The sequence below is a fragment of the Actinoplanes sp. TFC3 genome (genome assembly GCF_001553785.1).
GTDB lineage: Bacteria > Actinomycetota > Actinomycetes > Mycobacteriales > Micromonosporaceae > Actinoplanes.
In genome coordinates this window covers 5,709,900-5,767,272 of the sequence record NZ_LOJP01000001.1, presented here as the reverse complement: position 1 = coordinate 5,767,272, position 57,373 = coordinate 5,709,900, and the positions used below count along the sequence as shown (strand labels likewise).

The 57,373-nt window shown below is 69.6% G+C and carries 50 protein-coding genes and 1 pseudogene; 40 read left to right on the top strand and 11 right to left on the bottom strand.

Going from position 1 to position 57,373, the window contains the following annotated elements:
• The first annotated feature begins 31 nt into the window (after positions 1 to 31).
• From TFC3_RS25935 to truB, 5 genes are all read left to right on the top strand, one after another.
• Positions 32 to 331 carry a DUF503 domain-containing protein gene (locus TFC3_RS25935; RefSeq protein WP_067505088.1) on the top strand — a complete coding sequence of 100 codons (300 nt, stop codon included), beginning with the start codon at positions 32 to 34 and terminating at the stop codon, positions 329 to 331.
• Between the two features lie 94 nt (positions 332 to 425).
• Positions 426 to 896, top strand: coding sequence for a 30S ribosome-binding factor RbfA (rbfA, locus tag TFC3_RS25930; protein ID WP_067505084.1), 471 nt, complete (start codon positions 426 to 428; stop codon positions 894 to 896).
• Positions 893 to 1,945 (top strand): bifunctional oligoribonuclease/PAP phosphatase NrnA, encoded by a 1,053-nt coding sequence (locus TFC3_RS25925; RefSeq protein ID WP_082772307.1) that lies wholly within the window; start codon positions 893 to 895, stop codon positions 1,943 to 1,945. Before rbfA ends, TFC3_RS25925 begins: the two co-directional genes overlap by 4 nt.
• Positions 1,946 to 3,422: 1,477 nt before the next feature.
• A complete protein-coding gene (locus TFC3_RS25920; RefSeq protein WP_067505081.1) occupies positions 3,423 to 4,736 on the top strand; it encodes an MATE family efflux transporter in 1,314 nt (437 codons plus the stop codon).
• A gap of 23 nt (positions 4,737 to 4,759) precedes the next feature.
• Complete coding sequence (gene truB, locus TFC3_RS25915; protein ID WP_067507597.1) at positions 4,760 to 5,641, top strand: tRNA pseudouridine(55) synthase TruB; 882 nt, start codon at positions 4,760 to 4,762, stop codon at positions 5,639 to 5,641.
• On the opposite strand, the gene TFC3_RS25910 is transcribed toward truB, so the two are convergent.
• Entirely contained in the window at positions 5,628 to 6,035 is a 408-nt protein-coding gene (locus TFC3_RS25910) for a response regulator (RefSeq protein WP_067505079.1), read from the bottom strand. The genes truB and TFC3_RS25910 overlap by 14 nt on opposite strands.
• Positions 6,032 to 8,674 carry a response regulator gene (locus TFC3_RS25905; protein WP_067505076.1) on the bottom strand — a complete coding sequence of 881 codons (2,643 nt, stop codon included), beginning with the start codon at positions 8,672 to 8,674 and terminating at the stop codon, positions 6,032 to 6,034. The genes TFC3_RS25910 and TFC3_RS25905 overlap by 4 nt, the downstream gene beginning before the upstream one ends.
• 94 nt (positions 8,675 to 8,768) lie before the next feature.
• Between TFC3_RS25905 and TFC3_RS25900 the strand changes: the two genes are divergently transcribed.
• The 6 genes from TFC3_RS25900 (at position 8,769) to dapB (ending at position 15,660) form a co-directional block, all read left to right on the top strand.
• On the top strand, positions 8,769 to 9,692 hold the full coding sequence (locus TFC3_RS25900; protein ID WP_067505073.1) for a bifunctional riboflavin kinase/FAD synthetase: 924 nt from the start codon (positions 8,769 to 8,771) through the stop codon (positions 9,690 to 9,692).
• A gap of 115 nt (positions 9,693 to 9,807) precedes the next feature.
• Entirely contained in the window at positions 9,808 to 10,077 is a 270-nt protein-coding gene (gene rpsO / locus TFC3_RS25895) for a 30S ribosomal protein S15 (protein WP_023561775.1), read from the top strand.
• Positions 10,078 to 10,271: 194 nt separating this feature from the next.
• Positions 10,272 to 12,614, top strand: coding sequence for a polyribonucleotide nucleotidyltransferase (locus TFC3_RS25890; protein WP_067505070.1), 2,343 nt, complete (start codon positions 10,272 to 10,274; stop codon positions 12,612 to 12,614).
• A gap of 9 nt (positions 12,615 to 12,623) precedes the next feature.
• Complete coding sequence (locus TFC3_RS25885; RefSeq protein ID WP_067505066.1) at positions 12,624 to 13,955, top strand: pitrilysin family protein; 1,332 nt, start codon at positions 12,624 to 12,626, stop codon at positions 13,953 to 13,955.
• Positions 13,956 to 14,044: 89 nt separating this feature from the next.
• Entirely contained in the window at positions 14,045 to 14,920 is an 876-nt protein-coding gene (locus TFC3_RS25880; RefSeq protein ID WP_067505063.1) for a phosphatase PAP2 family protein, read from the top strand.
• The gene (gene dapB, locus TFC3_RS25875; protein WP_067505060.1) at positions 14,917 to 15,660 is read left to right on the top strand and encodes a 4-hydroxy-tetrahydrodipicolinate reductase; all 744 of its coding nucleotides are present in this window, start codon (positions 14,917 to 14,919) and stop codon (positions 15,658 to 15,660) included. The genes TFC3_RS25880 and dapB overlap by 4 nt, the downstream gene beginning before the upstream one ends.
• On the opposite strand, the gene TFC3_RS25870 is transcribed toward dapB, so the two are convergent.
• Positions 15,649 to 16,212 carry a GNAT family N-acetyltransferase gene (locus TFC3_RS25870; RefSeq protein WP_067505057.1) on the bottom strand — a complete coding sequence of 188 codons (564 nt, stop codon included), beginning with the start codon at positions 16,210 to 16,212 and terminating at the stop codon, positions 15,649 to 15,651. The two genes, dapB and TFC3_RS25870, sit on opposite strands and share 12 nt — an antisense overlap.
• Before the next feature lie 10 nt (positions 16,213 to 16,222).
• Positions 16,223 to 16,513: an N-acetyltransferase gene (locus TFC3_RS25865; RefSeq protein WP_067505055.1), complete on the bottom strand. Its 291-nt coding sequence runs from the start codon at positions 16,511 to 16,513 to the stop codon at positions 16,223 to 16,225.
• 41 nt (positions 16,514 to 16,554) lie between these two features.
• Between TFC3_RS25865 and TFC3_RS25860 the strand changes: the two genes are divergently transcribed.
• From TFC3_RS25860 to TFC3_RS25835, 6 genes are all read left to right on the top strand, one after another.
• Positions 16,555 to 17,769, top strand: a complete 1,215-nt coding sequence (locus TFC3_RS25860) for a winged helix-turn-helix domain-containing protein (RefSeq protein ID WP_067505051.1) — start codon at positions 16,555 to 16,557, stop codon at positions 17,767 to 17,769.
• 35 nt (positions 17,770 to 17,804) lie between these two features.
• A complete protein-coding gene (locus tag TFC3_RS25855) occupies positions 17,805 to 18,413 on the top strand; it encodes a DUF2752 domain-containing protein (protein ID WP_082772306.1) in 609 nt (202 codons plus the stop codon).
• A gap of 30 nt (positions 18,414 to 18,443) precedes the next feature.
• Positions 18,444 to 19,331, top strand: coding sequence for a 4-hydroxy-tetrahydrodipicolinate synthase (gene dapA, locus TFC3_RS25850; protein WP_067505048.1), 888 nt, complete (start codon positions 18,444 to 18,446; stop codon positions 19,329 to 19,331).
• A gap of 18 nt (positions 19,332 to 19,349) precedes the next feature.
• Positions 19,350 to 21,038, top strand: a complete 1,689-nt coding sequence (locus tag TFC3_RS25845; RefSeq protein ID WP_067505045.1) for a ribonuclease J — start codon at positions 19,350 to 19,352, stop codon at positions 21,036 to 21,038.
• A gap of 89 nt (positions 21,039 to 21,127) precedes the next feature.
• Positions 21,128 to 22,444 carry a S1 family peptidase gene (locus TFC3_RS25840; RefSeq protein WP_067505042.1) on the top strand — a complete coding sequence of 439 codons (1,317 nt, stop codon included), beginning with the start codon at positions 21,128 to 21,130 and terminating at the stop codon, positions 22,442 to 22,444.
• Between the two features lie 74 nt (positions 22,445 to 22,518).
• Positions 22,519 to 22,923: a DUF2784 domain-containing protein gene (locus TFC3_RS25835; RefSeq protein ID WP_067505039.1), complete on the top strand. Its 405-nt coding sequence runs from the start codon at positions 22,519 to 22,521 to the stop codon at positions 22,921 to 22,923.
• Here the strand turns inward: TFC3_RS25835 and TFC3_RS25830 are convergent.
• Positions 22,852 to 23,268, bottom strand: coding sequence for a YbjN domain-containing protein (locus TFC3_RS25830; RefSeq protein WP_067505036.1), 417 nt, complete (start codon positions 23,266 to 23,268; stop codon positions 22,852 to 22,854). The genes TFC3_RS25835 and TFC3_RS25830 overlap by 72 nt on opposite strands.
• An 87-nt stretch (positions 23,269 to 23,355) precedes the next feature.
• On the opposite strand from TFC3_RS25830, the gene TFC3_RS25825 reads away from it, so the two are divergent.
• Positions 23,356 to 25,905 (top strand): DNA translocase FtsK 4TM domain-containing protein, encoded by a 2,550-nt coding sequence (locus TFC3_RS25825; RefSeq protein WP_067505033.1) that lies wholly within the window; start codon positions 23,356 to 23,358, stop codon positions 25,903 to 25,905.
• Positions 25,906 to 26,151: 246 nt separating this feature from the next.
• Here the strand turns inward: TFC3_RS25825 and TFC3_RS40555 are convergent.
• A pseudogene (locus TFC3_RS40555) lies at positions 26,152 to 26,934 on the bottom strand (glycosyltransferase 87 family protein); the annotation flags it as partial.
• 238 nt (positions 26,935 to 27,172) lie between these two features.
• On the opposite strand from TFC3_RS40555, the gene rimO reads away from it, so the two are divergent.
• The 6 genes from rimO (at position 27,173) to TFC3_RS25795 (ending at position 32,280) form a co-directional block, all read left to right on the top strand.
• Complete coding sequence (gene rimO / locus TFC3_RS25820; protein WP_067505029.1) at positions 27,173 to 28,663, top strand: 30S ribosomal protein S12 methylthiotransferase RimO; 1,491 nt, start codon at positions 27,173 to 27,175, stop codon at positions 28,661 to 28,663.
• Positions 28,660 to 29,256 (top strand): CDP-diacylglycerol--glycerol-3-phosphate 3-phosphatidyltransferase, encoded by a 597-nt coding sequence (gene pgsA / locus TFC3_RS25815; protein WP_067505026.1) that lies wholly within the window; start codon positions 28,660 to 28,662, stop codon positions 29,254 to 29,256. The genes rimO and pgsA overlap by 4 nt, the downstream gene beginning before the upstream one ends.
• On the top strand, positions 29,253 to 29,720 hold the full coding sequence (locus TFC3_RS25810) for a CinA family protein (RefSeq protein ID WP_067505023.1): 468 nt from the start codon (positions 29,253 to 29,255) through the stop codon (positions 29,718 to 29,720). The genes pgsA and TFC3_RS25810 overlap by 4 nt, the downstream gene beginning before the upstream one ends.
• A gap of 190 nt (positions 29,721 to 29,910) precedes the next feature.
• Complete coding sequence (locus TFC3_RS25805) at positions 29,911 to 30,348, top strand: helix-turn-helix domain-containing protein (RefSeq protein WP_067505020.1); 438 nt, start codon at positions 29,911 to 29,913, stop codon at positions 30,346 to 30,348.
• Positions 30,349 to 30,632: 284 nt separating this feature from the next.
• Positions 30,633 to 31,490, top strand: a complete 858-nt coding sequence (locus TFC3_RS25800) for a PspA/IM30 family protein (RefSeq protein WP_067505017.1) — start codon at positions 30,633 to 30,635, stop codon at positions 31,488 to 31,490.
• 28 nt (positions 31,491 to 31,518) lie between these two features.
• Entirely contained in the window at positions 31,519 to 32,280 is a 762-nt protein-coding gene (locus TFC3_RS25795; protein WP_067505014.1) for a hypothetical protein, read from the top strand.
• Between the two features lie 25 nt (positions 32,281 to 32,305).
• Here TFC3_RS25795 and TFC3_RS25790 read toward each other — a convergent pair whose 3' ends face one another.
• Together TFC3_RS25790 and TFC3_RS25785 are read right to left on the bottom strand one after the other, a co-directional pair.
• The gene (locus tag TFC3_RS25790) at positions 32,306 to 33,094 is read right to left on the bottom strand and encodes a DNA-formamidopyrimidine glycosylase family protein (RefSeq protein ID WP_067505011.1); all 789 of its coding nucleotides are present in this window, start codon (positions 33,092 to 33,094) and stop codon (positions 32,306 to 32,308) included.
• Between the two features lie 70 nt (positions 33,095 to 33,164).
• Positions 33,165 to 33,953, bottom strand: a complete 789-nt coding sequence (locus tag TFC3_RS25785; protein WP_067505009.1) for an S-adenosyl-l-methionine hydroxide adenosyltransferase family protein — start codon at positions 33,951 to 33,953, stop codon at positions 33,165 to 33,167.
• A 71-nt stretch (positions 33,954 to 34,024) separates the two neighbouring features.
• Between TFC3_RS25785 and TFC3_RS25780 the strand changes: the two genes are divergently transcribed.
• From TFC3_RS25780 to TFC3_RS25770, 3 genes are all read left to right on the top strand, one after another.
• Entirely contained in the window at positions 34,025 to 34,954 is a 930-nt protein-coding gene (locus TFC3_RS25780; protein ID WP_067505006.1) for an LLM class F420-dependent oxidoreductase, read from the top strand.
• 93 nt (positions 34,955 to 35,047) lie between these two features.
• Complete coding sequence (locus TFC3_RS25775; RefSeq protein ID WP_082772305.1) at positions 35,048 to 35,557, top strand: GNAT family N-acetyltransferase; 510 nt, start codon at positions 35,048 to 35,050, stop codon at positions 35,555 to 35,557.
• Positions 35,554 to 36,147 (top strand): LysE family translocator, encoded by a 594-nt coding sequence (locus tag TFC3_RS25770; protein WP_236718321.1) that lies wholly within the window; start codon positions 35,554 to 35,556, stop codon positions 36,145 to 36,147. Before TFC3_RS25775 ends, TFC3_RS25770 begins: the two co-directional genes overlap by 4 nt.
• Here the strand turns inward: TFC3_RS25770 and TFC3_RS25765 are convergent.
• Positions 36,128 to 36,592: an SRPBCC family protein gene (locus TFC3_RS25765; RefSeq protein ID WP_067505003.1), complete on the bottom strand. Its 465-nt coding sequence runs from the start codon at positions 36,590 to 36,592 to the stop codon at positions 36,128 to 36,130. The genes TFC3_RS25770 and TFC3_RS25765 overlap by 20 nt on opposite strands.
• 68 nt (positions 36,593 to 36,660) lie before the next feature.
• Positions 36,661 to 41,214, bottom strand: a complete 4,554-nt coding sequence (locus TFC3_RS25760; RefSeq protein WP_067507582.1) for an ATP-dependent helicase — start codon at positions 41,212 to 41,214, stop codon at positions 36,661 to 36,663.
• A gap of 173 nt (positions 41,215 to 41,387) precedes the next feature.
• Here TFC3_RS25760 and TFC3_RS25755 point away from each other — a divergent pair, with 173 nt between their 5' ends.
• From TFC3_RS25755 to TFC3_RS25725, 7 genes are all read left to right on the top strand, one after another.
• A complete protein-coding gene (locus TFC3_RS25755; protein ID WP_067505000.1) occupies positions 41,388 to 42,218 on the top strand; it encodes a DUF4397 domain-containing protein in 831 nt (276 codons plus the stop codon).
• Complete coding sequence (locus TFC3_RS25750; protein WP_153040388.1) at positions 42,215 to 42,895, top strand: class F sortase; 681 nt, start codon at positions 42,215 to 42,217, stop codon at positions 42,893 to 42,895. The genes TFC3_RS25755 and TFC3_RS25750 overlap by 4 nt, the downstream gene beginning before the upstream one ends.
• Positions 42,896 to 42,956: 61 nt before the next feature.
• Positions 42,957 to 44,597 (top strand): serine/threonine-protein kinase, encoded by a 1,641-nt coding sequence (locus tag TFC3_RS25745; protein ID WP_067504997.1) that lies wholly within the window; start codon positions 42,957 to 42,959, stop codon positions 44,595 to 44,597.
• Positions 44,598 to 44,903: 306 nt separating this feature from the next.
• Positions 44,904 to 46,205 carry a hemolysin family protein gene (locus TFC3_RS25740; protein WP_067504994.1) on the top strand — a complete coding sequence of 434 codons (1,302 nt, stop codon included), beginning with the start codon at positions 44,904 to 44,906 and terminating at the stop codon, positions 46,203 to 46,205.
• Positions 46,202 to 47,257: a hemolysin family protein gene (locus TFC3_RS25735; RefSeq protein ID WP_067504991.1), complete on the top strand. Its 1,056-nt coding sequence runs from the start codon at positions 46,202 to 46,204 to the stop codon at positions 47,255 to 47,257. The genes TFC3_RS25740 and TFC3_RS25735 overlap by 4 nt, the downstream gene beginning before the upstream one ends.
• A gap of 90 nt (positions 47,258 to 47,347) precedes the next feature.
• Positions 47,348 to 48,100: a sporulation protein gene (locus tag TFC3_RS25730; RefSeq protein WP_067504988.1), complete on the top strand. Its 753-nt coding sequence runs from the start codon at positions 47,348 to 47,350 to the stop codon at positions 48,098 to 48,100.
• Between the two features lie 682 nt (positions 48,101 to 48,782).
• Positions 48,783 to 49,247 (top strand): DoxX family protein, encoded by a 465-nt coding sequence (locus TFC3_RS25725; RefSeq protein WP_067504985.1) that lies wholly within the window; start codon positions 48,783 to 48,785, stop codon positions 49,245 to 49,247.
• 109 nt (positions 49,248 to 49,356) lie between these two features.
• Here TFC3_RS25725 and TFC3_RS25720 read toward each other — a convergent pair whose 3' ends face one another.
• Positions 49,357 to 50,598 (bottom strand): bifunctional pyridoxamine 5'-phosphate oxidase family protein/GNAT family N-acetyltransferase, encoded by a 1,242-nt coding sequence (locus TFC3_RS25720; protein ID WP_236718319.1) that lies wholly within the window; start codon positions 50,596 to 50,598, stop codon positions 49,357 to 49,359.
• 47 nt (positions 50,599 to 50,645) lie between these two features.
• Between TFC3_RS25720 and TFC3_RS25715 the strand changes: the two genes are divergently transcribed.
• From TFC3_RS25715 to TFC3_RS37360, 6 genes are all read left to right on the top strand, one after another.
• Positions 50,646 to 51,992: an aminotransferase class I/II-fold pyridoxal phosphate-dependent enzyme gene (locus TFC3_RS25715; protein WP_067504982.1), complete on the top strand. Its 1,347-nt coding sequence runs from the start codon at positions 50,646 to 50,648 to the stop codon at positions 51,990 to 51,992.
• A gap of 69 nt (positions 51,993 to 52,061) precedes the next feature.
• Positions 52,062 to 52,724 (top strand): UdgX family uracil-DNA binding protein, encoded by a 663-nt coding sequence (locus TFC3_RS25710; protein ID WP_067504979.1) that lies wholly within the window; start codon positions 52,062 to 52,064, stop codon positions 52,722 to 52,724.
• A gap of 81 nt (positions 52,725 to 52,805) precedes the next feature.
• Positions 52,806 to 53,006: a DUF3046 domain-containing protein gene (locus tag TFC3_RS36265; protein WP_082772303.1), complete on the top strand. Its 201-nt coding sequence runs from the start codon at positions 52,806 to 52,808 to the stop codon at positions 53,004 to 53,006.
• Between the two features lie 199 nt (positions 53,007 to 53,205).
• Complete coding sequence (gene recA / locus TFC3_RS25705) at positions 53,206 to 54,252, top strand: recombinase RecA (RefSeq protein ID WP_067507570.1); 1,047 nt, start codon at positions 53,206 to 53,208, stop codon at positions 54,250 to 54,252.
• Between the two features lie 171 nt (positions 54,253 to 54,423).
• Positions 54,424 to 55,230, top strand: coding sequence for a regulatory protein RecX (locus tag TFC3_RS25700; protein ID WP_173745349.1), 807 nt, complete (start codon positions 54,424 to 54,426; stop codon positions 55,228 to 55,230).
• Positions 55,231 to 55,926: 696 nt separating this feature from the next.
• Positions 55,927 to 56,667 carry an LPXTG cell wall anchor domain-containing protein gene (locus TFC3_RS37360; protein ID WP_153040387.1) on the top strand — a complete coding sequence of 247 codons (741 nt, stop codon included), beginning with the start codon at positions 55,927 to 55,929 and terminating at the stop codon, positions 56,665 to 56,667.
• Positions 56,668 to 57,373 lie beyond the last annotated feature (706 nt).

Genomic DNA, 57,373 nt, shown 5'->3' with positions numbered 1-57,373 from the left:
TTGTCAGACCCGGGGCGTACTCTGCTCGCTGATGTACACGGAGACTGCGGTATTCGACCTGCTTCTGCCCGGTGACTCGCGCACGCTCAAGCAGAAGCGTTCCTATCTTCGCCCGATCATCGCGATGCTGCGAAAGTTCGAGGTCAGCGTGGCCGAGGTGGGCCTGCACGACCTGGTTGGCCGGGCCCGGATCGGGGTGGCGGTGGTGGCCGCCGAGCCGGCCCAGGCCCGCGCCGTGGTCGATACCTGTGAGAACCAGGTGGCCGGGCGCCCGGAAATTGACCTCTTATCGGTCAAACGCCGCCTCTACGGCGAAGACGACGACGAGTAGTGGCGACAGTTCAGGCCGCAGGCGCGGTGGGTAGGCTTCGGGAGTTAGGCGGGGGCAGGACAGCCCCGTAGGCACGGTTGTCGGAGGTGGGCGTATGTCGGACCCGGCCAAGACGCGACGGCACGCGGAGCGGGTGCGGGAGCTGGTGGCCTCGCTGGTACGCGAGATCAAGGACCCCAGGCTCGGCATGCTGACTGTCACGGACGCCCGGATCACGGGCGACCTGCGGGACGCGCAGGTGTTCTACACGGTGCTCGGGGACCCGACCGAGCAGGCTTCGACCGCCGCAGCGCTGGAGAGCGCCAAGGGCATGCTGCGCAGCCGCGTCGGCCACGCCCTGGGACTGCGCCACTCGCCAAGCCTCACGTTCGTCCTGGACAACGTGCAGGACCACGCGAAGGAGATCGACGACCTGCTTGCTGCCGCCCGGCACCGCGACGAGGAAGTCCAGCGGCTGGCGGCCGGCAAGCACTACGCCGGCGACCCGGACCCGTACAAGTCCGAGGAAGACGAGGACGATGCGGGCGATGCCGACGAGCGAGTAGGCGTCGAGGAGAAACGGTGACGGACACGGTCTCCCGGGCCATCGCGGCTGCCGTAGCGGAATTCGAAGCCGAAAACGACAACTGGGCCCCGGCCGTGGCGGCGGTCGAGGAGCTGGCCCCGGACGACCGTGTCCTGCTCATCTGCCACGTCAACCCGGACGGCGACGCGCTGGGCAGCATGCTCGGCTTCGGTCTCGGGCTGCGGCAGCTGGGCGTACGCAATCTGCAGGCAACATTCCCCGGCGAGTTCGAGGTCCCGGCGCCCTTCGCGGCCATGCCGGGCCTCGACCTGCTGGTCCCGGCGCACGAGGCTCACGCCGACCCCGACCTGGTCGTGGTGTTCGACGTGGCCGCCGAGTCCCGGATGGGCGCGCTGGCCGACCGGCTGGAACGGGCAACCACATCCGTGGTGCTCGACCACCACGCCACCAACACCGGCTTCGGCGACGTCCGCCTGGTCAACCCCCGCGCCGCCGCCACCTCGGTAGTGGTGGAGGAACTGCTCGACCAGTTGGATGTGGAACTCGATGCGGACATCGCCGAGTGCCTCTACATTGCGCTGGCCACCGACACCGGCTCCTTCCGCTTCGACATGACCACCCCCCAGGTCCACGAAATGGCGGCCCGCCTGATCGAAACCGGCATCCGCCCCGGCGAGATCTCCCGCCGCATCTTCGACAGCCGCCCCTTCGAAGCAATGAAGCTCTTCGCCGACGTACTGTCCCGCGCTGAAATGGAACCCGAAGCGGCCGGCGGCCACGGCATGGTCTGGACATATGCAACCCTCGAAGACCTCGACCGCCACGCCCAGCGGCCCTACGTGCTCGACGCGCTGATAGACCCGGTGCGCTGCGTGGCCGAGGTCGACGTGTCAGTAGTCATCAAGCAGGTGGCCCCCACTGAGTGGGCGGTGTCGCTGCGCAGCAAGGGCGCGGTGGACGTGAGCGCGGTGGCGATCGCGCTGCACGGGGGCGGGCATCGGCTGGCGGCTGGCTTCACCGGGTACGGGACGCCGGCTGAGGTCATCGCTACAGTTCGGCAGGAGCTGAGCAAGCACCTGGTGTCCTAGGGCTGCTTGTATCAGGGCTGCTTGTATCGGGGCCGGGCCTTGGCTGCCGCTTTGGCGCTGACGGGGTTGGGGCCGGCGCTTGCGAGCCGGGTTCAGTTGCCGGCTGGGCTCGGGTGCGGTGCTGTCCGCGCTTTGTCTGCGGGTAGGCCGCGACCTGCGCGCAATCCTGGCCTTCGGGAAACCGTGATCCGAATCGGCGGCGTCTCGCAGGTCGGCTGTCGTGCCGTCTCCGCGGCGACCTCCCTAGCGACCCCGCCCGGTGTTTTGGGCGATCCCCTGCGGCGCCGTTTCGGTCGTCTTCTTGCGGTGCCAGTTCTGACGCCCCCTCGCGGCGCCAGTTCTGCCGATCCGGCCCTGGCCTGACCCGCCCGGCCTGATCCGGCCCTGGCCTGACCCGCCCGGCCTGATCCGGCCCTGGTCCGGTGGGCCCGGCCTTGCGCGCGACTGGGCCTGACTCGGTCCGGTCCGGTGAAATCCGATCCGGCTTGGAGAGGTGTGGTGCTGCTTCGTCCGGGATGGCCCTGGCGTGGCGCGGTCTGACGCTGCCTGATCTGGGATGGCCGGAGCGGCCCATCGAACGTTTCCCCACTGGCGATCAACCCTCAACGACGCCATCGCTGAAGCCCCATCCACCCGCTTTCGTCACCTCCCCCGCAGCCTGAAAAGCCTCATCTGCCCCATCTGTTCCGCGCGCCCAGCACTCGCCGTGAACCACCACCCAGGCGCAAACCCACCCCGCCCGGAAGCTCGCAACCCGCGCCGCCATCCTTTCCCTCCGCGGCCAAAATCACCGCCATCCCGGCACCCGTACCCTGCTCCGAACCCCACTCGCCACCTCGCCTTGTCGGGTTTCTGCGTCCCGTTTTCTGGGATCTGCGCGATACCTGGCGGGACTTAACGCTAGTTTGGGTTAACGGTGATTTGGTTTTTGCACGGTCACGACCATGACCGCGGGTGACCTTTGGTTTCCCCTTGGCGAAGACCTCGAGCCACCCGGGCCACCTGTCCCGGGAATGCGCCGCCAGCATCGCCCGGTGATCCCGGGACGGTCTTTGGGACGCCGCTCGATTGATCCCTGTGAAAGGAACCATCATGGCTGCCAAGCCGAAGCCTCAGCCCTCCGACGACGCCCGTGAGCAGATGCGCCGCGCCCTGCAGACGTCAATGGACACCCGCCAGTAAGCCCGGCCAGTAAGTCGGCGAACGCCCCGTCAGTGCGCTGTCCTGTAAGTCGACGAACGCCCGTCAGCGCGCCTGTCCTGCAAGTCGACGAACGGACGCCAGGAATGACGGACGCCCGACGACACTCGCGGCCGGTAGGCCGGCCCACGCCCGCCGGTTAGCCTGGCTTGTAAGTCGGCCCACGCCCGCCGGTAAGCCCGGCTCGTAAGTCGGCCCACGCCCGTCGGCAGGCCTGCCCTGTAACTAGCACCTATCGTTTGCGGCCCTTACGGCTGTGCGGGCATCATGACGTCTCATGAGCCTGCCTGCCGCTGAACGCACCTTGAGCCGGCGCATCGCCGCGTTGGCCTTTCCGGCCCTGGTCGTGCTCGCGGCCGAGCCGCTCTACGTCCTCGTTGACACCGCGGTGGTCGGCCATCTTGGCCGCGTGCCGTTGGCGGCCGTTGCGGTTGGTGGCACCGTCATGTCGCTGGCCGTCTGGTTCGGCACGCTGATGGCGTACGGGACCACGGGTCGCGCCGCGCGCCGGTTCGGGGCCGGGGATCGTGCCGCAGCGGTCGAGGAAGGCGTGCAGGCGTCCTGGCTGGCGTTGATGACCGGGGTGCTGCTGGTGCTGCTGGCCCAGGTCTTCGCCGGTCCGCTGACCCGGGCCCTGGCCAGCGACCCCGGAGCCACCGCGGCCGCCGCGCGTTGGTTGCGCATCGCCGTGTTCGGGGTGCCGGGGTTGCTTCTGGCCGCCGCGGGCAACGGGTGGATGCGCGGGGTGCAGGACACCCGCCGTCCGCTGTACTTCGTGCTCGGCGCGAACGTGCTGTCGGCGATCCTGTGCCCGCTGCTGGTCTACGTTGCGGGCTGGGGGCTCGCCGGCTCGGCCATCGCCAATGTGACCGCCCAGTCGATCACCGGTGGCCTCTTCCTGTGGGCGATCATCCGCGAACGGGTGGTGCTGCGGCCCGTACCCGCGGTGATCGGCAATCAGTTGGTGCTGGGCCGAGACCTGCTGATCCGCGGAGCCGCGTTCCAGGCGTGCTGGCTCTCGGCGACCGGGGTGGCCGCCCGTTTCGGAGTGGCGGCGTTGGGTGCTCACCAGATCGCCCTGCAGTTGTGGTTCTTCGCCGCGCTGGCCCTGGACGCCGTCGCCATTGCCGCGCAGTCGCTGGTCGGTGCCGCGCTGGGAGCCGGTGACGAGCCGGCTGCCCGCGGGGTTGCCCGCAGGGTCACGCTGGTCGGGGGCATTGCGGGCGGTGCGTTCGCGGTACTTGCCGCAGCGGGCGCCGGGGTCATCCCAAGCCTGTTCACCGGCGACCGCGCGGTGCACGAGCAGGCCGCTGTGGTGTGGCCGTGGTTCGTGGGCATGCTGCCGTTCGCGGGCGTGGTCTACGCCCTCGATGGGGTGATGATTGGCGCCGGCGACGTCGGCTACCTGCGCACGATGACCCTGGTGGGCGCGCTGGGCGGCTTTCTTCCGCTTATTTGGATCTCGTACGTCCGCAACTGGGGCTTGCCCGGCATCTGGGCCGGTCTGGCGATGTTCACGCTGGTCCGCCTGGTCGCGCTGGTGCTGCGGTGGCGAGGACCGCGCTGGGCGGTGGTGGGCGCAACCCGGTGAACGGCGTCTGGTTGGGTGGACCCGTGAACGTGGACGGGCTGATCGTGGTGGACAAGCCGGGCGGGATGACCTCCCATGACGTGGTGGCGCGGATCCGGCGCCTGGCCAAGACGCGGCGGGTGGGCCATGGTGGCACCCTCGACCCGATGGCCACCGGCGTGCTGATCATCGGGGTGAACCGGGCGACCCGGCTTCTCACCTATGTGATCGGGGCGCGCAAGAGCTACTCGGCGACGATCCGGCTGGGTCAGGCGACGGTGACCGATGACGCGGAAGGCGACGTGACCTCGACCGCGTCCACCGCCGGCTTGACCGGGGAAGCGATCCGCGCCGAGCTGGCCGCGCGCACCGGGGAGATCGACCAGGTACCGAGTGCGGTCAGCGCCATCAAGATCAACGGCGAGCGGGCGTACAAGCGGGTGCGTGACGGTGAGCAGGTCGAGTTGGCTGCGCGCCGGGTGACGATCTTCCGGCAAGAGGTGCTGGAGATTCGCCGTACGGACGATGTGGTGGATGTTGATGTTGATGTGACCAGCTCCAGCGGCACCTACATCCGCGCCATCGCCCGTGATCTGGGCACCTCGCTGGGCGTCGGCGGGCACCTGACGGCGTTGCGCCGTACCTCCGTCGGCGATCTGACTCTGGCCGGGGCAGCCACGCTGAAGCAACTGGAGGAGCGTGCCCCCGACGTCGTCTCGCTACCCATGGCCGAAGCTGCGCGTCAGGCGTTCCCGCAGCGTGAGGCGACCGTCGAGGAGGCCCGGGTACTCAGCCACGGCGGCCCGCTCGAACCGGTGGGCATCGCCGGTCCGTACGCGGTGTTCGACCCGGCGGGCAACGTCCTGGCCATTGTCTCCGAGCGCGACGGAAAGGCGCGGGCCGAGATCGTGCTCAGCCCCGCCTGAGGTATTCGGCCACCGTCGCGACCAGGTCAGCGGCGGCGTACGGCTTGTCCAGAAAGCCATCACACCCGGCCTCCAGCGCGGCCGCCCGGTCCTGCGGCAGCACGCTGGCGGTCACCGCAACCACCGCGGGCTTGCGGCGGCCCGCCCCCACCGAGCCCGACGCCAGCTCGCTGGCCAGCAGCAACCCGTTGCCGTCGGGCAGGTTCATGTCCAGCAGCACCAGGTCGACATCCTCGGTGTTCAGCTGCGTGCGGGCGGCACCGAGGCTGCCGGCGTCCAGCACCTCGGCGTCGCGGACCGCCTCGATCGCGGCTCGCGACAGCACGGCCTTGACCAGCGTGCGGTTCAGCTCTTCGTCCTCGACCAGCAGGATGCGCGGGTTCTCGGCCGTCACGGATTCTCCTTGTCCCCGGCAGCGCCGTCGTTCGTCTCGCTGCGCACGCCCAGCAGCGGCGCAAGTTTGTCGGCGCCGGCGCCGCCGGCCATCGCGGTGGCCACCACGCCCCCGGCCATCACGGTCGCCACCAGCGAGGCCTCGCCCGCCGTGGCGGCCAGCCCCAGCACCGGCGTCTGCCGGGTGGCGGGGTCCTGTTCGATCGCGGCGAGCATGCTGAAACCGTCCACCGACGGCGACTGCATGTCACACACGATCAGGTCGAAGCCGCCCTCGCGGCTCATCGCGAGCCCGTCCTTCCCGTCGGCCACTGCGACCACGTCGGCGCCGCCGGCCCGCAGTCCGTCCTCAATTGCCTGGCGGATGGTGTCGTCGTGATCCACCACCAGCACCCGCGGGGCGGCCGGGCGGGCGGCCACCGAGCGGGCCAGCGCCGAGACCAGCGCGGCGGGTTCGACCGGCTTGACGAAGTAGTCGCTGGCGCCCAGGGCCAGGCCGGCCGGGCGCTCGTCGATGATTGTGGCGAAGAAGACCGGGATATCCGCGAGCCGGGGATCGGCTTTGAGCCGGCGGATGACCTCGAAGCCGTCGATGCCGGGCAGCGCCACGTCCAGCACGATCGCGTCCGGCGGGTGGGCTCCGGCGGCGGTCAGGCCCGCCTCGCCCGTGCCGGCCACGTCGACCTGGTAGCCGGCGTGTTCCAGCTGGGTACGCAACAACTCCGCCGATTGCGGATCGTCCTCGACCAGCAGCACTCGCACGCCCTGATCGGTGTCCGCTGAGGTTGTCGAGGACACGACGGCCGCGCCGGGTAGCCGTACCCTGAAGGAACTCCCCTGACCCGGAACCGACGCCAGGGTGATCTCCCCGCCGTGCGCCTCCACCAGCCGCTTGGTCAGGGCCAGCCCCAGACCGGTGCCCGCGCGCTGCTTGTCCGGGTCGCCGACCTGCTGGAATTCCTCGAAGACGCGGTCCTGATCGGCGGGCGCGATGCCGATCCCGGTGTCCGCGACGGTGACCAGCACGGTGTCTTTCTCGCGCCGGCTGGACACGGTCAGCCTGCCGCCCTCCGGGGTGAACTTGATCGCGTTGGACAGCAGGTTCTCCACGATCTGGCGGAACCGCACCCGGTCCGCGGTCGCCGTCGCCGGGGCCAGCTCGGTGACCACCGTCAACGATTTCGTGGTGAGCAGCGGCGACAGGCCGGTCAGCAGCTCACGCACCGCGGTGTCGACGCGCAGCGGAGCCAGCCGCAGCTCCAGCCGCCCGGCCTCCACTTTCGCCAGGTCGAGAATGTCGTTGATCAACCCGAGCAGGTGCCGCCCGCTGGTGTGGATGTGTTCGACCCACTCGGCGGGCACCCGGCGGCGATCGCCGTCCGGCTCCTCCATGCGCATCAGGTCGCTGAAGCCGATGATCGCGTTCAGCGGGGTCCGCAGCTCGTGGCTCATATTGGCCAGAAAGGCACTCTTCGCTGCGCTGGCCCGGGTGAGCGCTTCCACCGACTCGCCCAGCTCGGCAGCCAGCCGGCGCTGCGCGGCCATCACCGCGACGCGCTCGGCCAGGATGCCGGCCTGCCCGCCGAGCAGCGCGAACAGCCGCAGGTCGTCGTCGCTGAACAGCCCGCGGTGGCGGTTGAACAGCAGCACCGCGCCCTCGGCGTCCGGCGGCACCGGCATGCTCAGCAGCGTGACGAAGTCGTCGCCCAGGTCGTCACCGTAGTGCTCGACCAGCGCGTCGCCGCCCTCGCGCAGCCGGGCCGGCTGTCCGGCGCGGATCAGCGCGGTCAGGTCGTCGAAGCTCAGGCCCTCCGGGGGAGTCAGGCGCGGGCCGGCGTACGCGATCGGCGCCAGCCGTCCGTCCGGGCGCGGCATCAGCACGGACACCGCGTCGGCGCCGGTCTCGAGGCGCATGATCTCGGCGTACGTCTGCCAGACCTGTTCCGGCGAGTCCACCGGTTCGCGCAGCAGCTTCTCGCTGACCGACTGCGCGGTGGAAGCCGAGAACGCCCGGCGCAGCAGCCGCGGCGGGGCGAACGCAATCAGATAGCCCAGACCGCAGATCAGCCCGAGCGTGCGGTAGGTGCCGATCAGCGCCTCGTCGTTGTCATGCACGGTGCCGATGGCCAGCGTCGAGATCATCATTGCGAACAGCACAGTCGTCGCCGCGGCGATGGTCAGGCGGGCCCGGTTGGCCCCCGTACGCGTGCAGGCCTTGCCGAACAGCATCCACGCGGCCGCGACCTCGCCGAGCACGAAACCACCAGCGGCGAGATACCAGACCGAATCGTGCAGCGGGCGTTCCGCCACGATCAGCAGTGCGGCGGTGCCCAGGTACGCCGCCAGCGTCGCCAGATCCAGCCAGCGCGGCACTTCACGCAGCCGGGCGGCCAGCCGCAGGGTCAGGTAGGGCTGGGCGAACAGCGCCAGCTGAGTGACCACGCTCACCCAGGACGGCATGGCATGCAACTGCCGGGTCAGAGCGAAGGCGAACCACAGCGTGCAGGGCAGGAAAACCAGTGTGACGTCGCGTTGCAGCGGATCGCGTCGCCGCAGGTAGCCGACCGCTGCGCGCACGAACAGAGCCGCGAACATGCATTCGGCGGCGAGCAGGATCAGCAGACTCCACCCGATGCTCATATCGGTATCAACTGTAGCGTTTCAGGCGGTCCGTGAGACCGATACTCTTACGCCTGATCGACGCGCTGATCCGGCGCGCATGGGGAGGCGTGAGATGCAGCGGTGGCGCGGCTATGAAGCGGTGCCGGGCGGGTTCGGACGGTCGGTGGTGACCATCGGCGTATTCGACGGCGTGCACCGCGGGCACCAGGGGATCATCGGCCACACCGTCAAGCGGGCTCGCGACGCCGGTCTGCAGTCGGTGGTCGTGACGTTCGACCCGCACCCGGCCGAGGTGGTACGGCCCGGATCGCATCCGGCGGTGCTGACCGAGCCCCTGCGCAAGGCCGAGCTGATCGAGCAGCTCGGCGTGGACGCACTGTGCGTGGTTCCGTTCACCCCCGAGTTCTCCCGGCTGAGCCCCGACGAGTTCGTGCACGACGTGCTGGTCGAGGCGCTGCACGCCGCGGTCGTGGTGGAGGGGGACAACTTCCGCTTCGGCCACAAGGCCACCGGCGATCTGGCGATGCTGGCCAAGCTCGGGCACATGTTCGGCTTCACCGTCGAGGAGGCGCCGCTGGTGGCCGCCGACGGGCTGGTGTTCTCCTCCACGTACATCCGCAGTTGCGTGGATGCCGGGGACGTGGCTGCGGCCGGTGCTGCGCTGGGCCGGGCGCACCGGTTGGAGGGCGTGGTCGTACGGGGGGATCAGCGGGGGCGTGAACTCGGCTTCCCGACCGCCAACCTGTTGTGCCACGACTACGCGGCGATCCCGGCCGACGGGGTGTACGCGGCGTGGCTCAACCGCGGCGAGCAGAAGCTGCGTGCCTCGGTGTCGGTCGGCACCAACCCGACCTTCTCCGGGCGCGAACGCCGGGTCGAGGCATACGCCCTGGACTTCGACGGCGACCTCTACGGCGAGCGGCTCAGCCTCGACTTCGTCGCTCACCTCCGCGAGCAGCGTGTATACACGTCCATCGAGCCGTTGGTGGCGCAGATCGCCGAGGACGTCGAACAGACCCGCGTAGTTCTCCAATAACTGGCTGGTAAGGTTGAGGCGCTGCTGGCTTATCCAGCACCCGGTCTCGCCCACCTGCCCGACGCCGCGGGTCGCGAGGAAACCGCTCAACCGGCAACACAGAAGTTCGGAGAACATGGCGCTCGATCAAGAGACCAAGACCAAGATCATGACTGAGTACGCGACCCTGGAGGGCGATACCGGCTCTCCCGAGGTTCAGGTTGCGATGCTCACCAAGCGGATCGCCGACCTCACCGAGCACCTCAAGGTGCACAAGCACGACCACCACAGCCGTCGTGGTCTGCTGCTGCTGGTGGGCCGTCGCCGTCGTCTGCTCAACTACGTGCAGAAGAAGGACATCGCGCGCTACCGGACGCTGATCGAGCGTCTCGGCCTGCGCCGCTAGTTTCACCGGGGGAGTGGCCGAGGTGGCTGCTCCCCCGAGCTTTACCCCACGGACCCGCGCGGCCACAGTTAGACGGCACCGGTCCTCGGTAGTGGTTCCCGGGCCGATTCCCGGGCACTTCGATCGAAGACCGGCCACGCTGTAAACCGCGCTGTAGAGACCGCCGGGTCCTCGACGAAGGAGTACCGCACCACATGACAGAGCACAACGCTCTCGGCACCGAATCGCGCACCGCCGTCATCGACAACGGCTCGTTCGGCACCCGGGAGGTCACCTTCTCCACCGGCCGGCTGGCCAAGCAGGCCGGCGGCTCGGTCGTCGTCCAACTGGGCGAGACGACCGTCCTGTCGACCACCACGGCCAGCAAGGCGCCGAAGGAGCACTTCGACTTCTTCCCGCTGACCGTCGACGTCGAGGAGCGCATGTACGCCGCGGGTCGCATCCCCGGCTCGTTCTTCCGCCGTGAGGGCCGCCCCAGCGAGGACGCGATCCTCACCTGCCGGCTGATCGACCGGCCGCTGCGCCCGTCGTTCACCAAGGGCCTGCGCAACGAGGTCCAGGTCGTCGAGACCGTCCTCGCGCTCGACCCCTCGCACCCCTACGACGTCGTCGCCATGAACGGCGCCTCGATGTCGACCAAGCTGTCCGGGCTGCCGTTCAGCGGTCCGGTCGGCTCGACCCGCGTCGCGCACATCGACGGGCAGTGGGTCGCGTTCCCGACCATCGAGGAACTCGAGCGGGCCACCTTCGACATGGTGGTTGCCGGCCGGGTCACCGCCGACGGCGATGTCGCGATCATGATGGTTGAGGCCGAGGCCACCCCGCAGGCGGTCAAGCTGATCGCCGGTGGCGCCACCGCCCCGACCGAGGAGATCGTGGCTGGTGGCCTGGAGGCCGCCAAGCCCGCGCTCCGCGAGCTGTGCCGCGCACAGAGCGAGCTGGCGGAGGTCGCCGCGAAGCCGGTCCAGGACTTCCCGGTCTTCCTCGACTACCAGGACGACGTGCACACCGCGGTCGTCGAGGCCGTGCGTGAGGAAACCGCAGAGGCGCTCAAGATCGCTGGCAAGCAGGAGCGCGAGGAGGCCCTCGACCGGGTCAAGGCCAAGGCGCACGAGCTGCTCGACGAGCGCTTCGAGGGCCGCGAGAAGGAGATCAGCGCGGCGTTCCGCTCGGTCACCAAGACCGAGGTCCGCCAGCGCGTGCTGCGCGAGCAGGTCCGCATCGACGGCCGCGGCCCGCGCGACATCCGGCCGCTGTCGGCCGAGGTCGGCATCCTGCCCCGGGTGCACGGCTCGGCACTGTTCGAGCGCGGCGAGACCCAGATCATGGGCGTCACCACGCTGAACATGCTGCGCATGGAGCAGGCGCTGGACACGCTGGCGCCGGAGAAGTCCAAGCGCTACATGCACAACTACAACTTCCCGCCGTACTCGACCGGTGAGACCGGCCGGGTGGGCTCGCCGAAGCGCCGCGAGATCGGTCACGGCGCGCTGGCCGAGCGGGCCCTGGTGCCCGTGCTGCCCTCGCGCGAGGAGTTCCCGTACGCGATCCGTCAGGTCTCCGAGGCCCTCGGCTCGAACGGCTCGACCTCCATGGGTTCGGTCTGCGCCTCCACGCTGGCCCTGCTCAGCGCCGGTGTGCCGCTCAAGGCGCCCGTCGCCGGCATCGCCATGGGTCTGATCTCCGACGAGGTGGACGGCAAGACCGAGTACATCGCGCTGACCGACATCCTCGGCGCCGAGGACGCGTTCGGTGACATGGACTTCAAGGTCGCCGGCACCAGCGAGTTCGTCACCGCGCTGCAGTTGGACACCAAGCTCGACGGCATCCCGTCCGACGTGCTGGCCGCCGCTCTGCAGCAGGCGCACGACGCCCGCGCCACGATCCTCGGCGTGATGGCCGCGGCGATCGAGGGCCCGGCTTCGATGAGCGAGTACGCCCCGCGCGTCACCAGCGTGAAGATCCCGGTCGACAAGATCGGCATGGTCATCGGCCCCAAGGGCCAGACGATCAACGCGATCCAGGATGAGACCGGCGCCGACATCTCCATCGAGGACGACGGCACGATCTACGTCGGCGCGACCAACGGCCCGGCGGCCGACGCCGCGGTCGAGCGGATCAACGCCATCGCGAACCCGACGCTGCCCAAGGTCGGCGACAAGTTCCTCGGCACGGTGGTGAAGACGGCCGCGTTCGGCGCGTTCATCTCGCTGCTGCCCGGCCGCGACGGCCTGCTGCACATCTCCAAGGTGGGCGACGGCAAGCGCGTTGAGAAGGTCGAGGACTTCCTCAACGTCGGCGACAAGGTCGAGGTGTCCATCGCGGACATCGACAACCGCGGCAAGATCTACCTGGACAAGGTCCGCCCCGAGGGCGAGGAGGCCCCGGCCGCTCCGGCCGCGTCCGACAATCCCCGCGAGGAGCGTGCCCCCCGCGGCGACCGTGGCGGCGAGCGTTCCGAGGGCGGCGAGCCCCGGCGTCGCCGGTCGCGTCCGAGCGGCGACCGCGGTGGCGACCGCGGCGGAGACCGTGGCTGATCTCCAGTCATGACATCGCTCAACCGCGGGCCGGCCGGAAGGCCGGCCCGCGTCTCTACCAAGACCTTGCACGATGGTGTACGCCGCACCGTGCTCCCCAGCGGCCTGCGCATCGTCACGGAGGCGATCCCGACCACCCGCAGCGCCGCGCTCGGCGTCTGGGTGCGCATCGGCTCGCGCGACGAAACCACCGCCATGTCGGGTGCCTCGCACTTCCTCGAGCACCTGCTGTTCAAGGGCACCGAGAAGCGATCGGCGCTGGACATCTCGGCCGAGATCGAGGCTGTCGGTGGCGAGACGAACGCCTTCACCACGAAGGAGTACACCTGCTACTACGCACGTGTGCTTGACGCCGACCTGCCGCTGGCCATCGACGTGCTGTGTGACGCGGTGGCCAACTCGGTGCTGGACCCGGCCGACGTGGAGACCGAGCGGGGCGTGATTCTCGAAGAGATCGCCATGCACGACGACGAGCCCGGCGACGAGGTGCACGATGTGTTCACCGAGGCGCTCTTCGGGGCGTCGACGCCGCTGGGCCGGCTGATCTCGGGTACCGAGGAAACGATTTCCCCGATGACCCGTACGCAGATCAACCGGTTCTACCGCAGCCGCTACCTGGCCTCGCAGATCGTCATCACAGCGGCCGGCAACCTCGACCACACCAAGGTCGTCAAGCTGGTCCGTGCCGCGCTGGCGGGCAGCCCGCTGGACACGGCCGGAGAGCCCGCGGCGTTGCGGGACACCAAGAAGCACCGGGTGCAGAAGCCGGCGACCGTGGTTCGCAACCGCGACACCGAGCAGGCACACCTGGTGCTCGGCGGCACCGGGATCACCCGCGGCGATGAGCGGCGCTTCGCGCTGGGCGTGCTGAACAACGTGCTCGGTGGCGGCATGTCGAGCCGGCTGTTCCAGGAGATCCGGGAGAAGCGCGGGCTGGCCTACTCGGTCTACTCGTACGGCAGTCAGTACGCCGATGCCGGGCTGTTCGGCGTGTACGCGGGCTGTGCCCCGGGCAAGGCCGAGGAGGTGCTGAAGCTGATCCGCGCCGAACTGGCCGCGGTGGCCGCCGACGGCATCACCGAGGCCGAGCTGGCCCGCGGCAAGGGCATGGTGAAGGGCGCGTACGTGCTGGGCCTGGAGGACACCGGCTCGCGGATGAGCCGGCTGGCCAAGTCGGAGCTGCTCTACGGCGGGCTGATGGGCGTCGACGAGCTGCTGGCCCGCGTCGACGCGGTCACCCTGCAGGAAACCAACGCGCTCGCCGCCGACCTGCTGACCCGGCCGATGTCGCTGGCCGTGGTCGGACCGTTCGACGAGAACGCGTTTTCCGCCGCCCGTTAACCTGGGACCCCGTGACCGTCATCAGCCCCCCGCCGCCCGCTGCCGCCCCCGCAGGGGAGAAGTCCAGCCGGAAACGCCGGATCATCGGCATGTCCATCTGGGCGGTGCTGTTCGCGGTCGGCACGTACTTCATCGGCGTGCCGACCAGCGACCCGCTCATCGCGTTCGGCTGGCTGTGGCTGGCCACCATCGCCTGGCGCAGCGACCGGCCGTGGCGTGAGCACCTGCTGTTCCTGCGCGACTGGCTGCCCATCTCGCTGCTGCTGGTCATCTACAACGTCTCGCGCGGGTACGCCGACGACCTGTTCGCCCCGCATGTGTACCCGCTGATCCACGCCGACCAGGGCATGTTCGGCTGGGCCACCGGCGGCAACGTGCCCACCGTGTGGCTGCAGGAGCACCTCTACCAGGCCGGTCACGTGCAGTGGTGGGAGGTCGTCGTCTCCCTGGTGTACGTGTCGCACTTCTTGGCGGTGCCGACCATCGGCGTGTTGCTGTGGCTGCGCAAACGCGAGCAGTGGGCCCGGTTCATGCGGCGCTGGTTCACCCTCAGCGTGGCCGGGCTGATCACGTACTTCCTCTACCCGGCCGCGCCGCCGTGGTGGGCCTCGAAGTACGGTCAGCTGGGCGAGCACGTCGAGCGCATCTCCACCAACGGGTGGAACGCGATCGGTCTGCACAGTGCGGGCAACACCCTCAACGCGCTGCAGGTCGAGGCGTCGAATCCGGTGGCGGCGATGCCGTCGCTGCACACGGCGTACGCGATGATGGCCGTTGCCTTTTTCCTGCCCATGGTGGCCAGGAAATGGTGGCCGGTGCTGCTGGCCTACCCGCTGGCCATGACGTTCACGCTGGTCTACTCGGGTGAGCACTACGTAATCGATGTGCTGGTCGGGTGGGCGTATGTGGCGATGGTCTTCCTGATCGTGGGGCTGGCCGAACGGTACGTTAAGTTGCACCGGTGACTGAACCGATCCGGGTCGGCGTGGTGGGCGCCCGCGGCCGCATGGGCACTGAGATCTGCAAGGCCGTGGACACGGCCGGTGACCTCGATCTCGTCGCGACGATCAACCGGGGCGACGAGCTCGCCACGGCTGCGAACGCGCAGGTCATCGTCGATGTGACAAACCCCGGCGTGGTCATGGGGACCCTGCGTTGGGCGATCGGCGAGGGCATCCACGCGGTCGTCGGAACCAGTGGTTTTGACGACAAGCGTCTCGAGCAGGTGCGCGGATGGCTGGCGGAGAAGCCGGGCGTCGGCGTGTTGATCGCCCCCAACTTCGGCATCGGCGCGGTCCTGATGATGCAGTTCGCGGCGCGGGCGGCCAAGTTCTTCGAGTCCGCCGAGATCATCGAGCAGCATCACCCGCGCAAGCTCGACGCCCCCAGCGGCACGGCGTCCCACACGGCCCGGCTGATCGGCGCGGCGCGGGCGGAGGCGGGTCTCGGCCCGATGCCCGACGCGACGAAGGAAGAGCTGTCCGGAGCCCGGGGCACGCAGATCGACGGGGTGCGCGTGCATGCCGTGCGGGCGGCGGGTCTGGTGGCCCATCAAGAAGTTCTTTTCGGTACGTACGGAGAAACGCTCACGATCCGCCACGACAGCCTGGACCGGTCCTCCTTCATGCCCGGTGTCCTGCTGGCCGTGCGCAACGTCGGCAACCGGCCGGGCCTGACGCTGGGCCTGGACCCGCTACTCGGCTGACACGGCGACGTGCAGGCGCAGCTGGTTGACGAGCATGTCGTCGACATCCAGCGCGCGAGCCGCGCCGTCGGGCTCCCACCCGGCCGAGCCGAGGAACTTCTTCATCGCCTCGTCGGCGTCGTAGGCCCACGCCACGGCCGAGGTGAACCCGTCCTCGCGCCACAGGTCCACGGTGGCCGACAGCAGCCGGCTGCCGTGCCCCCGGCGCCCCCACCGCGGCTCGACCAGCAGGTCGGTGAACGCGGCGACGCTGTCCGGCAGCGGTGGCTCCTCGGGCGCGAGGGCCTGCTCGTCGGCCGGCCCGGCGGCCGCGAAGCCGACCACGGTCTGGGCGTTCTCGGCCTGCTCCACCGCGATCAGCACGCGGTGGCGGGGGGAGGGGGCCGACTCGATCGCCTCGCTCCAGCCGCGAGCCAGGTAGCCCTCGTCGAGGCTGGCCAGCACGTGCGCGGGGAACAGCCGGCGGTATGCCGAGCGCCACGTGGTCAACTGGATGCGGGCGATCTCCGCGGCGTCCTCGGGACGGGCGGGACGGACGAAGCCGAGAGCCATGCCGGGCAGCCTACAGAGCCATGGAGTACCGCAACTCGGGTACGGTCACCGTGGTGCCCCGCGGCGTCCACAAGTCCCGCATGCCGTCCGCTGTGAACCCCACCCGCTCGTAGAAGCGGCGGGCGCGGGCGTTGTCCTCCAGCACCCACAGCCGGAGGGGATGGGCGGCGAACTTCACCGGATCGAGGGCGTCGAGGTAGTCGGCGGGAAGGATTGCGGCGTAGGCGGCGCGCCAGCTGGTGACGTGGACCTCGGCTGCGGCTGGTAGATCGTCGGCGGTCAGGGGGTGGATCGCGATCATTGGGTGATTTTGTCGTACCGGTGGGATAGCGTCCGGTATTTATGGCCGTCCCTGACACTCTCAGCGTTGCCCAGGCCCGCCGGATCACGCTGGCCGCGCAGGGCTTCACCGACCCCGCGCCCGGCGGAGCCACCGACCTGCGCCACCTGCGCCGGGTGCTGCGCCGGCTGCATCTGATCCAGATGGACTCGGTGAACGTGCTGCAACGCGCACACTTCATGCCGCTCTACAGCCGGCTCGGCCCGTACGACCCCGGGCTGCTGGAGCGCGCGGCCTACCGCAATCCGCGGGAGCTGTTCGAGTTCTGGGGACACGAAGCGTCGCTGATCACCGTCGACCTGCAGCCGCTGTTTCGCTGGCGGATGGCCCGGGCCCGGGACTACGCGTGGGGCGGCATGGTGCGGATCGCCTCCCAGCAGCCCGAGCTTGTGGCGCGGGTGCTCGGCGAGGTGCGAGACCGGGGGCCAATCACCGCTGCCGAAATCGAGCACGATGTTCCTCGTACCAAGGACAACTGGGGTTGGAACTGGTCGGCGGTGAAACAAGCGCTGGAGTGGCTCTTCTACTCCGGGGAGATCACCGCTGCCGAGCGCACCACATCGTTCGCCCGGCGCTACGACCTCACCGAACGCGTCTTGCCCCGCAAGATCCTGGACATCTCGACCCCCGAGCCGCAGGACGCCTTCCGCGCGCTGGTCGAGCTGTCGGCCCGCTCGCTGGGGGTGGCGGCCGAGGGGGAGCTGCGCGACTACTTCCGGCTGCCGGTGTCGGGGTTCAAGCAGGCGGTGGCGGAGCTGATCGAGGACAAGGTGTTGCTCCCGGTCACCGTGAAGAGCTGGAAGGGGCCGGCGTATCTGCACCATGAGGCCAGATTGCCGCGGTGGGTAAGGGCGTCGACCCTGGTCAGCCCGTTCGACCCGCTGATCTGGGAACGAGCCCGCACCGAGCGGCTGTTCGCGATGAATTACCGGATCGAGATCTATGTGCCGGCGGCGCAGCGGCTCTACGGGTACTACGTGCTGCCGTTCCTGCTGGGGGACAGCTTCGCGGCCCGGGTGGACCTGAAAGCCGACCGCAAGACCGGGGTGCTGCAGATCCCGGCGGCCTGGCTGGAGCCCGGGGCGGACCGGGAGGAGACGGCCGAGGCCCTGGCGGGGGAGTTGCGCAGGCTGGCGGGCTGGCTGGGGCTGGCGGAGATCGCAGCGCCCGAGCGCGGGGACTTGGCCGAGACGCTGGCCAAGGCGCTGCAGGCCTGAGCCGGGAGCAGCGGCGCGGGTGTACCGTGGCGCCCATGAGCAGCGCGGCCGACCCGGTGGCCTTCCCGGAGCACCATGCGGCCCACGCGCAGGGTCCGGCCGCCCGAAATCCAAGCGAACAAAGCGCGCAGGAGCAGAGCGCGACAGCCGTGCTGGAAGCGCCCTACGCGCACTACCCGCCCTATCCTGAGCCGAAGCAGGACCGGTTCTCCCGCTTCATCCAGACGAAGTGGCAGCATTCGCCGCTCTGGGTCGCTCCCGCCGCGATGCTGGTCTGCATGGCCGGGGCGGTCGGCTACACGCTGGCCACCAACCCGGCCGACGCCGACGCCGGGGCCGCCCCCACCTGCCTGCTCAAGTACACGACCGGGTTCGTCTGCCCGGGTTGCGGTGGCACCCGAGCCGCCTGGTTCCTGCTGCACGGCGACATCCCCGACGCGGCCCGGCACCACGTCATGTTCGTGTTCGCCGTGCCATTCCTGCTCTATCTGTACGCCGCCTGGTCACTCAGGCGCGTCTTCGGCTGGAACGTTCCTCAATTGAGCATCTCGCCGGGCGTGATGGGGGCCTTCATCGCAGCCTGGGGTGTCTTCAGCGTGGTGCGCAATCTGCCATGGGCACCCTTCACGTCCCTGTACGTCTGACCGCTCCCCCCGGTCCGATAAGTTAGGGGCATGACGCAGCACCCCTTCGGCCGCCTGATCACGGCCATGGTGACCCCGTTCGCCGCCGACGGCTCGCTGGACACCGATGGCGCCGCCCGCCTGGCCGCCTGGCTGGTCGAGAAGCAGGGGCACGACGCGCTGGTGCTCAGCGGCACCGGCGGGGAGTCGCCCACCACCACCGACGCGGAGAAGGAAACGCTGATCCGGGTGGTCACCGAGGCCGTCGGTGGACGCGCGCAGATCATCGCCGGGGTGGGCACGAACAACACCGCGCACACCGTCGAGCTGGCCCGTTCCGCCGAAAAGGCCGGGGCTCAGGGGCTGCTGCTGGTCACCCCGTACTACAACAAGCCGCCGCAGGCCGGGCTGCTCAAGCACTTCACCACCGTCGCCGACGCCACCGGGCTGCCGGTGATGCTCTACGACATCCCGCACCGTGCCGGGATCCCCATCGCCACCGAGACGCTGGTGCGCGCTGCCGAGCACCAGCGGATCGTCGCGGTCAAGGACGCCAAGCTCGATGTGGCGGCCACCTCCGATGTGCTGCGCCGCACCGGCCTCGCCTTCTACTCCGGCGAGGATGCCTCGACCTTGCCGTGGCTCTCGGTGGGCGCCTCGGGTGTGGTCGGCACCTCGACGCACTTCATCGGGGCGCGGACCAAGGACATGATCCTGGCCTACGAGCGTGGAGAAGTGGCCCAGGCGCTCGACCTGCACCGGCAACTGCTCCCGCTGTTCACCGGAATCTTCCGCACCCAGGGCACCATCCTGGTCAAGGCCGGCCTGCGCGCCCTCGGGCTGCCCGCCGGGCCGGTGCGCTTGCCTCTGGTGGACGCCACCGACGCGGAATTGGACCAACTGCGCCAGGACGCCAAAGCGGCCGGCGTAGACCTGTAGAGAACCGGAAAGAGCTAAATGAGCCAAGCGCACGCCGAGCTGGAACCGCCACCGCCGCTGCCGGAGGGCGCCCTGCGCGTCATGCCACTCGGCGGCCTCGGCGCGATCGGCCGGAACATGACGGTCTACGAGTACGACGGCAAGCTGCTGGTCGTCGACTGCGGGGTGCTCTTCCCCGATGTGGAACAGCCAGGGGTCGACCTGATCCTGCCCGACTTCACGCCGATTCTGGACCGGCTGGACTCGGTGCAGGCGATCGTGCTGACCCACGGGCACGAGGACCACATCGGTGCGGTGCCGTACCTGCTGGCCCACAAGCCGGACATCCCGCTGGTGGGGTCGGAGTTCACCCTTGCCCTGGTGGAGGCCAAGCTGGCCGAGCGCCGGCTGGATCCGTACACGCTGACGGTCCGGGAGGGTCAGCGCGAACGGCTCGGACCCTTCGAGCTGGAGTTCTTCGCGGTCAACCACTCCATCCCGGACGCCCTCGCGGTGGCCGTGCGCACGCCGGCCGGGCTGGTGCTGCACACCGGTGACTTCAAGATGGACCAGGTGCCGCTGGACGGGCGGATCACCGACCTGGCCGGGTTCGCCCGGCTCGGCGCCGAGGGCGTGGACCTGCTGCTCTCGGACTCGACGAACGCGGAGATCCCCGGGTTCGTCTCGCCCGAGCGGGACATCGGCCCGGTGCTCAACTCGATCTTCGGCAAGGCCCGCGGCCGTGTCATCGTGGCCAGCTTCGCCTCGCACGTGCACCGCGTTCAGCAGGTGTTCGACGCGGCCTACGAGTACGAGCGCAAGGTCGCCCTGATCGGCCGGTCCATGGTCCGCAACATGGGCATCGCCCGCGACCTCGGCCTGCTGCACATCCCCGATGGCATCCTGGTCAGCCTGGACGAGGCCACCCACCTGCCACCGGACGAGATCGTGTTCATGTCCACCGGATCGCAGGGCGAGCCGATGAGCGCGCTCGGGCGGATGTCCACCGGCGACCACCGGCACATCACCATCGAGCCGGGCGACACCGTCGTGCTGGCCAGCTCGCTGGTGCCCGGCAACGAGACGTCGGTCTACCGGGTGATCAACCAGCTTGCCCGCGCCGGTGCCACGGTGATCCACAAGGACACCGCCAAGGTGCACGTCTCGGGTCACGCGCCGGCCGGCGAGCTGCTCTATCTGCTCAACGTGGTGCGCCCGAGCAACCTCATGCCGGTGCACGGCGAGTGGCGGCATCTGCGCGCGCTCGCCCAGCTCGGCATCGAGTCCGGGGTCGCGGCGGATCGCGTCGTGCTCTGCGAGGACGGCGACGTCGTGGACCTGGTCGAGGGTCACGCCCGGCACGTCGGCAAGGTCAAGAGCCGCTATGTGTACGTCGACGGGCTCGCGGTCGGCGACGTCAGCGAGTCGCTGCTGACCGAACGGCGGATCCTGGGCGACGGCGGCTTCATCTCCGCCACCGTGGTGATCGACTCGGTCACCGGCAAGGTGGTGGGGGAGCCCAGCGTCATGGCGAAGGGCTTCTCCGAGGACCCCGAGGCGTTCAGTCCCGTCATTCCTCTGCTGACCGCCGCGCTGCACCGCTCGGCCGAGGAAGGCATCACCGACACCCACCAGTTGCAGCAGGTCGTGCGTCGTACGGTGGGCCGCTGGGTCAACGACGCCTACCGTCGCCGGCCGATGATCGTGCCCACGGTCGTCGAGGTCTGATCGGAAAAGTTTGAACTGTTCGGGAGTCCCCCTCGTATCGATGGGCACGGTGCCGCCCCCACGGCGCCGCGATCCGAGGGGAGTACCGAATGCAGCGGAGAACGGTCGTCGCTATTGCGGCGACGGTGGCGGCGGCAGGCGCAGCGGTGGCTTTCACCCTGCCCTCGATGGCGGGCACCAGCCCGGCCGGCGTGCGCGTCACCCCGCAGAGCGACGCAGTTGCCCCGCAGTTGCTCGCCGCCATGAAAAGAGACCTCGGGGTCAGCGCTGACGAGGCGACCGCCCGGGTGAAGCGCGCCAAATGGGCCGCTGGTGTGGCGACCCAGCTGCGCAGCGCCACCGGCAACGCTTACGGCGGTTCGTGGCTCGCCGCCGACGGCACCACCCTGAACATCGCGATCACCGATGAGGGTCTGGCCGGTAAGGTCCGCGCGGCCGGCGCCGAGCCCAAGCTGGTGACCCGCAGCGTCGAGCAGCTCGACGCCGCGAAGCAGGCGCTCGACAAGACCGCCACCAAGTCCGACCGTGATCTGCCCGGCTGGTACGTGGATGTGGCCTCGAACAAGGTCGTCGTGCAGGCGCTGGCCGGCGACGCCGAGCACGCCACGGAGCTCGCCCAGGACGCCGGTTTGAAGTCCTCGGAGGTCAAGGTCGCCACCGTCAAGGCGGCGCCCAAGCCGCTGGCCGACGTGATCGGCGCCGAGGCGTACTTCGTCAACCTGGGTAACGCTCAGGCCCGCTGCTCGATCGGCTTCGCGGTGCAAGGTGGCTTCGTCACCGCCGGGCACTGCGGCGAGGTCGGCACGCAGACCCTCGACGGCCAGGGCGGCGAGCAGGGCGAGGTCGTCGCGTCGACCTTCCCGGGCGACGCGGACTTCGGCGTCGTGCAGACCGTTGACGGCGCGGACCTGCAGCCGTTCGTCGACGACTTCAAGGGCAACGCGCTCCCGGTCGGGGGCAGCACCGAGGCTCCCGTGGGCGCGGCGATCTGCCGGTCGGGTTCGACCACCGGCACGTTCTGCGGCACGGTCCTGGCCAAGAACCAGACGGTCAATTACCCGGAGGGTACGGTCACGGGTCTGACCCGCACCAACGTCTGCGCCGAGGGGGGCGACTCGGGCGGCCCGTGGCTGTCCGGCGACCAGGCCCAGGGCGTGACCTCGGGCGGCTCCGGCGACTGTGAGACCGGCGGCGAGACGTTCTTCCAGCCGATCACCGAGATCCTCGAGAAGAACAACCTGACGCTGCTCACCACCAGCGGTGGCGGCGCCGGTGGCGGTGCGTCCGCGACCCCGCCGCCAGCCGGGGCGACCACCGAGCCGCCCGCGCAGGCCACCGAGCCGCCGGCCGCGACCACGCCGCCGCAAAACGGGCACCACCGCCGGGGTCACCGGCACCACGGCTAGTCCCTCAGCTCGCTGCCCCGCGTAGGCCATCCTCCGTCCTGCGCGGGGCAGCGCCGTATTTGTACTGTTGCCTCGTGGGTTACCAGCTGATGATCGCGTTCGCGGTGGGCGCGCACTACGCGTTCCTGGCGTTCGGCATCTTCGGCGGTTTCCTGGCCTGGCGCTGGCGTCGGCTGATCTGGCTGCAGGCCCTGGCCGCCCTCTGGCTGCTGGTCATCGTGGTGGCCAAGTTGTACTGCCCGCTGACCTGGGTGGAGGACCGCGGCCGCCAGGGTCTGGGCAAGGCCCCGCTCGACGGCGGCTTCCTGGACAACCATGCCGCTGGGGTGTTCTACCCGCACGGCTACGAATGGGTCGCCCAGATCGTGGTGGCCGCGCTGATCCTGACCTCGTGGACCGGCTTCGCGCTACTCCAGCGCCGCGACCGCCTCCGCCAGCTCGACACCCGTCGCGATGCCGCAGATCATCACCTGGTCTAGCTGTTGCAGCGTGACGCCGTGCTCGAAGTCGGCACCCACCTCGCCGACCACGCGCACCACCCCGTCGTCGGCGGTGTGCACGTACGCCTTGGGCCAGAGCCGGTCGTGATTCCAGGCGTTGCAGAACGCGTACAGCTTGGGCACGTCGTCGGTGGTGAAGTCGGAGTGGGTGAGAATCCGGACCTGGATGATCTCGTGATCCTTGCCGACCCGGAAGAAGTAGATGAGGCACCCTTGCCAGTCGCCGCGGATGTCGTCGTCTTCGTCCACGACATACGCGAACTCCCGGGCCTCGAGGGCCGCCTTGATGAGGTCGTTGCTCAGGGGCTGCAGAACCGCTGACATTGCTTGATCTTAATCACCACGAAAAGTGAAACCCGGTCACGGAGCGGCGCGCGTCCCCGCGGGCGTGGCGCAGTTACGGTGATGCGCATGGCGGGCCGTACTCCTCCGGCGAGCCGGGGCAATGCAGGATCCAGGGGCGCAGCCGCGTCCAAGCGCGGAGCCGCCACGAAGGGTGGCGCCGCTACGACGCGTGCCCGGCAGCCAGCTCCCCGCAAGCCGGCACCTCGCAAGGCGGCAGCGCCCCGGGTGCGAGCGAAGAGCGCGACGCGAGCGCGGCCCAACGCCGGTTCGGTGGTCGGCAGCGGCGTGCGAGCGGTCTGGATGGGCGTGGCGACCAGCGTGGGCTGGGCCGCCCGTGGCGTCGGGCGGCAGGCGGCAACGGCCAAGGACATCGATCCCGAGCATCGGCGCGACGGGGCCGGGCTGCTCATGCTGGGCCTGGCCATCCTGGTCGGGGTGGCGGTCTGGGTGGGTTCGGCCGGTCCGGTCGGCGCCCGGCTCGCCGATGCCGTCCGGCTGTTCTTCGGTAGTCTGGGCGTCCTGCTTCCGCTGTTGCTGCTGTACGGCGCTATCCGGCTCATGCGCAAGCCCGCCGACCCCGAGCACCGCGGTCGGTCCCTGGTCGGCTGGTCGGCGCTGATCGTCGCCACCGCGAGCCTGCTGCACATCTCCCAGGACGCCAAGAACACCGCCGGGCTCGACGACGCAGGTGGTCTCATCGGGTACGGAGTGGGCGCGCTGCTCGAACGGGCGGTGACCGGCTGGGTGGCCGTACCGCTGCTGATCCTGCTCTTTGTCTTCGGTCTGCTGGTGGTAACCGCGACTCCGATCAGTAAGGTCCCCGAACGCGTGGCCCTGCTCGGCGACATGCTGCTGGGTCGCTCGGTGCGACCAACCCCGCTGGCCGGCCCCGCGCTGCCCGAGCTGGAGGACCCGCTCGAAGCCGGCGAGGAGGAGCCCAAGACCCGGCGGCCCTCGCGGCGGCGGCAGGGTTCGCTCGCCGACATCGGGCTCGCCCCGGCCGAGGACGAGGCGCCCGGGAACGAAGACGAGATCCTGCACGACACGGTGGCCGTGCCGCGCCTGCCCAAGGTGCCGGCCCGGCGCAAGGCTCCCGAGCACTCGCCGGCGCCCGTGGCGGCCGAGCAGCTGGAGATCAAGCCGGTGCCGGGGCAGTACACGCCCCCACCTGCGTCGATGCTGGCCGCGGGATCCGCCCCGAAGATGCGCAGCAAGGCCAACGACGAGATCATGGCCGCCCTGACCGGGGTGTTCGAGCAGTTCAACGTCGACGCGCAGGTCACCGGCTTCACCCGGGGTCCGACGGTCACCCGTTACGAGGTCGAGGTGGGGCCGGGCGTCAAGGTCGAGCGCATTACGCAGTTGTCGCGCAATATCGCGTACGCTGTGAAGTCGCCCGATGTCCGGATTTTGTCTCCGATTCCCGGCAAGAGCGCGGTGGGCGTCGAGATCCCGAACACCGACCCGGAGAACGTGTCCCTGGGCGATGTGCTGCGCTCCCGGGCCGCCACCGCCGATCAGCACCCGATGCTGGTGGCCCTCGGCAAGGACATCGAGGGCGGCTTCGTGGTGGCCAACCTGGCCAAGATGCCGCACATCCTGATCGCCGGAGCCACCGGCGCGGGCAAGTCCTCGTGCCTCAACTCGCTGCTGGTGTCGCTGCTGACCCGGGCCACTCCGGACGAGGTCAGGCTGCTGCTGGTGGACCCCAAACGGGTGGAGATGACCGCGTACGAGGGAATCCCGCACCTCGTCACGCCGATCGTCACCAACCCGAAGAAGGCCGCCGACGCCCTCGAATGGGTCGTGCGCGAGATGGACATGCGTTACGACGACCTCGCGGCCAACGGCGTGCGCCACATCGACGACTTCAACCGCAAGGTCCGCAGCGGCGAGATCACCGCCCCGCCCGGCAGCGAACGGGTCATGAAGCCGTACCCGTATCTGCTGGTCATCGTCGATGAGCTTGCCGACCTGATGATGGTCGCCCCACGCGACGTCGAGGACTCGGTTGTGCGCATCACCCAGCTGGCGCGTGCGGCCGGCATCCATCTCGTGCTGGCCACCCAGCGCCCGAGCGTCGACGTGGTCACCGGCCTGATCAAGGCCAACGTCCCGTCCCGCCTCGCGTTCGCCACCAGCTCGCTGGCCGACTCGCGGGTCATCCTCGACCAGCCCGGCGCCGAGAAGCTGCTCGGGCGCGGCGACGGGCTGTTCCTGCCGATGGGCGCGTCCAAGCCCGTGCGCATCCAGGGCGCCTGGGTGGATGAGAAGGAAATCCACGACGTCGTCAAGTTCTGCAAGGACCAGCGCGAACCGGAGTTCCGCGAGGACGTCACGACCCCGGTGGCAAACAAGAAGAAGGAGATCGACGAGGAGATCGGCGAGGACCTGGAAGTGCTGATCCAGGCCATCGAGCTTGTCGTCACCTCACAGTTCGGCTCCACCTCGATGCTGCAGCGCAAGCTCCGCGTCGGGTTTGCCAAGGCCGGGCGGCTCATGGACCTCATGGAGACGCGGGGCATCGTCGGGCCCTCCGAGGGGTCGAAGGCGCGCGAGGTCCTGGTCAAGCCCGACGAACTGGAGGAGACTCTGGCCACCCTGCGGGTCGATTAGCCGCCGCGCGAAGGTGGAGATCAGCACCAGCAGTACCACCAGCATGATGGTGGCCGGGACCATCAACGACATCGGCCTCTTGCCGAACAGGAACGGCACGTAGCTGAGCAGCGAGGACGCCTGCACGGCGATGGGCAGCAGCCACAGCCGGGGCCGGTAGAACGCGACCACCAGGGCCATCACGTCGGCCAGGTAGAAGTAGCGCTCGTGCATGCCGGGCAGCACCCACGGCACCAGCACGACGAACATGCCGGCTGCGACGACGAGGGTCTCAGGGGAGGGCTTTTTCGTGGTCTTGTTCACGCTGGCGACCGCGGCGTAGAGCAGGCCGACGACCAGGGCGGCCGCGAAGGCGTACCCCAAAGCCTTGAGACTGTCCTTGCGGGTGTCGACCGGCAGGTAGGCGAACACACTGGCGGCGTTGGAGGTCAGCGCGGGCACGTACTGGGACTGCCGCGACGGGCTGTAAAGCGTAAGGAGCTCGACCACGTTCCGGCCTGCGATAAAGGCCGGGACGTCGAGCAGCACGTAGACCACCGGAATGGCGATCAGCGAGCGCCAGCGGGCCTGCCCGAGCAGGATCATCAGCGCCAGCACCGGGAAGATGAAGATGGCCTGCGGCTTGAACGCCAGCGCCACCGTGAACAGCGAGGCTCCGGCCCAGTCGTTGCCCTTGAGCAGGTGATAGAGCCCACCGAGGGCGAACGCCGCCCAGATGTTGTCGCACTGGCCGTAGAACGAGCTGTTGATCACCACGGTCGGTAGAAAGGCCATCATGAGGGCGGCCAGGGTGGGAATGCGCCGGCTTTCCGGCCACCGCATAGCAACAGTTTTGTACGTGAAAAAGACCAGCAGAACGTCGAAGAGGAACCACGTGATCTTGATTTTCGTCAGCACCGCGCCGGGCAGATACGTCAAGATCGCGAACAGGTAGAGGAATGGCGCGTTGTAGTTACCGATCTCCTGACTGAGCCCCGCGAACCCGCCCGCCCGGTCCAGTTTGCCGTACCAGACGAAGAAGATCCGCATGTCCGCGGTCATCTCGTGGCGCCCGGCCAGCCGGACCGCGATCGCCAGCGCCGCCAGCACCAGGACGAGGCCGAACTCCATGTTCGGTCGGTAACGCGACATCCCTACCCCCGCTTCGACAGACGCCGGACATTAGGCCGTACGGATGAACAGGGCCTTCCGGTCAGATGGTCGGCAGGTGACAGTACGAGCCGGACGGGCGATCGGGATTGCCGCGCGGCCCGGTAACCTTGGCCGAGTGTCCGTGACTCCTTCCCCCCGCCGCGTCGCTCTTCTGACCCTGGGCTGTGCCCGCAACGAGGTTGATTCCGAGGAGCTTGCCGCGCGCCTCGACGCCGGTGGCTGGCAGGTCAGCACGGATGCCGAGAGCGCCGATGTGGTGGTCGTCAACACCTGCGGCTTCGTCGAGAAGGCCAAGCAGGACTCGATCGAGACGCTGCTGGCCGCCGCCGACACCGGGGCCAAGGTCGTCGCCGCCGGCTGCATGGCCGAGCGCTACGGCAAGGAACTCGCCGAAAGCCTGCCCGAGGCACAAGCCGTGATCGGCTTTGACGACTACACCGACATCGCCGCGCGCCTCGACGGCGTGCTGGCCGGCGAGCGCTTCGACTCGCACACCCCGCGCGACCGGCGTGAGCTGCTGCCGCTGACCCCGGTCAAGCGCCAGGCGGCCAAGGTGGTCGTGCCCGGACACGCCACCGTCGACGACCACACCCCGGCCCACCTGCGCCAGGTGCTGCGCCGCCGGCTCGACACCGGGCCCGTGGCCAGCCTCAAGCTCGCCAGCGGGTGCGACCGCCGGTGCGCGTTCTGCGCCATCCCGGCGTTCCGGGGCGCGTTCGTCTCCCGCGACCCCCAGGAGTTGCTGGCCGAGGCCGAGTGGCTGGCCAAGACCGGCGTGCGCGAGCTCGTGCTGGTCAGCGAGAACAGCACCTCGTACGGCAAGGACCTCGGCGATCCTCGCGCCCTGGAGAAGCTGCTGCCCCAGCTCGCCGCGGTGGACGGCATCGTTCGGGTGCGGGCCAGCTACCTGCAGCCCGCCGAGACCCGCCCCGGCCTGGTCGAGGTCATCGCCACCACCCCCGGGGTGGCCGGCTACTACGACCTGTCCTTCCAGCACTCCAGCGAGCCGGTGCTGCGCCGGATGCGCCGCTTCGGCTCCACCGAGCGCTTCCTCGAGCTGCTCGCCTCCGCCCGCGCCCTGGCCCCCGAGGCCGGCGCGCGCAGCAACTTCATCGTCGGCTTCCCCGGCGAGACCCAGCAGGACTTTGACGAGCTGGTCCGCTTCCTCAGCGAGGCCCGCCTGGACGCCATCGGCATCTTCGACTACAGCGACGAAGACGGCACCGAAGCGGCCGGCCTGACCGGCAAGGTCGACGAGGACACCATCCAGCGCCGGTACGCCGAGATCAGCGAACTGGCCGACGAACTGTGCGCCCAGCGCGCGGAGGACCGCCTCGGCTCGCACGTCGAGGTCATGATCGACACCGTGGACGACGGCGGGATCGAGGGCCGCGCCGAGCACCAGGCCCCCGAGGTCGACGGCTCGACCATGCTGGTGGCCGGGGCCGAGCAGGTCGACCTGGCCGCGCTGCGCCCCGGCGATCTCGTGCGCGCCCGGGTGACCGCCACCGAGGGCGTCGACCTGGTGGCCGTACCGGTCGAGATGATCTCCGCCGCGCCGCCGGCCGTCTCCAGCCGCACGGCTGTGCCCACGGCGGCGTCGTGACCGACGAGCCGGTGCCGGTAGCCGCGGTCCCGCGCCAGGTTCCGCTGCTGAATCCCGCGAATCTGCTGACCGCCGTACGCATCGTGCTCGTACCGGTTTTCGTCGTGTTTGTGATGTTCTCGGCCATGGACGACGCGAGGTGGCGCATCGCCGCCTGCCTGACGTTCTGCGTGGCCTCGGCAACCGACTATGCCGACGGCTGGATCGCCCGGCGCTACGAGCTGGTCACCTCGTTCGGCAAGGTGGCCGACCCGATCGCCGACAAGGCGCTCACCGGCAGCGCGTTGATCCTGCTCTCCACCTACGACCGGCTCCCCTGGTGGGTGACGCTGCTGGTCCTGGTGCGGGAGTGGGGGGTCACGGCCCTGCGCTTCTGGGTGATCCGGTACGGCGTGATCCCGGCCAGCCGCGGCGGCAAGCTCAAGACCGCCCTGCAGATCGGCGCGATCGCCTGGTTCCTGTGGCCGGTGCCGTCGCCCTTCGACGTGGTGGGCGCGGTGCTCATGATCGCCGCCCTGCTGGTGACTCTCATCACAGGAGTCGACTACGTGCTGCAGGCGGTGCGGATGCGTGCGGCGGGGATGCGCCGGTGAACCCGGCGTCCGAGGCGGTGGGGTTGCTGCTCGCGCGCGGGCAGACGCTGGCGGTGGCGGAGTCGCTGACCGGGGGACTGGTGGCTGCCACGATCGTGGAGATTCCCGGGGTGAGCGCGGTTTTCCGGGGTGGACTCGTGGTCTATGCAACCGAGCTGAAGAGCGCACTTGCGGGCGTACCGGAAGAATTGCTGGCCGAACGCGGACCGGTCGACGGCGACGTGGCGCAAGCCCTCGCCGAGGGTGCCCGCAATCGGTGCGGGGCCGGCTGGGGGCTGGCAACCACCGGCGTGGCTGGGCCCGAGCCGCAGGACGGAAAACCCGTTGGCATGGTTTTTGCCGGAGTGGCGGGTCCCACTTCGTCCGCTGTCCGACAGTTTTCCCTCAGCGGCTCGCGCGCCGGCATTCGCTCCGGCGCAGTCCGGGCGGCGTTGGCTCTCCTCGCCGATGAGCTGCGCAAATGACGAGTGGGAATCGATAGGCGATCGCCGGCGTCAACACCGGGGTGGCGCAGTCACCCCAGTCACTCGGGAACACGCTCATTCCCCGGTGTCCCGGAATTCGGCGGGGCGGGATGTCGGCGTGGCTCACACCGGGTACGGTTGCGGGAAGCCTCCGGCGGTTGCCGGTGGCCCCGCCGCAGGAGGAGGTGCCATGGTCCTGCTACGCCGGGTTATCGGTGACGCACTTCGGGCGCGCCGGCAGGGTCAGCATCGAACCTTGCGTGAGGTGTCGACCGCCGCCAACGTCAGCCTCGGGTACCTCTCCGAAATCGAACGTGGCCAGAAGGAAGCATCCAGCGAGCTGCTCGCCGCGATCTGCGAGGCCCTGGGCGCACGCCTGTCCGAACTGCTCGGCGAGGTGAGCGGCACGCTCGCGCTGGCCGAAGGCATGGATGGTGTGCTGGTGCCGGTCGAGCCGAGCGCCGCCAAGGGTGCCGGGACGGAGTCTGCCTCCGGTAAGACTGCCGAAGCCACGCCGGTCCGCCAGGTTGCCACCGACGGTAACGTGTCGGTCTCCGTGCGCCAGGACACCCCGCTCAAGGCCACCCTGCGCACGACCCGCAAGCGTGAGGTCATCTACGCCGCCTGATCCGCGGCTGTTCGCCCGGCCGCGGCTGTGAGCCCACGTGCCGCGCGTAGATTCTGGTTGTCCGCTGTCCGACGGCTTGACCCGAGGGTCCGGCGTCGCCGGATTGAAGATTCGCGCGTAGCCTCGTGGTGGGGGATCCCTGGTGAATCCCTGAGATCCCCCCGAGGTCACGTGACGCCGGTGGCGTGGAGCTGACACGATGGAGCCCCGCGCCATCGTGAAGACCCCTCGGGCCCGCGTTGGTGGCGCGTACGAAGCAGCGACATTGAGGGGATACCGCGGATATGGCGAACCCGTTCGTCAAGGGCTGGCGTTACATGATGGCGCTCTTCGGCGCGAAGATCGACGAGTACGCCGATCCCAAGGTGCAGATCCAGCAGGCCATCGAGGATGCGCAGCGGCAGCACCAGGCACTCGTGCAGCAGGCGGCCGCCGTGATCGGCAACCAGCGCCAGCTGGAGATGAAGCTGTCGCGGCAGATGGGCGAGGTCGAGAAGCTGCAGGGCATGGCCCGGCAGGCGCTCGTGCTGGCCGACAAGGCCCGCGCCGGCGGCGACGAGGCCGAGGCGCAGAAGTACGAGTCAACCGCCCAGACGCTGGCGACCCAGTTGGTCTCCGGCGAGCAGGCGATGGAAGACCTCAAGACCCTGCACGACCAGGCCCTCGCCGCGGCCGGGCAGGCCCGCAACGCGGTCGAGCGCAACGCGACGGTGCTGCAGCAGCGCATCGCCGAGCGGTCGCGTCTGCTCAGCCAGCTCGAGCAGGCCAAGATGCAGGAAACCGTGGCCAAGTCGCTCGAATCCATGTCGTCACTCGCCGCGCCCGGCAACACGCCGTCGCTCGACGAGGTCCGCGACAAGATCGAGCAGCGCTACGCCAGCGCCATGGGCCGCGCCGAGCTGGCCGCCAACTCGGTCGAAGGCCGCATGCTCGAGGTGCAGCAGTCCAGCCTCGACATGGCCGGCTCGTCCCGCCTCGACCAGATCCGGGCCAGCATGGCCGGTGACAAGCTGGGCGGCACCCCGGCGCAACCCGCCGTTGAGCAGGCCCCGGCCTCCGACCCGGCCAGCGTGGCCCGCCTCGACGAGATCCGGGCCAGCATGAACAACAGCAAGCGCGGAGACACCACCGCAGCCGGCTGATCAGGTCCACAACAGGGGGAGCAGCACGGTGGACGAGCGGACCCGATACTTCTGGCGCCTCAACAAGCTGCGCGGTTCAGCCCGCCGCTGGAGTGTTCTCGGAGGCGGGTTGACCGCCGCCACCGCCGTGCTCACCCCCTACGCCGGAATAGGAGTCGCCGACGCGGTCTGGGCCGCGTCGGCCGGCGCCTCGGTCGCCCTCGCCTGGTGGCGCTGGAGCGACCACCGCGAGCTGGCTGCCATCGAGCCCCCACCTGCTCCACCAGCCGCCCTCCCCGGTCAACGCCTGGTAGCAGCCGTCGAACGCTTCCCCGCCGGCCGCCAGATGGTCCAAGAGGTCCGCCGCCAACGCAACCGCTACGCCGTCCGCGGCTCCGCGGTAGCCCAGGCCTGGGATCGCTTGGACCGAGCCTCCACCACCCTGACCGGGCTGGCCGGTCGCCTCACCGGCCCCGGCGAGGGCGCAGTCCTCGAAGCAACGGTTGCCGAACAATGGCTCCGAGATTTAGGTCAACGCGTAGCCAGCGTCGAACGCGCACTGCCGTTGACCGAACCCGACCGCCGGGCGCCCCTCCAGCAATCCCACGAAGGCCTGGCCACCCAGTTCACCGAGGGCGTCACCGCCTACGAACGCCTGGTCGCCGCGGCCGCCAGCTACGTGGCCGAGGACGGGCACCCGGTCACCGGCCAGCACCCGTCACTGACCAGCTTGACCGACGCCACCGACCGGCTGCGGGGGATCGCGGAAGGGTTGTCCGAGCTTCGGCGGCCTTCCTCGCCGGCAGCCTGATCGCTTGCGTTCCGAGCGCGGCCACCTACCCAGGCTTCGGCTGACACCGCGGACACCAGTACGTAACCCGCTCATCCAGATCCGCCTTCTGAACAGCCGATCCGCAACGTCGACAAGGCTGGGCTCTGCGACCGTACACATAACTGGTCTGGCCTTTTCGCAGTGAGCCCGTTGTCGTCTGGGTCCAGCGGCCCTTGTTCGAGGCGACCAGCTTTTGCGCGAGCGTTACCGTTCCCTTCACGTCGGCTACCTCGCTGACCGGCGTCCATGGCCATAATCCGCGCAGGAACAAGGTCTCGGCCTTGTACAGGTTTCCGACGCCGGCCAGGTTGCGCTGGTCGAGCAGGGCCTCAGCGATCGTGATGTCGGGGCGTTCGGCAATGCGCCGGGCCGCTTCCTCGGCATCCCAGTCGGCGCCCAGCAGGTCCGGCCCCAGATGGCCGACCAGCTTCTCCTCGTCCGCGGTGGGGATCAGGGCGAGTTCGTGCAGGTGGAAGCCGACCGCGACCGAGCGGGGGGCATGCAACGCCACGCGGATCAGGTACGCCGGGCGGCCGGTCCAGCGTTCTCCCGGCTTGTACGCCCGCCATGCCCCCTCCATGCGCAGATGCGAGTGCAAGGTCATCGCCCGGTCGTCGCGGGTCAGGCGCAGCAGCAGGTGCTTGCCCCGGCTCGCGGACTCGGCCACCGTCCAGCCGGCCACATCTTTCGCGGCAAGCTGGGGTACCCGGAAGTCCGACTTGGTCAGGATTTCACCGACCAGCGCCTTCTCGACGACGCGGGCGGTGTTCCAGACGGTGTCACCTTCGGGCATGATCTCTTCCTGCCCCGCCAAGCACCCACCTATGCCCGCAACAACCCGCCAGCGGCCTGCGACAGCCCACTCAGCGCTCCGCGATCCGCACGACGTCACCCGGCGTAACGGACAGCACGACCACCGCCCGCCCACCGTTCACCGCGATCGCTACCCGGCCGGCCGAGTCCTCGAACACGATCAGCTCGCCCGGACCCGCGTCCCCGAAGGTCTGGCCCCGCCGAGCCTTGACGCTGCCGGACAGCAGCAGCTCGGGGCCCAAACCGCGCAGCATCGCCCCCGATGCGGCCAGCTGAACGTTGCCGAAGCGGTCGACCGTGACCACCTCGGCCTCGATCCAGCCGTCACCGATGGCCACGACCGGGTCGGGCAAGCGAACAACGGACTGCGGATCGACGGTACGGCCGGCGTCCGTCAGCGGCGCTCCCAGCGCGAGCCGGGCCGCCACCGGGGAGAAGATGTCGCGGCCGTGGAAGGTGCGGGAGATGTCGCCGAGGAACCAGTCCTCGTTGGTCAGCTCGACCACCGACTCGATGCCGCCCAGCGCCTCGGCCGCCCAAACCAGCAGCCCGTTGTCCGGGCCGACGAGCAGGCCGTTCGGCGTCTCGATGACGATGCCGCGGCGCTCGGTGCCGACACCCGGGTCGACCACAGCGACGTGTACGGACGGCGGCAGGTGGGGCGCGGTCTGCGCCAGTACCGCAGCGCCACGCGCTACGTCGGCCGGGGGAACGTGGTGTGTGACGTCGATGACACGGACATCCGGGGCCTGCCGTGCGATCACCCCATGGCAGGCGGCGACAAAACCGTCGAAAGTGCCGTAGTCCGTCGTGAGGCTGATCCATCCAAAGCTGCCCATGGCCATCACGTTACTGCTCCACCACACTGAGTGCCGGACCTGCCCCCGGCCGCTCTGGCAGGGTTGATTCCATGCGTCTCGTCATCTTCACCGAGCCCCAGCAGGGTGCCACCTACGAAGACCTGCGCCGGCTGGCCCAGGTCACCGAGGACACCGGTTACGACGGGTTCTTCCGCTCCGACCACTACCTGAGCATGGGCGGCGACGGCCGGCCCGGTCCGACCGACGCCTGGACCACGCTCGCCGCGCTGGCCGTGCAGACCTCTCGGCTGCGGCTGGGCACGCTGGTCACCTCGGCGACGTTCCGACTGCCGGGCCCACTGGCAATCAGCGTCGCGCAGGTGGACGAGATGAGCGGCGGCCGGGTTGAGCTGGGGCTGGGCGGCGGCTGGTTCGCAGCCGAGCACACCGGGTACGGCATCCCGTTCCCGCCGCTCGGCGAACGCTTCGACCGGCTCGAGGAGCAGCTCGAAATCGTTACCGGGCTGTGGACAACGCCGGTGGACGACACGTACAGCTTCGACGGCAACCACTACCAGATCCTCGACTCGCCGGCGCTGCCCAAACCGGCCCAGTCGCCGCGCCCGCCGATCATCGTGGGCGGCAGCGGCAAGAAGCGCACGCCCGCGCTGGCGGCCCGCTACGCCGATGAGTTCAACACCCCGTTCGCCAAGATCGAGGACCTGCCGGCCATGTACCAGCGCGTCCGCGAGGCGTCGGAGGCGATCGGGCGGGCCACACCGCCGGCGTTCTCGGCCGCAGCGGTGCTCTGCGTGGGCCGCGACGATGCTGAGGTGGCGCGCCGGGCCGCGGCCATCGGCCGGGACGTCGAGGAGATGCGCGGCAACGGGGGCATCGTCGGCACGCCCAACGAGGTCGTCGAGACGCTCGGCCGCTACGCCGAGGCCGGTGCGACGCGGCTGTACCTGCAGACCCTCGACCTGTCCGACCTCAACCACGTCGAGCTGGTAGCCACAGCGGTCGCCCCGCAGCTCGCCTGAGCATTGCTCAGTCCGGCCCCGCCGATTACTCAACCTGATCGAGTTCCGGCGGGGCTGAACGGTATCTCGGCCGGCATTCGTAAAGTCCTAACCGTGGAGATTGTCACCGCGCGTCTGACTTTGCGCCGTCCCGCCCCCGCGGACACCGACGCCATCTTCGCCATCCACCACGACCCGCAGGCGTGCCTGCACAATCCCTCCGACCTGCTGGCCACCCGGGCAGACGCGGACGACCTGTTCCGCCGCTGGGATGAGCATTGGCGCCGGCACAGCTTCGGCTACTGGGTGGTTCGCAACCGCGAAACGGGCGCGATCGTTGGCTTCAGCGGCGTCAAGGTGGTCCGCTTCCGCGACCGCGAGGTGCTCAACCTCTTCTACCGCTTCGCCCCGCACGCCTGGGGCAACGGCTTCGCGACCGAGGTGGCAACAGCGATCGTGGTCTGGGCAGGCGAGAACCTCCCGGATTGGACCATTCTTGCCCGGGTACGTCCACAAAATCACGCCTCGCAAAAGGTGGCCCTGAACGCCGGTCTCACCCGAGCACCCCACCTCGACGAGCCCGGCGAGGACGGCCCGGACCAGATGTACACAATGCGCTGGTGACCTTCGTTCTCGTCGTTGGGCTGCTCACCATCACCCCGGGCATGGATACCGCGTTGATCCTGCGCACCGCGGCGTCCGGTTCGCTGCGCGGTGCCTGGGGCGTGGTCTTCAGCATCCAGGCCGGCACCCTGGTCTGGGGTGTGCTCACCTCGGCCGGCATCACCGCGATCCTGACCGCCTCGCACCTGGCTTACGAGGTGCTGCGCTGGGCCGGGGCCGGCTATCTGCTGTGGATCGGCGTGAGCATGCTGTGGGCCAGCCGCCGGACGGTGACCGAGGCCCCGGCGCCAGCCGCTGTGGCCGGGTGGCGGCGGGGTTTGCTGACGAACTTGCTGAACCCGAAGATGGGTGCCTTCTACGTCGCCTTACTGCCGCAGTTCATCCCGGCCGGCGCGCCCGCGTTTGGCTTCGGGGTCTGGCTGACGTGCATCCACATCGCCTTGGGCACCACGTGGTCGGCCGTGCTCATCCTGCTCGCCCACCGGGTGCGCGGCTTGCTGCAGAAGCCGGCCGCCCGCAGGGTGCTCGACCGGGTCACCGGCACCGTGATCGCGGCTTTCGGGGTGCGGCTCATGGTGGAGAGCCGCTGACCAGGCCGGCCAGGTAGGCGTTGCGCTCGGCGATGAGCCGGCGCAGGTAGCGTTCCAGCACCACCCTGGTCACCAGCCGCCCGAGCATCCCGAACGGCGCCGTGAAGTCGATCAGATCCCGGGCGACCGTCACTCCGCGCTCGTCGTCTGAGGTGAACGTGTGCTCGTGCCGCCAGGTGCGGAACGGCCCACGGTCCTGCTCGTCCACGAAGCGGACCGGGCGCTCGTATGCCGTGATCCGCGAGGTCATCCGCCACGGCAAGCCGAAGTGCCGGGCGGTGAACGTCACCGTGTCACCCAGCGCAAGGCGTCCCGAGCGCACCCCGCCATCCGTGCGTTCCCCCGACCCGGCCATCGACGCGGTATGCACGTCAACGTCGATGCTCAGATCAAACACCTCCTCCACGCCGGCCGCAAAAACGGTGGTCAACGCAATCCTCGCCATCACCCCCACCCCCCCCACCAGCCCGCACCCGCAGGCCGCGCAGCCAGCCCCAGAAGCCGCCCACCCCGTCAGCCCCGCAACCGCAAGCCGCGCGGCGTGGCCCGGAACCCCGCCGCCGTCAAAGCGTCCCGCAGCGGCGAGGCGTGCACCGACTCACCATCGGCCCGCTCGACCGACATCGGCCCCAGCGAGCCCGACTTCACCGAGGCGGCCAGCGCCTGACCGGCCGCCACCAGCGCTTCGTTGTCGTCGGTGAACGACAGCAGCGTGCGACCGCCGCGTTCGACGTACAGGATCAGGTCGCCACCGACCAGGACGACCAGGGCGCCGGCTTTGCGACCGGCGCGATGGCCGGTGGCGGGGGTGGTTTCGCCGTTGCCGCTGTCCACGACGCGGTCGGGCCAGGGCAGGGCGGCGCCGTACGGGTTGGCCGGGTCGGTGGCGGCCAGCACGGTGGCCACTACGCCGGTGCGTTTGGCCAGCTCAGCGGGCTCGGACAGGGCACGCAGGCGGTCGACCGCGCCGGGGACGGCGAACTGGGCGGCGCCCAGGCCCTCGACGAAGTAGCCGCGCCGGGCCGCTCCTCGTTCCTCCAGCGCGCTCAGCACCGGGTAGACCGCGGCGAACCCGCCGGTCACGCCCTCGGCCATCACCGCGCCGCGGGTGATCACGCCGTGGCGTTCGAGCAGCAGGTCGGCCAGGGCGGTGGCGCGCCGGGTCGGGTCGAGGTCGCGGCCGGGCAGGCGGGACCAGCGGCCCGCCATCTGCAGCGGGCCGGTGCGCGAGGGCATGTTCGGCCGGCCGGGGCGGCGGTAGCGGGCGCGGGCCGGGGCTGCCTTGGCGCGGTGGGCACCGCTGCCGCCGAGCAGGGCCCGCAGCGGCGCGAACGTGTCATTGGTCAGATAGCCGGCCCAGACCAGGTCCCACACCGCCGCGCTCAGGTCGGCGTCGTCGGTCGAGCCAACCCGGTCGGACAGGTTGCGGAAGAACAGTGCCTGGCCGTCGCCGAGCACCTCCAGGATCGACTCGTGCAGCGGCGTCAACGACGTGTCGTCCGGGGGCGGCAGCAGCAGCGGCGCGCTGTCCGCGTACGCCAGAGTCACCCAGCCGTCCCCACCGGCGATGCTGCCGGATCCCGCCCACAGCACCTCACCGCTCGCGCACAGCTCATCAAGCTGCGGCGGAGCGTAGTCCGCGACGCGCGCCGGCAGCAGCAGGCGTTCCCAGGCCGAAGCCGGCGCCGCCACGCCCTGCAACTGCTCGATCGAGGAGGCCAGCGCGTCGACTCCGCGCGCGTTGCCGCCGATCTGGTGCCAGCGCGGCAAGAAGGCGGCCAGCACCCTCGGCGCGACCGGCTCGATCTCGCGGCGCAGCGCAGCCAGCGACCGGCGGCGCAGCAGCCGCAGCACCTCGGCGTCGCACCACTCGCTGCCCGCGCCGCCGGGGGAGAACTCGCCCGACACCACCCGGCCGGTCGCGCTGAGCCGCTTGAGTGCCTGCTCCACCACGAACACGCCGAGCCCGAACCGGGCCGCAGCCGTCGCAGCCGCGAAAGGTCCATGCGTACGAGCAAAGCGCGCCACCAGATCCCCCAGCGGATCGGGCACCGGCTCCAGATAGGCCTCCGGGATCCCCACGGGCAGCGCCACACCCAGTGCATCCCGGTAACGCCCGGCGTCCTCCACCCCGATCCAGCGTTCCTCGCCGGCCACCCGGATGCGGATGGCTCGCCGCGCTCCGGCCAGCTCGTCCATCCACGCCAGCTCCACCGAGCGCGCGGTCAGGTCGGCCGGGGACAGATCACCGAGCAGGCGCACCAGCTCGGCCGCGTCCTCGGCGTCGCGGGGAGTGCGCTGGGTCGACAGCCACTGCAACTGGCTCTCGGTCTCGGTGACCACCGTCGGGTCGAGCAACTCGCGCAGGTCGACGCGGCCCAGCAGCTCACCGAGCAGCGTGGAGTCCAGGGCCAGCGCGGCGGCCCGCCGCTCGGCCAGCGGGGCATCGCCCTCGTAGAGGAAGGCGCCGACGTAGCCGAACAGCAGCGAGCGGGCGAACGGCGACGGGCGCGGCGTCTCGGCCTCGACCAGGCGCACCTTGCGACCGGCAATCTCGCGCATGAGCCCGACCAGGCCCGGAACGTCGAACACGTCCTGCAGGCACTCGCGGGCGGCTTCCAGGGTGACCGGGAAGTCGGCGAATTCGCGGGCCACGTCGAGCAGTTGGGCCGAGCGCTGACGCTGCTGCCAAAGCGGCTGGCGGCGGCGCGGGTCGCGGCGGGGCAGCAGCAGCGAGCGGGCCGCGCACTCGCGGAAGCGGGAGGCGAACAGCGCCGAGGTGCCGACCGACTCCTCGACGATCTGGGCGATCTCCTCGGGGTCGAAGGCGACCAGGTCGGCGCCCGGCGGCTCCTCGGCGGTGTCGGGCAGGCGCACCACGATGCCGTCGTCGGAGGGCATGACCTGCCCGTCCACGCCGTAGCGCTCGCTGAGCCGGCGCGCGATGGCCAGCGCCCAGGGCGCGTTGACCCGGGCGCCGAGCACGCAATGTACGGTCATCCGCCAGTCGCCCAGCTCGTCGCGGAAACGCTCGACCACCACGGTCCGGTCGTCGGGCAGGTTGCGGGTCGCCTCGCGCTGCTCGCCGATGTACATCACCAGGTTGTTGGCGGCCCACTCGTCCAGACCGGATTCGCGCAGCGAGGCCACGGCGGTCTCGTCGCCGGCCCGGATCAGCGACCGCAGCCGGGCCCCGATCGCCCGGCCCAGCTCGACCGGGCGGCCCAGCGCGTCACCCTTCCAGAACGGCATCTTGGCCGGGGCGCCGGGCGCGGGGGAGACCAGCACCCGGTCGGGCGTGATGTCCTCGATGCGCCACGACGTCGAGCCGAGCAGGAAGACGTCGCCCACCCGGGACTCGTAGACCATCTCCTCGTCCAGCTCACCGACCCGCGAGGCGCGCTCCGAGCCGGCCAGGAACACCCCGAACAGGCCGCGGTCGGGGATCGTGCCGCCGCTGGTGACGGCGAGGCGCTGCGCGCCGGGGCGGCCGGTGAGCTGGTCGGTGGTGCGATCCCAGACCAGCCGGGGCCGCAGCTCGGCGAAGGCGGTCGAGGGGTAACGCCCGGAGAGCATGTCCAGCACGGCGTGCAGAGCGGATTCCGGCAGTTCCGCGTACGGAGCAGAGCGCCGCACCAGCGCAGCCAGCTCGTCGAGGTGCCACTCGTCCAGCGCCACCATCGCGACGATCTGCTGGGCCAGCACGTCGAGCGGGTTGCGGGGGTAGCGCAGCTCCTCGATCGCCCCCTCGCCCATCCGCTCGGCGACCACCGCGCAGGAGACGAGGTCACCGCGGTGCTTCGGGAACACCACGCCCCGCGAGATCGCGCCCACCTGGTGCCCGGCGCGCCCGATGCGCTGCAGCCCGGCGGACACCGACGGCGGCGCCTCGATCTGCACCACCAGGTCGACCGCGCCCATGTCGATGCCCAGTTCGAGGCTGGAGGTGGCGACCACGGCGGGTAGCTGGCCGGACTTGAGCGCCTCCTCGATCTGTTTGCGCTCCTCGCGCGACACGCTGCCGTGATGGGCCCGCGCAACCACCGGGGGAGCACCGTCCGCCCCACCGGCCTGAGCCATGATCTGAGCCGGCGGCTTCTTCGAGGGCGCCGCCGCCGGAGAATCCTCGGATCGCTCCAGAGCCAGCTCGTTGATCCGAGCGCACAGCCGCTCGGCCCCGCGCCGGGAGTTGGTGAACACGATTGTCGAGCGGTGCTCCTGGATCAGGTCGAGCACCCGTTCCTCGACCGCCGGCCAGATCGACGGCGAGTGCCGCCCGGCGCCGGGATCGTCGGCGTCGACCTCGGGCTGCTCGTCGAGGCGGGTCATGTCCTCGACCGGCACCTGCACCGAAACCTCGATGGTCTTGGTGCTCTTGGGCTGCACGATCTCCACGTCCTGGGCGCCGCCGAGGAAACGCGCGGTGTCCTCGATCGGGCGCACGGTGGCGGACAGCCCGACGCGCTGGGCGGGCTGGGGGAGCAGGGCATCGAGGCGTTCCAGCGACAACGCGAGGTGGGCGCCGCGCTTGGTGGCGGCGACCGCGTGCACCTCGTCGATGATCACCGTCTCGACGCCGCGCAGCGACTCGCGAGCGGCCGAGGTGAGGATCAGGAACAGCGACTCGGGTGTGGTGATCAGGATGTCCGGGGGCGTGCGGTTGAACGCGCGGCGCTCGTCGGCGGGGGTGTCGCGGGTGCGCATGCCCACGGTGATGTCCGGCGGCGGCACGCCCAGGCGGCCCGAGGCCTGCCGGATGCCGGTCAGCGGGGCGCGCAGGTTGCGCTCGACGTCGACCGCCAGGGCCTTGAGCGGGCTGACGTAGAGCACACGGCAGCGGTGTTTCGGGTCCTCGGGGGCCGGCTCATGGGCCAGCCGGTCGAGCGACCAGAGGAACGCGGCGAGCGTCTTGCCGGAGCCGGTCGGGGCAACCACCAGAGCGTTGCGCCGGGCGCCGATGGCCTGCCACGCTCCGGCCTGAGCGGCCGTGGGCGCAGCGAACGCGGCCTTGAACCACTCGCGGGTGGCCAGGCCGAACTGCTCCAGCACTTTCTGCACGTCAACCATGGTGCCCCGGGGGTACGACACAAAACCGAGCCGAACCGTGGGCGGATTCGGACATCGGGGCATGAGCTGGGCGGTCGATCAGCGGATTGACCCGTCCGGATGGACCATGGTGCCGAACTGCTGAGGTAGGCCACATTGATGGTTGCCACCGAGGGTAATGACCAGGAGGCTCCATGTTGAGAAAACTTTCCGGCGCGGCGCTTGCCGCTGCGACCGTGGCCGTGCTGTGCGCAGCACCGGCCCAGGCCGCCGGTTCCGGATATGTCCGGCTCGCTCATCTTTCCCCCGACACCCCGGCCGTCGACGTGTACCTGAAAGCCAATGGCGGCAAGCTCAAGGACCAGCGGTTCAACGGCGTCGCGTACGGCGCCATGTCCGACTACCTGCGCCTGCCCACCGGCACCTACTCGGTGGCCATGCGCAAATCCGGCGCGAAGTCCGACAGCAAGCCCGTGCTCACCACCCAGGTGACGGTTGCGGACGGCGGGGCCTACACGGTCGCCGGCGTGGGCCGCTACGCCGATCTCGGGCTGCGCGTGCTGCGCGACGACCTCAAGCTCCCGTCGGGCAGCGAATCCAAGATCAGGATCATTCAGGCGTCGGTACGAGCCCCCGTGCTCGATGTCGCCGGTACCAACGGCAAGGCCATCGCCGACGGGGTGGCCTTCGCGACCACCACCGACTACCGCCAGGTCAATCCGGGCAAGTGGACGGTGCGGGTCATGCCCACCGGCGGCGGCTCACCCAGCGAGCTGCCCTGCACCCTGGGCGAGGGCAACGTCTACTCTCTGCTCGTGCTCGATGACAAGAAGGGTGGCCTCAAGCCGGAGCTGCACATCGACGCGGCGGGAGCCGGTTCCGTACCCCAGGGCGGCGTCGCCACCGGGCTGGGCGGCACCGAACGCCCCAGCCAGTTGCCGATCGCGCTGCTGCTCGCGGGCCTGGCTGCGCTGCTGGCAGGGGCAGTTACGGTCACCTTGCGGCGGAGCAAGACAACTCCATGACGGTACGCACCACAGCGCGGCGAGCCATCCTGCCCGTATCAGTAGCCCTGCTCACCGCCTTTGTCGTAGGCACGGGCTACCTGATGCTCCGCGATCCCCAGGACACCGGGGATCGCGGGCGCTGGGCTGCGCCCGTCGCTTCGCCGGCCGAGGTGCCGGAGCGCGCTGTGGCCGTACCGTCGGATTGGCCTGATCCTGAGGGTGTTTCCGACCCGTTCGGGCAGGCCGCCAACGCGCTCAGCGGGCCCCCGACACACCTGCGGGTCGAAGCCATCGGCGTCGACGCAGACCTGGAGGATCTGCACAAGGGCGCCGATGGTGAACTGGTCGCGCCGAAGGGCAACGAGAAGGCCGGTTGGTATGCCGAGGGGACCGCTCCCGGGGATCTGGGACCGGCCGTGCTGGCCGGGCATGTGGACTCCAAAAGCGGGCCGGCGGTGTTCTACCGGCTGCGCGAGATGACGGCCGGGGATCGCATCGAGGTGACCCGCGGCGGCAAGACGCTCACGTTCACCGTCACCTCGACGGCCTGGTATCCCAAGGTGGCGTTCCCGTCCGAGCGCGTGTACGGACCGACCCCCGACCGGGAACTGCGGCTGATCACGTGTGGCGGGGTGTTCGACCGGAAGCTGCGCTCTTACCGGGACAACCTGGTGGTCTACGCGGTGGCCGGGTGAGCGAGGTATCCAGGGCAACCGGGCCGCGGCTAGGCTGGCAATCGACGACGGGTGGAGGCTGATGGCGGTCAGGCGGATGCTCATCGCCGGTCGGTATCGCCTGCGCGAGCCGGTCGGCAGCGGCGGCATGGGCCGGGTCTGGCTGGCCCGCGACGAGATGCTCGACCGGGACGTGGCGGTCAAGGAGTTCGTGCCGCCCGACTGGATGACCGACGAGGAGAAGGCGCGGCTGCGCGACCGGACGCTGCGCGAAGCTCGCAGTGCCGCGCGCCTCAACCACCCGCACGTGGTCAAGATCTACGACGTGGTGCACGCCGACGAGCAGCCGTGGATCGTGATGGAGTACGTGCCGTCGCGCTCGCTGCACCAGGTGATCGGCGAGGACGGGCCCTACGAGCCGGAGCAGGCCGCGCGGATAGGCCTCGACGTGCTGCAGGCCATTACCGCTGCGCACCGCGCCGGCGTGCTGCACCGCGACGTGAAGCCGCACAACGTGCTTATCGGCGACGACGGGCGGGTCGTGCTGACCGACTTCGGACTGGCTACGTTCGTCGATGACGGCTCGGTCACTGGTCCTGGGCTGGTCGTCGGTTCCCCGCAGTACGTGTCGCCGGAACGCGCGCGCGACGGTGCTTCAACCGTGGAATCGGACCTGTGGTCGTTCGGGGCGACACTGTTCGCGGCGGTGGAGGGCCGGTCCCCGTTCGCCCGCGACAGTGCGATGGCCACGCTGATGGCGCTGGCGACCGAGGAACCCGACATGCCGGTACGAGCCGGGCCGCTCGCGCCGGTGCTGACCGGGTTGCTGCAGCGTGAGCCGATGGAACGGCTCGGCGCGCGCGAGGTTGAGGAGCGGCTGCGCGCGGTGTCCGGGGTCACTTCGCTGTATTCGGGGCGTGCGGTCGTACCGGCTCAGCGCAAGCCGGTCAGTCCCGCGCCGCCGCCGGTTCTCGAAGAGCACCCCAGCGCGCCCCTGACGATCGACCCGCCGACGCCTCCACCCACGCCGCGCCGCCGCCGGTGGCTCAAACCCGCGCTCGGGGGAGCGCTCGCCGTGGTGATTCTTGCGGTGGCCGGCGCCTTCCTGCTGCACGCTAAGGACAACGCCCCGCCCGTCGCGCAACCATCGGCGTCCCCGGCCCTGTCCAGCTTCTCGGCTTCACCGGGCGGATTTACCCCCATCAATTGCCTGGGTACGACCACCGCTGACCTGCCCAAGACGCCGCAACGGAACGCCGAGAAGCTGCGGGGTAACTGGGCGTTGTATCCGGGCTGGTCCTACTTCTCGCAAGGTGGCTTCCACATCGCCGTGCCCGACGGGTGGACGTACGAGAAAATCGGCACCACCCTCTGTTTCCGCGACCCTGCCTCGCCCCGCGTGCTGAGCGTCGACGCCTCCCGCAACCCCAGGGGGGATCCGGTCAAGGCTTGTCGCGAGGAGGTGAGCCGGCTGCGCACGGTCGGCGCCCTGCCCGCCTACAAGCAGTACGGCATCAACCGCGTGCCCGCGCTGAACAAGGCCGCCGACTGGGAGTACGCGTTCGACTCGACCGGCGGGCGGATGCACTCGATCACCCGCTGGGTGGCCGTCGGCGGCGAGGGTTACGCCTACGGGCTGATGACCCGCGATCTGGACTGGCCGGCGAACTTCGCGACCTGGGGCATGATCGTCAGCACCTTCTACACCGGCTCGGGCACCTGAGGTATGCCTCTTCCGGCAACAACGGCGTGACCGGCTGCAACCTGATCGCCGACCGCCGCGGGCATTCCCGCCGGTGGCATCTTTCACCGGTGCCGAGGGCGTAAGACCGCCGCTCAGGTGCAGCTCTGGGTACGCCGTCCGGTCGCTTTCCGCGTAGTGCTGTGCCGGGTCCGGGTTCACCCGCCCGGACCCGGCATACTCACAGCGCGTGTTCAGCGGACGCTGATACCTTTGACAAATGATCGGCAGTAGACAGCCGGGCTTGGCCCGGCTTTCCGTGTTTCTTGTGCACTTCCGGAGCTCCCAGTGTTGATCCTGGTGGGTCTCTTGCTCGTCCTGCTGGTGACGGCCGTGACCGGCTACTTCGTCGCCCAGGAGTTCGGCTATGTCGCCGTCGATCGGGGCCGCCTGCGCCAGCAGGCCGACCAGGGCGACCAGGCCGCCGAGCGAGCACTCAAAGTCACCGAACGCCTCTCCTTCGTGCTCTCCGGCGCCCAGCTCGGCATCACGGTCACCGCCCTGATCGTCGGGTATGTGGCCGAGCCGTTCCTGGGTGAGGGCTTCGCCGAGCTGCTGGGCGTCACCGGCCTCCCCGACGGCGTGTCCACCGGCATCTCCGTCGTGCTGGCGCTGCTGATCGCCACCGTCGTGCAGATGGTGTTCGGCGAGCTCGCCCCCAAGAACCTGGCGATCGCCCGGCCCGAGCCGCTGGCCAAGGCGTTGAGCCGCTCCACGCTGGTGTACCTGGCGGTGTTCGGCCCGGTCATCAAGCTGTTCGACAAGGCCGCGGCCAAGCTGCTGCGCCGCGTGGGCATCGAGCCGATCGAAGAGCTGCCCGAGGGTGCCACCGAGGAGGACCTCGAGCAGATCATCGCCGAGTCGCGCGAGGAAGGGCACCTCACCGAGGAGCTGAGCGAGCTGCTCGACCGCGGCCTCGACTTCCGGCGCCGGACCGCGTCGGAGGTGATGGTGCCGCGCGTGGACGTACACACCGTGCAGGCCGCCGACCCCGCGACCCGCGTCATCGAGCTGCTGGACACCGGCCGATCGCGCTTCCCGGTTCGTTCCGGCACCGGCGTGGATGAAATCGCCGGCGTGGTCGGCATCGCCGATGTCCTCGCCGTGCCCCCGTCCGCGCGGGCAAACGTGTTGGTCAAGGACCTCTGCGCGCCCGCCCTGTTCGTCCCGTCCTCGCTGCGCCTGCCCGCGATCCTGGACCGCCTGCGCGGCGGTCATCGCCAGCTGGCCTGCGTCGTGGACGAGTACGGAGGCTTCGCCGGCATCATCACCCTCGAGGACATCGCCGAGGAACTGGTCGGCCCCATCCGCGACGAGGACGACCTGCCCGAGCCGGCGCCCACCCAGCAGGACGACGGCTCGTGGATCGTCCCCGCCCGGTGGCGCATCGACGAGGTAGCCGACGCCACCGGGCTCACCCTGCCCGAGGCCGACGGGTACGACACGGTGTCGGGCCTGGTCATGACCCACCTGGGCCGGGTTCCCCAGGTCGGCGACTCGGTGTCGCTGGAAAGTGGAGCCGCGCTGGCCGTGCTGTCGGTGGACCGGCACGTACCGGAGTCCGTACGCATCTCGGAGGTGGCACAGTGACCCCCACCTGGGCCATCATCTGCTCGCTGCTGCTGCTCGCCGGCAACGGCTTCTTCGTCGCCGCCGAGTTCGCCCTGGTCGCCAGCAAGCGTTACCGGCTGGAGCACGCCGCCGCGGAGGGGAGCCGAGCCGCCAAGGCAGCCCTGGATGGCAGCCGCGAGCTGTCCATCATGCTGGCCGGTGCCCAGCTCGGCATCACCCTGTGCTCGCTGGGCCTGGGTGCCCTGGCCGAGCCCGCCATCGAGCACCTGCTGCACCCCCTGCTGCACGGGCTGGGCCTGCCGGATGTGCCCAGCGAGATCATCGCCCTGCTGGTCGCCCTGATCGTGGTGACCTTCCTGCACCTGGTGCTGGGCGAGATGATGCCAAAGTCGTGGGCCATCACGGATCCGGAGCGCTCGGCCACCCTGCTGGCGTTGCCGTTCCGGGGCTTCGTACGGGTGGTTCACCCCGCGCTTGTGGCGCTCAACTGGCTGGCCAACGCGGCCCTTCGCCCCTTCGGCGTGCACGCTCAGGATCAGCTGGCCCAGGCTCACGGCCCCGAGGAGATGCACATTCTCCTCGAGCGATCGAGGGCGGAAGGCCTGATCGGTGCCGAACAAACCGAACTGCTGACAAGCATGCTGAAATTGCAGGAGACCACGGTCGCCGAGGTCCTGATCGCCGATGATCAGCTGGTGACGGTAACCCTGTCCTCATCAGCCCTGGACGTCGAAGCAGCCTCCCTGCGCAGCGGCCGATCCCGCTTGGCCGTGGAGTCGGCCGCCGGCGACGTGGTTGGCGTGGTGCACGTCCGCGAGGCCGTACGAGCCACCACAGCAGGCCGCGACGTGACGGCTGAGGATTTGATGGACCGCCCGTTCACCCTGGACGCAGCGGTCCCGGTAACCGACGCGGTGACGCAGATGAGGGCTGCCCGGGCCCAACTCGCCATGGTGACCAGAAGTGGGCATCGGGTCGGCTTCGTGGCCCTGGAAGACCTCCTGGAGCAGGTGATCGGCGAGTTCGACGACGAAACCGACCCGGTCCCGGTGGGCAGGCGCATGCGCTGAGCGCCCTTTGGTGGGGCCGCGCTTTCGCCGCCCTTTGACAGCTCGGCCTTCTCGGCGGCTCGCGGTCTTCTTTGACGAAAGGTGAAGGGGATGGAGTTCGAGAAGGTGTTGCGCGGCTTCGGCCTCGGCGGCCCCACCGTGCACACGGTGCTGACCACTGCGGACACCTACCCCGGCACCCCGATCATGGGCGCGGTCCGGGTGCGGGGCGGCGACTACGACGTGGCCGTCGAAACCATCGCGGTAGGCCTGGTAACCCGGGCCGAGGCGGAAGACGGCGACGCCCTGCTGGAATTTCACCGAGCCTGGGTAGCAGCGGGTTTCACCTTGGCACCCGGGGAACACCAGGACATCCCCTTCACCATCACGCCGCCCTGGGAAACCCCGCTGACCCACGCCCACGGTGAGCTGCTGGCAGGAATGACCATGGGCCTGCGCACCGAGGTAACCACAGAAGAACACGTGGACTGCGGCGACGCCGAGCTGGTCGCAGTCCACCCGCTCCCAGCCCAGGACCTGGTGCTGGAAGAACTCGAAACCCTAGGCTTCACCTTCCACAACGCCAACGTCGAAAGAGGAGCAATCTACGGTGTACGCCTAGAACTCCCCTTCTACCAGGAACTCGAGTACACCCCGCCCCGAACCTTGCACAAGCTCATGGACGAACTAGAACTAACCTTCGTAGCCGATGAAACCGGCCTGGAAGTAATCCTCGAATACGAGAAGCACAGCACCCTCCTGCGCCCCGCAACAGACTCCTACGCCCGCTTCTGCCTGGACCACACAGCCACCCCAACGGACGCAGCAACCGCCCTCCGCGAAGCCCTTCCCGCACTCCCGTAACGCCCCACCGGCATGCCTTCCGTCCGGAGCGCTTGTGGATACGGCCTTGAGCGCCGGCGGCCTTGCACATCGGCGGCCTTGTGCGCTGGAGGCCCGCACGCTAAAGACGCTGGACGCTAACGGCGTTGTTCGCTGAGTGCCCGTGTTCGCTGAGTGCCTGTGTTCGCTTAGTGCCCATGTGCGCCAGCGGCCTTTCGCACCAACGGTCCGTGTACTGCCAGCGGCCCATGCGTCAGTGGCCTTGCGCGCCAATGACCGTGTGTGCCAACGGCCCCATGCCTCAGCGGCCCTGCGCGTCAGCGGCCCTGCGCGTAGCCGGCGTCGCTTACCAGCAGCCCCTGTGTACCCACGCCTCCACGTCAACACCCCGCGAAGCACCAAGCATCCCCGCACGCCAACAGCCCGCGACAGCTCCACCCCCAATTCACCAACCCGAGACCGAATCCTCAGCAAAAATCCAGCGCGGAAAGTAACTCCCAGGCGACCACACGTGACCTGCGGTTCTAACGTGCCCGAAATGTGCGACACATGTTTCTGACATGGTTCTGCGTCGATTGCCCAGGATCAGGGGTTGAAGGTTGCACCTTCAACATATTAACGTCCGTCTACCGGTTCGCATCGGTACGGCTGGGGCTTTTACTGGTCGACGGTGTGGACTTCCCCCATTCCTCAGGAGTGACGCATGGACACGCACAGGTTTGCCGCCCCCGTCTGGTCCGTTTTCCGGATCGTGATCGGCCTCCTGTTCAGCCTGCACGGCGCCGCATCGGTTCTTGGGCTCTTCGGCGGCAACCCGCAGACCGGCAAGGCGGTAGAAGTCGGCCTCTGGCCCAACTGGTACGCCGGCCTGATCCAGCTCGCCTGCGGCATCCTCGTCATGCTCGGCCTCTTCACCCGCCCGGCAGCCATCCTCGCGTCCGGCTCCATGGCGTACGCCTATTTCGTGGTGCACCAGCCCAACGCCCTGTTGCCGATCCAGAACGGCGGCGTGACCCCGGCCCTGTACGCCTGGACGTTCCTGGTCATCGCCGTCCTCGGAGCCGGCCCGTGGTCCCTGGACGCCCTCCTGCGCCGCCGCACCGCAGCCCCCGCCACGGCGACGCCCGCCAGTGCCAAGGACCCCGTCACCGAACCGGCCTCCGCCTGACGGCCATCTCCATCGAAGCGCGGCAGGCCAGCCATCCCCTTAGGTCTGCCGCGCTCGCCGGTCGTCCAGTCGGTAAGTCACCCGGTCGTCCGGTCACCCGGTCGTCCGGTCAGCCACGCTCCAGCCGAGCCGCCAGCCGCTCGCGAGCCGCAGGCCACTCGTCGGCAGTCATGGCGAACAGCACCGAGTCACGCCAAGTCCCGTCCGGTCTCAGCCGATGCCGCCGGATCATCCCGTCCCGGCTAGCTCCCAGCCTCGCGATGGCCCGCTGGGACCGCTCGTTGCGAATGTCGGTGAACCAGAACACCCGCTGCGCCCCGAGCACCTCGAAAGCCCGCCCCAGCAGGAGAAGCTTGGCCTCGGTGTTCACCGCGCTGCGCCACCAGCGCCGGCCGAGCATCGTGTGTCCGATCCCGAGGGACTGCCGGGTCTCGTCGAGGTCGTGGTAGCTCGTCATGCCCATCACTTCACCGGTAACCGGGTCGCACTGAGCCCACGGCACCCGTTCACCCGCCCAGTGCTGTTGCGCCGCCGAGCTGACGTGCGCCGTCATCTCCTCCAGGTTCTGCGGCCGGCGATGCGGCAAGAACTGCCAGACCTCGTCATCGCCCAGCGCCTTGAACAGGCCCTCCACATGAGACTGCGCCAAGGGTTCCAATGCCACATGTCGTCCTCGCAGCGGCACCGCCGTGAACCAGGGGGACGTCGGGGTGCCCGGAAGCGACGCAGGGGCCGGTCGGCCGACTCCGAACGCGGGTACGGGCGGCCCGGCTGTGCGGCGCAGGGGGAGGACGCCGGCCCAGTGCGGCAACTGCTCGTCCTCGGGGTCGTCGATGACGCCGCTTGCGCGTACCCGAACGGAAACCTCTGCCAACGGCAGGGACAGAACCGCCGTCGTCGCCAATTCCTTGGTCGTTGGTGGGCGGCTTTCAGCCGACCTCCCGGGCGCGACCTTGTCCACCAGCGCAGTCAGCGCGGCCCTCTTCTCGGCGTCCTCAGTGACCGGCCGGGCCACACCGTGCGCCACCACGGACCGGTAGTTGGCGCTGTGGTTGAACTGCGAGCGCGCGAGGACGAGCCCGTCGATCAGCGTCACCGAAACAGCAATGGACACACCGTTTTCGCGCGCTGACAGCGCCAGCCGGCTGCCCGTGGAGGCGTGCAGATAGAGCGTCTCACCGACGCGGGCGTGCAGCATCGGAAGCACCCGGGGCTCGCCATCGATCACGAACGCGACAGAACTGTCGTAGGCCCCGTCCAGGATGGCGTGGGCGAGGTCGCGGTCGTAGGTCATCCGGCCGCGATCGCGCATTGCGGTCGTGCGGCTGGTGCGCTCGTAGGCGTCGGACACGAGAGCCTCCTTGCCAGAGTTCTTTGTGCTAGTACATAATCTATGTTGTGGCAGAACAATATCAGGTGACAGGCTCGACCGCCTCATCGATCTCGGCCAGCATCGAGACCGGGGTCCTGCGCGGCGATTTTGTTGCCGGCGCTGCTCTTCCGCCGATCCGCCTGCTCGCCGACCAGTTGCATGTCAGTCCGGCGACCGTCTCGAAGGCCTACCAGGAGCTGCGCCAACGCGGGATCGTGGAGGCGGCCGGCCGACGGGGCACACGCGTGCGTTCGCGTCCGGCGGTCGCGGATCCGCGCGCTGCCCTGCGTCTGCCTGCGCCGCCGGGCTCGCTCGACCTTTCCTCAGGAGATCCCGACGTCCGGTTGCTGCCCGATCTTGGTTCTCACTTACGCGCCGTTTCGCGCGAGGTCGAGGAGCCTCTGGGGTACGCGGCGGCCGGCGCGATTCCGGAATTTGCTGAGGTGGCACGGGCTCGGCTCGGGGCTGACGGAGTGCCCGTCGACAACGCGGTCATCGCCGTGACAAACGGCGCGCTCGACGCCCTCGAGCGGCTCCTCATCACCCACCTGCGGCCCGGCGACGCGATCGCCATCGAGGATCCGGGCTGGGCCAATCTGCTCGACCTGGCGGCCGCGCTGGGGCTGACGACCGTCTCCCTGGCAGTCGACGACGAAGGTCCACTTCCCGACAGTCTGACCAAGGCAATTGCTTCCGGGGTACGAGCAATAGTCATCACCGCCCGAGCCCAGAACCCGACAGGCGCAGCTATCAGCGAGCACCGCGCTGCCGCTCTGCGCGACATCTTGGCTCAGCACCGAAATGTGCTGCTCGTCGAAGATGACCACGCCGCCGAGCTGTCCGGCGTACCCCTGAATTCGCTGAGCGGCATCACCGACTCCTGGGTGTTCCTCCGCTCGGCCTCCAAGCCTTTCGGCCCTGACCTGCGACTGGCCGTCATGGTCGGCGACGAGGCGACAATGGGCCGGGTTGTCGGCCGCATGCGCATCACCTCCGGCTGGGTGTCCACCGTGATGCAGCGGCTGATGCTGCGCCTGTGGCTGGAGGACAGCGTCGCCGCCGAAGTCGCAGTTGCCGCCGGCAGCTACGACCAGCGCCGCCACGCGCTACGAGACGCCCTGCAACAACGAGGTGTCGACGCGCGCGGCTCCACAGGCATCAACCTCTGGGTACGGGTATCCGACGAAACCCGGGTAGTGACGGCCCTGCGGGACTCGGGATATGTGGTGGCGCCCGGGTCGATGTTCCGGGTCAGCGCACCTCCGGGCGTACGAATAACCATCAGTCGTTTGGATTTTCACCACATCGAACCGTTCGCGCAGGCAGTGGCCGAGGCGACCCGTCCCGCCGAAAACGGTGTGCCGGGCCGCTGAGGCGTTGCGTGGCACCGTTCGGGTGACACTGCCGGGCGTGAAGGCGAAGGGAGAGGGTAGAACGGTGCCATGCCGAGCACCGAGGCGCCGATCGGCGCGCAGCACTTCGTACCGGGGGATGCTCACGAGCTTGACCAGCTCAAGGCCGCCGCAGCGCATTGCGAGGGCTGTGAGCTCTACCGCGATGCCACCCAGACGGTCTTCGGCCGGGGCGCCGCCGAAGCCCGGGTGGTGTTCGTGGGTGAACAGCCGGGCGACGTGGAGGACCAGAAGGGCTTGCCGTTCGTTGGGCCCGCCGGTCGACTGCTGCGCGATGCTGTGGACGCCGCCGGCCTGGATGCCTCGAATGTGTACATCACCAACGCCGTGAAGCACTTTCGCTTTGAGTTGCGCGGTAAGCGGCGCATCCACCAGAGCCCGGGGCCGGCTCATATCACCGCCTGCCGTCCCTGGCTGGTTTCCGAGTTCGCGCTGCTCAAGCCTGACATGATCATCATGCTGGGCGCCACCGCGGCCAAGGCGCTGCTCGGGCCGTCCTTCCGGGTGACCAAATCCCGTGGGCAGCTCATGCCGTGGCCCGCGTCGGCCCAGCACCCCGACGACTTCCCGGTCTCCGAGACCCAAGCGCTCGCCACCATCCACCCGTCCGCGGTTCTGCGCGCCGACGATCGTGACGCAGCCTTCCAGGGTCTGGTCGACGACTTGAAGATCGCCGCAGCCGCCCTGGCATGAGTGATGTCGAGCGGTGACCTTCATCTCATCAGGCCGCGACTCGTCGGTAGCCGTCCACAGCGCCGCGAGTAGGCTTCACAGGTGCGGTTGACGGACTTCTGGCAGCGCCTTGAGCAGGCATTCGGCTCGGCCTACGCGCACAGCTTCGCCGCCGATCACGCCTTTGCGGACCTTGGTGGACGAACGATTGATGAAGCCATTGCGCAGGGTGTCGATACGGCTACTGTCTGGCGAGCTGTGGTGACCTCGTACCCCGATCGAGTGCCTGCCCGACTGCGCTGACTGCATATTCGTACGTTTGTTCTGGCGTGTCGCTCGATGGTCGTACAGGTGTTCGGCTATTGTGCTCAGCGGCGTGGTCATCCACAGCGTGCGGCCGTCCGGCCGTTTTCTGTCAGACCCAAGGTCTAGCGTGACCCGCGTGGTGAACAGAAGCGCTTCGGCGAAAACGCCTGCGAAGTCGAATACAGGGGTGGCGGACATGGTGGCAGGACCTGACCGGGACAAGGCGCTCGATCTAGCGCTGGCGCAGATCGACAAGCAGTTCGGCAAGGGCTCGGTGATGCGGCTGGGAGAGCGGCCGGTGGTGGAAACCGCCATCATCCCGACCGGCTCCATCGCCCTGGATGTGGCGCTCGGCGTCGGCGGTCTGCCGCGCGGGCGCGTCATCGAGGTATACGGACCGGAGTCCAGCGGTAAGACGACGGTGGCCCTGCACGCGGTGGCCAACGCCCAGCGCAACGGCGGCATTGCCGCCTTCATCGACGCGGAGCACGCGCTCGACCCGGACTACGCGCGCGCCCTCGGTGTCGACACCGACGCGCTTCTGGTGTCCCAGCCGGACACCGGTGAGCAGGCGCTCGAAATCGCGGACATGCTGATCCGCTCGGGCGCGCTCGACATCATCGTCATCGACTCGGTGGCCGCCCTCGTGCCGCGCGCCGAAATCGAGGGCGAGATGGGTGACAGCCACGTCGGTCTGCAGGCCCGCCTCATGAGCCAGGCCCTGCGGAAGATCACCGGTATTCTCAACAACTCCGGCACGACGGCTATCTTCATCAACCAGCTCCGCGAGAAGATCGGCGTCATGTTCGGCTCGCCCGAGACGACGACCGGTGGCCGCGCGCTCAAGTTCTACGCCTCGGTCCGCCTCGACGTGCGCCGCATCGAGAGCCTCAAGGACGGCACCGACGTGGTGGGTAACCGCACCCGCGTCAAGGTCGTCAAGAACAAGGTCGCGGCCCCGTTCAAGCAGGCCGAGTTCGACATCATGTACGGCAAGGGCATCTCCCGCGAGGGCTCGCTGATCGACGTCGGCGTCGAGCAGAGCATCATCCGCAAGTCCGGCGCCTGGTACACCTACGACGGCGACCAGCTCGGGCAGGGCAAGGAAAAGGCCCGCGAGTTCCTCAAGGAAAACCCCGACGTGGCCGCCGAGATCGAAAAGAAGATCCTCGAGAAGCTCGGCGTGGGCCAGACCACCGGCGACGCCGCCGGCGGTCCGGAGCTCCCCCCGGTCGACTTCTGAGCAGTCCGGCCCGAGGCAATGCAGGACGGCGGCCCACCGCGGCCGCAATCCTGCGCCCTGAGCCACGCCACCGGATCAGCCGACCTCATGGGGCCGGCTGAAAGAGCCGGGGCTCACGGCGAACGAGCCCCCGCCCTCGGCGGCGCGCGGTGATGAGGAGGCGTTTCGCGCATGGCTGGACGACGCGGCGCCCGGTCCGGGCGCGGCTGGGACGCGATTCCCCCACGGTCCTCCGACCCGGACTCCCCCGATGGCGAGCCCCGGCGTAGCGAGTCCCGGCGCGGCAACGCCGGCACCGACCGGCGCCGAGGCTCGCCGGGGGAGTCCGCCTTCGGAACCGACGGCGCACCGGCAAACATCGCCGGACCAGGCAGCGCCGGGCCAGGCAGCGCCAAGTCAGGTAGCGCCAGGTCAGGCGGCGCCGGTTCAGGCAACGCAGGGTCGAGCGATGCAACGCCACGCTCCGAATCGGAGATCGCCCGCGAGATCTGCCTGCGCCAGCTAGCCGTCCGGCCGCGCACCAGAGCCGAACTCGCCAAGGCCCTGACCCGTAAGGAAATCTCGGAAGAAGTCATCGCCGAGGTGCTCGACCGGTACGACGAGGTCGGCATCATCGATGACGCGGCCTTCGCCCGGGCCTGGGTCTCCAGCCGCCATCACGGCCGCGGCCTGGCCCGCCGCGCTCTCGCCAATGAACTCCGCCAGCACGGCGTCGACGCGGAGGTGGCCACCGAGGCCCTCGAAGCCGTAGACGACGAAGCCGAGGCCGAGGCAGCGCGCGCCCTCGTCGACCGTAAACTTCGCACCGCCCGTGGCACACCGGATCAGGTCTTCCGCCGCCTCGTCGGCATGCTCGCCCGCAAGGGATATCCGGCCGGCACCGCCATCCGCGCGGTAAAGGATGCATTGGCCGCCCGCGACGCCGAAGCCGCGGAGTTCGCCGATCAGATCGACCCCGACGCCATGACCGACCAGTAAACGCCACCCTCCAAACGCGACGGTCGCCCGGCCCGACAACACAATTCAGCCTCAATCCTGAGTACGACAGCAGCTTCACCCCCGTACTGCCGCCCTACCCCAGGAAGTTCCTCATACGTAACCACCCCGGCACGCGGCGCAACAGTCTCGCTTCTTCTTACCGGGCAATGTGGAGGAACCCGCGGCAGCCCAAGTTCAGTCGGGCAATAACGAGGCAACTCCTGGGCAGCAAATCGTCTCGCCACCCCAGATCGCCCGGCGCCGCGCCCAGAAGACGCGCCCGGCGCCCGGAAGTGCTCCGGGCGTGCCGAGAAACGCTGCGACGCACCAGGAGAGACCCTCGTAGCGCTCGGAAACGCCACCTCTCGCATCCGGAAGTGGCTCATAGGACGCCGGGCCGAGGCTCTATGTCCCGCTTGGGCGGGATTGTCATCCGTGGATGGAACGGACGCGTCCGTACCGGTAGTCTCCTAGCCTGGGCCATAGAGATCAGTGTCTTTATCGACGCCCGCCGTGGACTCAAGGAATTCCTGAAGTACGGGGAGGAACATGCGAACCAATCAGCTCGCGCGTCGTCGTGGCGTGCGTGTGGCTGCGCGGCTCGGCTTTTTGGTCGGAGCTGTCGGCGTGGCTGCCCTTGCGGGAGCCTCCGCTGCTGCCGCTTCCACAACCCAGGTTCACCCACGCGGTGTCGTCGTGCTCGATGAGCAGGCCACGGCCGCCGCGGGTGACACCGCAACCGCCGCGGACGAAGACCCGCCGGGTGGTGGCGGCGACGACAACACCCCGCCCCCGAGCGACGGCGGTGGCGGTGGCGACACCCCGCCCGGCGGCGACAACGGCGGCGGCGACAACGGTGGCGGCGACAACGGTGGCGGCGGCGACACCCCGCCCGGTGACGGCGGTGGCGACAACGGCGGTGGTGGCGACACCCCGCCCGGTGACGGTGGCGGCGACACTCCGCCGGGTAACGGTGGCGGCGACAACGGTGGTGGCGGCGACAACGGTGGTGGCGGCGACACCCCGCCTGGCAACGGCGGCGGCGACACCCCCGGCGGCGGCGGTAGCAACCCCGGCGACCCGACGACCAACCCGCCCACCTCGGGCGGCAACGGCGGCTCCAACGGTGGCGGCAACGGCGGCTCGAACGGCGGCGGCTCCAACGGTGGCGGCTCCAACGGTGGCGGCAACGGCGGCTCCAACGGTGGGTCGAACGGCGGCAGCAACGGCGGTGGATCGAACGGCGGCGGCGGCAACGGAAGCGGTTCGGACTACGCCGGCGGCTCCGGCGGTGGCTCGAACTCCGACGGCGGCGGCCTCCCGGTCACCGGCACCAACGTCGTCACCATCGCGGGCGTGGGCGCCGCAATCGCCGCGGGAGGTGCCGGCATGATCCTCGTGACGCGCCGCCGCCGCCCCGGCCAGGCCGACGCCTGACGCACGCACAACCAAGCCGCAGGCCGACACCTGACATACGGCGAGTGAGCAAGCGGGCAACAGCTCCGTAACGATGGACCCGCACCCCCTCTGGGCTGCGGGTCCATCGGCTTTCTACGATCGCTGCGGGACATCGGCCGTGGCGACTGGCTGGTAATCTGCATACCTGGGACGGCGAACTCCCGCGGGTGCTGAAGCCCGCGCCGCAGGGAGACGATGCGTGCCGGTGAGCACCACTCACGGGGACTGCACAGCACAGGGTGCCGGGGACCATTCCCGGCGCAGGGAACGAGCACAGCCGAGGGGATGGGTCCGGTGAGCGGTGCGGACCAGGAGTTCGGAACGCCAGGCGAGGCAGCAACTGCTCCGATCCCGCTAGGCCACCAGCCGACAGCCTCCTACCCGACGATCACTCCGGGCAGCCGTCAGCAACCCAACCCCCAAATCCCTGCGCAGCCGTACGCCCACCCGGCCCCCGGTCAATATCAGCACAACTCCCAGCCGTCGTACGGCCAACCGCCAGCTGTCCAGGCCGAATCCCACAACCAAGCCCAACCGGCGCACGGGGGCCAGCCGAACAACATGGCCCAGCCAAACCACGCGCTCGGCTCGAACAACGCGGCCCAGCAGAACGAGCCAACCCGCCAGAACCAAGGCGATACCCCCACGTACGGCCCGTTCCACCGCACCCCGAACGAGCCGCACC

Excerpts from the sequence above, each read along its gene's own strand:
- TFC3_RS25935 (WP_067505088.1), top strand. The coding sequence starts at position 32 with ATGTACACGGAGACTGCGGTATTCGACCTGCTTCTGCCCGGTGACTCG.
- rbfA (WP_067505084.1), top strand. The coding sequence starts at position 426 with ATGTCGGACCCGGCCAAGACGCGACGGCACGCGGAGCGGGTGCGGGAG.
- TFC3_RS25920 (WP_067505081.1), top strand. The coding sequence starts at position 3,423 with ATGAGCCTGCCTGCCGCTGAACGCACCTTGAGCCGGCGCATCGCCGCG.
- TFC3_RS25905 (WP_067505076.1), bottom strand. The coding sequence starts at position 8,674 with ATGAGCATCGGGTGGAGTCTGCTGATCCTGCTCGCCGCCGAATGCATG.
- TFC3_RS25900 (WP_067505073.1), top strand. The coding sequence starts at position 8,769 with ATGCAGCGGTGGCGCGGCTATGAAGCGGTGCCGGGCGGGTTCGGACGG.
- rpsO (WP_023561775.1), top strand. The coding sequence starts at position 9,808 with ATGGCGCTCGATCAAGAGACCAAGACCAAGATCATGACTGAGTACGCG.
- TFC3_RS25890 (WP_067505070.1), top strand. The coding sequence starts at position 10,272 with ATGACAGAGCACAACGCTCTCGGCACCGAATCGCGCACCGCCGTCATC.
- TFC3_RS25885 (WP_067505066.1), top strand. The coding sequence starts at position 12,624 with ATGACATCGCTCAACCGCGGGCCGGCCGGAAGGCCGGCCCGCGTCTCT.
- TFC3_RS25880 (WP_067505063.1), top strand. The coding sequence starts at position 14,045 with ATGTCCATCTGGGCGGTGCTGTTCGCGGTCGGCACGTACTTCATCGGC.
- TFC3_RS25870 (WP_067505057.1), bottom strand. The coding sequence starts at position 16,212 with ATGGCTCTCGGCTTCGTCCGTCCCGCCCGTCCCGAGGACGCCGCGGAG.
- TFC3_RS25865 (WP_067505055.1), bottom strand. The coding sequence starts at position 16,513 with ATGATCGCGATCCACCCCCTGACCGCCGACGATCTACCAGCCGCAGCC.
- TFC3_RS25860 (WP_067505051.1), top strand. The coding sequence starts at position 16,555 with ATGGCCGTCCCTGACACTCTCAGCGTTGCCCAGGCCCGCCGGATCACG.
- TFC3_RS25855 (WP_082772306.1), top strand. The coding sequence starts at position 17,805 with ATGAGCAGCGCGGCCGACCCGGTGGCCTTCCCGGAGCACCATGCGGCC.
- dapA (WP_067505048.1), top strand. The coding sequence starts at position 18,444 with ATGACGCAGCACCCCTTCGGCCGCCTGATCACGGCCATGGTGACCCCG.
- TFC3_RS25845 (WP_067505045.1), top strand. The coding sequence starts at position 19,350 with ATGAGCCAAGCGCACGCCGAGCTGGAACCGCCACCGCCGCTGCCGGAG.
- TFC3_RS25840 (WP_067505042.1), top strand. The coding sequence starts at position 21,128 with ATGCAGCGGAGAACGGTCGTCGCTATTGCGGCGACGGTGGCGGCGGCA.
- TFC3_RS25830 (WP_067505036.1), bottom strand. The coding sequence starts at position 23,268 with ATGTCAGCGGTTCTGCAGCCCCTGAGCAACGACCTCATCAAGGCGGCC.
- TFC3_RS25825 (WP_067505033.1), top strand. The coding sequence starts at position 23,356 with ATGGCGGGCCGTACTCCTCCGGCGAGCCGGGGCAATGCAGGATCCAGG.
- TFC3_RS25805 (WP_067505020.1), top strand. The coding sequence starts at position 29,911 with ATGGTCCTGCTACGCCGGGTTATCGGTGACGCACTTCGGGCGCGCCGG.
- TFC3_RS25800 (WP_067505017.1), top strand. The coding sequence starts at position 30,633 with ATGGCGAACCCGTTCGTCAAGGGCTGGCGTTACATGATGGCGCTCTTC.
- TFC3_RS25790 (WP_067505011.1), bottom strand. The coding sequence starts at position 33,094 with ATGCCCGAAGGTGACACCGTCTGGAACACCGCCCGCGTCGTCGAGAAG.
- TFC3_RS25785 (WP_067505009.1), bottom strand. The coding sequence starts at position 33,953 with ATGGGCAGCTTTGGATGGATCAGCCTCACGACGGACTACGGCACTTTC.
- TFC3_RS25780 (WP_067505006.1), top strand. The coding sequence starts at position 34,025 with ATGCGTCTCGTCATCTTCACCGAGCCCCAGCAGGGTGCCACCTACGAA.
- TFC3_RS25765 (WP_067505003.1), bottom strand. The coding sequence starts at position 36,592 with ATGGCGAGGATTGCGTTGACCACCGTTTTTGCGGCCGGCGTGGAGGAG.
- TFC3_RS25760 (WP_067507582.1), bottom strand. The coding sequence starts at position 41,214 with ATGGTTGACGTGCAGAAAGTGCTGGAGCAGTTCGGCCTGGCCACCCGC.
- TFC3_RS25755 (WP_067505000.1), top strand. The coding sequence starts at position 41,388 with ATGTTGAGAAAACTTTCCGGCGCGGCGCTTGCCGCTGCGACCGTGGCC.
- TFC3_RS25750 (WP_153040388.1), top strand. The coding sequence starts at position 42,215 with ATGACGGTACGCACCACAGCGCGGCGAGCCATCCTGCCCGTATCAGTA.
- TFC3_RS25745 (WP_067504997.1), top strand. The coding sequence starts at position 42,957 with ATGGCGGTCAGGCGGATGCTCATCGCCGGTCGGTATCGCCTGCGCGAG.
- TFC3_RS25730 (WP_067504988.1), top strand. The coding sequence starts at position 47,348 with ATGGAGTTCGAGAAGGTGTTGCGCGGCTTCGGCCTCGGCGGCCCCACC.
- TFC3_RS25725 (WP_067504985.1), top strand. The coding sequence starts at position 48,783 with ATGGACACGCACAGGTTTGCCGCCCCCGTCTGGTCCGTTTTCCGGATC.
- TFC3_RS25710 (WP_067504979.1), top strand. The coding sequence starts at position 52,062 with ATGCCGAGCACCGAGGCGCCGATCGGCGCGCAGCACTTCGTACCGGGG.
- recA (WP_067507570.1), top strand. The coding sequence starts at position 53,206 with ATGGTGGCAGGACCTGACCGGGACAAGGCGCTCGATCTAGCGCTGGCG.
- TFC3_RS25700 (WP_173745349.1), top strand. The coding sequence starts at position 54,424 with ATGGCTGGACGACGCGGCGCCCGGTCCGGGCGCGGCTGGGACGCGATT.